This is a genomic window from Candidatus Pantoea edessiphila, from assembly GCF_002933355.1.
GTDB lineage: Bacteria > Pseudomonadota > Gammaproteobacteria > Enterobacterales > Enterobacteriaceae > Pantoea_C > Pantoea_C edessiphila.
The window spans coordinates 1-57,671 of record NZ_PDKU01000003.1 but is presented as its reverse complement, the minus strand read 5'-3'; the positions used below and the strand labels follow the sequence as shown (position 1 = coordinate 57,671).

Sequence of the window (57,671 nt, the reverse complement as noted above, 5' to 3'; positions counted from 1 at the left end):
CAAATTATTAGTTTCATATAAAAATCTATAATTTAATAACCTACTAAATCTAAAAAGTTAATAACATGTTCGCAAAATCTATCAGAATGAGAAATAAATGGAGCATGTGCTGCTTTCTCTATTACGATTGAAGGTGAAGATGGAATGATATCATCTATAATTGGTACAACATAACGTGGTACTAAACTATCTAAAGACCCATATATACGTAAAAAAGGTAATTGTATTAAAGGTAGTTCTTTACGTATATCTGTAATACTCAATATTTTTAAACCGTTATTAAGTACTGAAATTGATGGTATAGGTTGAGAAAATATTGCTTGTTTCAACATTAAAATGTCAATACTATCTTTCTTTGAACCTAATGTTTGTAATACTAAAAACCGTTCTATTGCTTTCTGTAAATTTTTATGAACATAGTGCTGGAAATTTTTCAATATGTTTATTTTTATACCTGGCCAAGATTCTGTAGCAATAAATTTAGGTGATGATGCTACAGTAATAACTCCACTTAGTAATTCAGGATGAATTAATGCTATTTGCATAGCTACCAAACCGCCTAAAGACCAGCCTAGTACAATTGATTGAGTAGGCAGAAATGGTATTAATTGTTTCGCTAAACCTTTTATAGTAAATTCAGTACAAACTTTACTACGTCCATAACCTGGTAAATCAACTAAATGTAGACGAAAATGTTTACTAAGATTAGGAATAACAAGGTTCCATATTTCTGCATTAAGAGCCCAGCCATGTATTAACACAAGATTTGTACTACCTTTTCCACAAGTATACCAATACATTGAAATTTTCAATTAAAGTTAAAAAGAAATTAAGATATACTACAATATATTAATAAATATAATTAAAATAATTAATCTAGCTAAGTAAATAAAAATTTATTGGTTATATTAAACTAAATGTCTATAGTAAATAATTGCTAATATAGTGTAATATATTTTATATATTTAAATATCTGAATTAATATAATTAAGAACCAATAAAAATTGAGTAATTAATAATGATTAAAATAAGCGATCCTGCCCTAAAACATTTTTTAAGATTACTAAGTAAACAAGAAAAAGGTACTCAGATTAGGATGTTTGTCAATAATCCAGGTACTCCTAGAGCTGAATGTAGTGTTTCTTATTGTCAACCTAATAATGTTAATGATACAGATATTAAATTAGACTTTGATACCTTATCTGTTTATATTGATCCATTGAGCTTACCCTATCTAAAAGAAGCGGAAATTGATCTAGCAGTAGATAAATTAGGATCTCAACTGACATTAAAAGCACCAAATGCTACAAAAGTAAAAAAGTTACCTGAAAACTCACCCATATTTAAACGTATAGAACATCTATTGTATACACAAATTAATCCAAGGTTAGCTGAACACGGTGGATATGTATCATTAATTGAAATTACTGATGATAATTATGCTATACTAGAATTTGGAGGCGGTTGTAATGGATGTGCAATGATTAATATTACATTAAAAAATAGTGTAGAGAAAGAATTATTATTAGCATTTCCCGTGTTAAGAGGGGTTATTGATAATACAGAGCATCTACATGGAAGACACTCTTATTTTTAGTTCTTTAGTTTAAAACAAAAATTAAATAAATTAATTCTAGTTTGTTAATTAATAAAGCAAATAATGAACAGATGTATTTGAAATGAAAAAATTATTTTTAATTTATCAATAAACGTAACATGCGGCGTATAGGTTCAGCAGCACCCCATAATAATTGATCTCCAACAGTAAAAGCAGATAGATATTTTGAACCTATATTAAGTTTTCTTAAACGACCAATAGGAATTACTAAAGTTCCAGCAACTGTAGATGGAGTTAATTGATGCATCGTTAATTCACGATCGTTGGGAATTACTTTTACCCAAGTGTTATTTGAATTTATTATTTTTTCAATTTCTCTTAATGGTATGTCTTTATTAAGTTTGATAGTAAAAGCCTGACTATGGCAACGTAGTGTGCTAATACGCACACAGATTCCATCAACTGGAATTAATTTTTGAGTATCAAGGATTTTATTTGTTTCTGCTTGACCTTTCCATTCTTCTCGGCTCTGACCATTTCCAAGTTTTCTATCAATCCAAGGAATCAAACTGTTTGCTAAAGGCACCCCGAAATTATTCGTAGGTAATAAACCAGATTTAGTAAAATTATTAATATTACGTTCTATTTCTAAAATTAGAGTTGCTGGGTTTTTTAAGGATTTTTCTACATGGTTATATATTAGACCCATTTGTATTAGTAATTCTTTCATGTGTTGAGAACCGCTGCCTGATGCAGCCTGATAAGTTGCAACTGATACCCAGTCTATTAAATTTTTTGAAAATAAACCAGCTAATGACATTAACATTAGACTAACTGTGCAATTACCACCAATAAAAGTTTTAATGCCGTTATTTATACCTCGGCAAATTATATGATGATTAACTGGATCTAATACAATAACTGTATCTTTTTTCATTCTTAATATAGAAGCAGCATCTATCCAGTAACCTTGCCAACCTGTATTTCTTAATTTAGGATATATTTCTTTTGTATATTCACTTCCTTGGCAAGTGACAATTATATCTAACATGTTTAAAGTTTCTATATTAAAAGCATCTTGAAGTATACTATTATAATTGGCTCCAAAATTTGGTGCTAAATGTCCTTGCTGTGATGTAGAAAAAAATATAGAGTTAATTAATTTAAAATCATTTTCTTCTATCATTCTAGACATTAATACTGAACCAACCATTCCACGCCAACCAATAAAACCAACATTTTTCATATTATATCCATTTTCAATTGTTCAAATGTTCAAAATTTTCTAATTTCTTTTTAAAGAAATTACTAGGGTATTAATTTTGTTTAGCGATATGTAATAATTAGATTTATAAATAGTTAGTACTTTGATCAAAGTTATTTTAATTTCCTTAAACAAATTATTTGTTTAAACTAAGTACTTTAGCAAACTAACTAATAACAAATTATATTTAATAATTAAGGTGTAAAGTAAATGAATGAGATAATTTCTGGAACAATATTATTGTTATTAATTATGGATCCTTTAGGTAATTTACCTGTTTTTATGTCAATTTTAAAATATATTGAACCTAAAAGAAGAAAAATAATTTTAATTCGTGAAATGATTATTTCCTTAATAATCATGATATTATTTTTATTTTCTGGAGAAAGCATATTAAATTTCTTAAATTTACGTACTGAATCGGTGTCAATATCAGGTGGCATTATTTTATTTTTAATAGCTATTAAAATGATTTTTCCCTCATCTGAAGATGATAACACTGGATTACCTGCTGGTGAAGAACCTTTTTTAGTTCCTTTAGCTATTCCATTAGTTGCTGGTCCATCGCTGTTAGCAACTTTAATGATGCTAGCTCACCAATATGCAAATCAAATTCATATTATCATAATTTCAATACTGATAGCATGGGCACTGACATTAATTATTTTATTACTTTCAGAATTATTTTTACGTGTGTTAGGAGAAAAGGGTGTAAATGCACTCGAACGCCTAATGGGTTTAGTGCTGGTTATGCTAGCAACACAAATGTTTTTAGATGGTATTAGAGTTTATTTAAAATTGTAATTTAAATTTTTATTGAATAGTTATATATTATATTTGAATATTGATATAATAAAATCTGATTTTTTAGTATAATTTATTTAGTATTGATAATACATAATAGATTGTTATCAACTAGAATAGAATGGTGATTAAAAAAATCAAAAACATACAATTTATGAAATTATGATTTCAAAATATTATGATTCAATGGCTACTCTAAGTTTTTTCATAGCATTTTTTTCAAGTTGACGCACACGTTCAGCTGATACACCATATTTATTAGCTAGTTCTTGAAGAGTGGTTTTATTATCTTCTTCAAGCCAACGAGTGCGTATAATATATCTACTACGTTCATCTAAACTTTCTAATGCATAACTTAATTTATCTGCAGCATGTAATTCCCAATTATTTTCTTCAATACCATTAGCAAAATCTGAGGTTTTATCTTTAAGATAAAGTACTGGTGCCATAACTTTATCTTCACTATTGTCATCACTATTAAATAAATCAAAAGTCATATCTTGTGCAGCCATACGTGATTCCATTTCACGCACATCCTTGCTACTTACACCTAATTCACGTGCTACCATCTCTATTTCATTTTGATTAAACCAACCTAAATGCCTTTTAGTTTTTCTAAGATTAAAAAATAATTTACGTTGTGCTTTGGTAGTTGCTACTTTCACTATACGCCAATTACGTAATACATATTCGTGAATTTCAGCTTTAATCCAGTGTACGGCAAAAGAAACTAGTCGAACACCCACTTCGGGATTAAATCTTCTTACAGCTTTCATTAATCCAATATTTCCTTCTTGAATTAAATCAGCTTGTGGCAATCCGTAACCAGAATAGTTACGAGCAATATGAACTACAAAACGTAAATGAGATAAAATTAACACCTTAGCTGATTTTAGATCACCATGGTAATGTAATTGCTTAGCTAAAATTTTTTCTTCTTCAGCTGATAGCATAGGTAATATATTAGCAGCTTGAATATATGATTCTAAATTACCCAATGGAGCAATAGATAAAGCTTGTGTTTCTTTTGTCATTAAAAATCCTTTAAAATTTTTTGATAAACCATTATATCAATTGTGTCTTTTATAATCAAAAACGTGAACATATTACTTACTAAAGAAGATTTTCTAACTATAAAAATCTAATTTTCAATGAATTTGTTAAAATAACTCATTATAAAAATCAATGATCAGGATACTATCATTATAGTAGAAACATAACATAAAATAGCGTATTTATATATACTATTATTTATTTCATATTTGTTAACAGTATAAATAATATATCATTTTTTAATATTAAGCATACCACTTAACATAGCAAATATATTAATATGAGGATCGTATCAATTATAAAAAATAATATTAACTATTAATCTTAGTTAGTTTTGAGAAAATAATGCTTTAATGAAATCTGCAGATTTAAAAATTTTTAAATCATCAGCTTTTTCTCCAATGCAAATATACCTAATTGGTATTGCTAATTGATTAGCTATAGAAAAAATGATACCTCCTTTAGCAGTTCCATCTAATTTAGTTACTACAATACCTGTCAACTTAACATATTGATGAAATAACTTTGCTTGTAAAATAGCATTTTGTCCAGTATTAGCATCTATAACTAACATTATTTCGTGCGGTGCAGAATCATCTAATTTTTTTATTACGCGAATGGTTTTTCTTAACTCTTCCATTAATTGCATTTTATTGTGAATACGACCGGCAGTATCTGCAATTACTATATCTGATTCTCGAGATTTAGCAGATTTTATAGAATCAAAAATTACTGCAGAAGGATCTGATCCAGTATTTTGTGCAATTACCGGAATCTTATATTTTTGTCCCCAAAATTGTAATTGATCAATTGCTGCAGCACGAAACGTATCTCCTGCAGCTAAAATAACTGATTTACCTAAATTACTATAGTGATAAGCTAATTTCCCAACAGTTGTTGTCTTTCCAACGCCATTCACGCCTACAACTAAAATAATAAAAGGTTTTTTATTTGTTAATGTAAGGGGAATATCTATTCCTTCAAGGATTTGTATTAATTCAAATTTCAGTAAATCATAAAGATTTTCTGCGTTATATATACCTTTAAGATATGCTTGTTTAGATATTCGTTCTATAATAGTTTTAGTTGTTTCCGCTCCTACATCAGCAATTAACAAATGTTCTTCTAACTCTTTAAACAATGCATTGTTAATTGCTTTTCCACGAAATAATTTTATTAAATTTACAGCCAAATTTTGGCGGGTTTTTATTAAACTGTTTTTTAAACGAGTAAAAAATCCTTTTTTGTTATCAAAATTATTTGATATTATATCATAATTAGGTGTATCATTTAGTGAGTTAAGATGATTGATATCTGTTTGTTCGATAGATTTGTTAATTGTATGCAAATCAGTACTGTTCGAATCGTTATTTTGTATATGTTGAGGTATGATCTCTGATTGTGTTATTGTGTGTCTGTTATCTATTTCATTTAATGATATTTCTTGATTATTAAATAAAACGTCTATTTTTGCTTGTTTTGAAGTTTCATTTTTTTTAGATAACGTAGTGTTATTCTTTTGTGTTAATAAGTTTTTGTTTTCTTTATCTTTTTTTTTAAATCCTAACCAAGAAAGAAAAGAATTTTGTGTTTTTTTTACCATTATATTTTAGATCCTTTAGAGTCAGATTAACTTAGTATTTTTTTCAAACAATTATATGAATTAACTCAATTGTGAATATTTTAATATGTTAATTCGTATATTTATTGTTAGAAATTTAAATTAATTGTTATTTACTTGCATATTATCATATAAATACTTCGATGAAAAAATTTTACAATAATTATTATTCTGGATATATTCGTATTATTGGAGGTAAATTTCGTGGATATAAACTACCAGTTTTGAATTTAAAAGGATTACATCCTACTAGTGATCGAATACGTGAAACTTTATTCAATTGGTTAAACCCCATTTTGGAACAATCTAATTGTCTTGATTGTTTTTCAGGAAGTGGAGCCCTTGGATTTGAAGCCATATCACGCTATGCAAGTTACGTAATAATGCTAGAATCAAATATTAATGCAGTAAAACAATTAGAAAAAAATTTAAAAAATCTTAAAATATTTAATGGAAAGATTATCAAAACAAATACCTTATCTTGGCTAAAACAAAGAGGTAAACCATTTGATGTAGTGTTTGTTGATCCACCGTTTGATGACAATTTGGTAAATAAAACCGTATGGTTACTAAATACTTTTGGTTGGTTAAACGATGATTCATTAATATATATTGAAAATAAAATAGATATAATGATAGCTGATATACCAATAAATTGGAAGTTGTATCGTAGAAAAACAGCTGGAAAAGTAAGTTTTTCTTTATATCATTTGAATCAATAAATAATACCATTAAATATAGTTATATATGAAAATATTATTTCATTGACACATATTGTCTATTACATAAATATAGTTCTGATTATCAATTTATTTTAATACAATACTATAATTATCTATTGTTTAGTATATATTGATATTTATTACAACTCAAAATTGTACAAAATGTGATTTTATTTAATACAAGGATTATTCATTGAATTACCCTAAATAAAATTTATCAATTAACATAAATTAAACTATTATCGTTGATAATGAAACAAGATTTGAAACATAATATTTTAATATTAAATAATAAAATTACAATTTATTTATAATATATTGTTAAATAAAATAATTCATAAAATAATGAAAATAATTAATTTACATCAGCGTCCAAGAAGATTACGCATTAATGCTTTTATTCGTCAAGCTTTTCAAGAAATTAATCTTAGTTTAAATAAATTGGTTTTTCCAATTTTTGTTGAAGAAAATTTATCTGATTATCAAGAAATAACAACTATGCCTGGAATCATGCGTATTCCTGAAAAAAAATTAGCATATGAAATAGAACGTATAGCTAAAGCGGGAATTAATATAGTATTATTATTTGGTATATCTCATCATACTGATGATACAGGAAGTGATACATGGAATGAAAATGGTTTAATAGCACGCATTATTCGTACATGTAAACATACAGTACCAGAAATGGTATTAATATCTGATACTTGTTTTTGTCAGTACACTACTCACGGACATTGTGGAATTATATATAACAATAATATTGATAATGATCAAACATTAATTAATTTATGTAAGCAAGCAGTAGTAGCAACAGCAGCAGGTGCTGATTTTATTGCACCTTCAGCTTCCATGGATGGACAAGTACAAAGTATACGTAAAGCACTAGATTTATCTGGATTTAATCAGACGGCAATAATTTCTTATTCTACTAAATTTGCATCTTCTTTTTACGGTCCTTTTAGACAAGCAACAAAAATCAATTATGAATCTAATCGTGACACTTATCAAATTAATCCAATGAATCGTAGAGAAGCTATTAGAGAATCTTTAATTGATATGAATGAAGGTGCAGATGCATTAATGGTAAAACCAGCAGGTGCTTATCTTGATATATTACGTGATATCCGTGAAAAAACTGAACTACCACTAGCTGCTTTTCAAGTGAGTGGGGAATACTCTATGATAAAATTTGCTTCTAAAGCAGGTGCAATAGATGAAAACAAAGCAATATTAGAAAGTTTAGGTTCAATTAAACGCGCTGGTGCAGATATCATTTTTAGTTACTTCACTCTAGATCTTGCTGAAAAAAAATTACTATAATAAAACCTTAATAATTGTGTTTTAAATAATTAATGCTAATCATAATTATTTAATGTAATAATTGTTTGAAAGTGCCACGTGATGATAACTAGTTATGCTAATATAAATTAGTTATCATATAAATCATCATAATATATACTAAATATCAATTATATATTGTTAGTTAAAATAAAAAATATTGATCAATAAAAACTGAAATTCATTTAATTTTTCATTTCTTTTCATGTTTATACTATGTTGATTAACAAATCATTATAGGTTAAATATTTATTTAAGTTAATGGATAATATGTATCATCTCTTCTAAGGAGATAATAATGATTAAACTTGGAATATTAATGGATCCCATTTCTTCTATTAATATAGAAAAAGATACTACATTTAATATGTTATTAGAAGCACAAAAACGTGACTATAAAATTTACTATATGGAAATAAATGATCTTTCTTTATTTGAAGGTGTAGCTTATGCAGATACATATTTACTTCAGGTACAAAAAGATAATAACAATTGGTATAACTTTGAAAAAAAGGAATATATTAATCTTTCTGACTTAGATGTGATATTAATGCGTAAAGATCCTCCATTTAACATGCAATATATTTATGCAACATACATTTTAGAATACGCAGAAAAATCAGGTACACTAGTTATCAATAAACCACAAAGTTTACGAGATTGTAACGAAAAATTATATATATCTTGGTTTAAAGAGTTAACTCCTAGCACTTTAGTTTCTTGTAATAAACAACAAATTCAAAAATTTTGGCAAAAACATATTGATATAGTCATAAAACCGCTAGATAATATGGGCGGAAAATCTATATTTCATGTGAAAAAAGATGATCCTAATTTTTCAGTAATCATAGAGACTCTAACTAAAGAAGGAAGACTATTTTGTACAGTACAAGAATATATTCCAGATATTAAAGATGGAGATAAACGAATTTTAATTGTAGATGGTAAACCAGTACCTTACTGTCTAGCTAGAATACCCCAAAAAGGAGACAGCAGAGCTAATCTTACTGCGGGTGGTCATGGGGAAGTAAGGAATTTAAGTAAAAATGATTTAGAAATTGCTAAAAACATTGGTGTGGAGCTAAAAAAGAGAGGTTTAATTTTTGTTGGTATAGATGTCATTGGTAATAAACTTACAGAAATTAATGTAACTAGTCCTACCGGAGTTTGTCAAATTGAATCAAGATTACCAATTTCTATTTCTTGTATGTTAATGGATGCAATTGAAAAACGATTACATTGAGATTATTTAACACAAATTTAATAATTTTTTATAACTGAATACCTATTCTGATCTAGGTTACTTTTGGTATATTACCTAATAATGAATTTACAAAATCACTTTTTAATAGCTATGCCATCATTAAGCGACCCATTTTTTAAGCGTTCTGTTATATACGTTTGTGAACATAATGTAGATGGAGCAATGGGATTAATTATTAATAAACCTATAAGAAATTTAAGTATAAAAGATATACTGAAAAAATTAAATATTTCTATAAACAATAGAGATCCAAATATAACACTTGATAAACAAGTATTTATAGGTGGGCCTTTGGCTGAAGACCGAGGTTTTATATTACATTCTGCACAACGTGTTTTTAATTCTAGTGTGTATATATCAGATACAACTATTATTACAACATCAAGAGACGTATTAGAAGTCATTGGGTCAAATTTACAACCAAATAATATATTAATAGCACTTGGTTATTGTGCATGGGAGAAAAATCAGTTGGAAAATGAATTAATGGCTAATGCTTGGTTAACTACTCCAGCTAACAGTACGATTCTGTTCCATACTCCAGCAGCAGAACGTTGGAGTCAGGCAGCTTTAAATATCGGAGTAAATATGTATAATATAGCTAGTGATTTAGGACATGCTTAATGTCAATACAAATCATATTAGGATTTGATTTTGGTATTAAAAATATTGGTATTGCAATTGGACAATTAATTACTGGCACAACAAGTCCTATATGTTCTTTAAAATCAAAAGAAGGGATACCTGATTGGACAAAAATTGGAAAAATAATAAAAGAATGGCAACCCAGTGCCATTGTTGTAGGTTTACCATTAAACATGGATGGAACGGAACAACATATTACTAATTGTGCTAAAAAATTCGCTGATTATTTGAATGATAAATATAGTATTAATGTTTATATGCAAGATGAACGACTTAGTACTATAGAAGCACGTTCAGAATTATTTAGATGTGGAGGATATAGTGCTTTAATTAAAAAATCTATTGATTCTAATTCTGCTGCAATTATTTTACAAGATTGGATTATAGGTTATCTTTCAAAGTAATTAAAATTTTATGAGCAAATTAAATAATTTTTTAATTTATTCAAAAACACAATCATTTTATGAATATTCAACAAATCATGTCTTTTTATTTGCTGTTTTGTAAAAATAGTAAAAATATTAATACTATAAAAATGATTTAAATAAAAATTTGATCATTTCATCTTCCAATATTTTACGATCTTTTTGATTAATTAAATTAAGTTTTTTTTCATTAATTAATATGGTTTGTTTTTCTATCCATAATTTCCAAGCTTTTTTAGAAATTTCATTATAAATTCGTTTACCTATATCACCTGGATAAACTTGATACTCTTGTCCTTCAGATTCACATCTTAGAAAACTACAAAAAATGATACGATTCATTATTAATCTCTATTTATTTACTGAAAAGTAATAAATTTACTTAAAATTACATTATTTATTATAAAATTTTATATGTTATATTACTTATTATAATCTTATAATAATACCAATTAAAAATTATTTTTAAAAAATATATATAAAATAATCAAATTATTTTATATATTACAATGTTCAGAAATTTATTAATTATATATTCAATACTTTATAACTTTATAATATTACTTTTGATGAATTTATATATGAAAAATAATGTTATCCTATTACGTAAAATTCGTAGTTTTATGATTAGAAGAAGAAAATTAACTAAAAAACAACAAATAGCAATTAATAATTACTGGTTAGAAATTGGTATTGAATTTAAATTTGAATTAATAAATTTCACTGCATTATTTAAATCTAATAAACCAGTTATAATTGAGGTTGGATTTGGGATGGGTAATTCTTTGGTTGCAATGGCACAAGATAATCCAGATCAAAATTTTTTAGGGGTAGAAGTTTACTTACCGGGAGTATGTAATTGTATTGCTGAGGTAAAAACAGCAGAATTAAGAAATCTGCGTATTATATACCATGATATAACAGAAGTCTTAGAAAATATGATTCCTGATAATTCAATACATAAAGTTCAATTATTTTGTCCCGACCCATGGCCTAAAACTCGTCATCATAAACGTAGAATTATAAATTTACCGTTCATTAATTTGGTAAATAAAAAACTCAATTCACACGGCTCTATATTTCATATAGTAACAGATTGTGAAAATTATGCCCATTATATCATTAAGTTAATTAATAGTATAGATAATTATCGAAACCAATCTTCTAAAATATCTAAAAATAGACCTATAACTAAATTTGAACAACGTGGAAAAATTTTAGGACATAAAATTTGGGATTTAATATTTGAAAAGAATAATGAACACAAATAAAAAATTTATTATATATTTATTTAATTAAATATTATAAATTAATTTATCTATGTATTAAAAAATAGTTCTAGTAAATCATTTAAGAATAATCTACCTTTTGTAGTTAGTTTCCAGTATTTTTTTGTTTCAATTATATATTTTTCTGATATTGCTACATCTATGCTTGAACGAATATAATCTTCTTTTAAACCAGTAAAAAACTCAAATTCGCCACGATACACAATGTCTATTAAACGAAATCTATTCATAAAATATTCAAGTGGTTTATCAAAATCAGAAATAGTGTATTTCTTACTAAGATAAAACCCTTTCATAAATTTTTGAGGATGACGAATTTTGATAGTACGTATAATTTCACCATTTAATTGTGTTATTTTTCCATGTGCACCGCAACCAATTCCAATATAATCACCAAAATACCAATAATTAAGATTATGCCTACAATAATAATTTAACTTAGCATAAGTTGATATTTCGTATTGATGATAACCATAATTAATTAGTAAATCATGCCCTGCTTTAAAGATATTCCATAAAATACTATCGTTAGGTAAATTTATTTTTTTTGCGCTAAATAACGTATTTGGTTCAATAGTTAATTGATACCATGATATATGCGGAGGATCAAGTATAATAGTTTGGTATAGATCATTTAAAGCTACTGAAATTGATTGATTGGGTAAACCATGCATTAAATCTATATTAAAGTTATTAAACCCAAGATGTTTAATTAAATTAACTGTATAATATATTGCTTCTGGAGTATGAATTCTTCCGAGTGAAATTAACTGTTTCGAGTTGAAACTTTGAGCACCTATTGAAATACGATTAATTCCAATTTTTTTATAGAAAGATAAAAGATCAACATTGATTGTACCAGGATTTACTTCTATAGTAATTTCTACATCTAGTGATAAATTTAGATTCTCCTTTATACCATTGATTAAAATATCAATAGCTTCTATATCCATTAAACTAGGTGTACCTCCTCCAATATAAACAGTATATATTGTTCTATGATCAATTAAACATAAATCATTTTTAAGATCCAATAATAGATGGGTGACATACTTAATATATGATACTTTTTTTTTAATTGATGTGAATTAAAATCACAGTAATAACATTTTTTTATACACCATGGTATATGAATATATAAGCTTAAAGGGGGTAGAAAAATCATTTTTTTAATATTTAATTTCTGTTAGAATTATTACAGTTATCTCTAGTACCAAATATTGCTGTTCCGATACGTAACATTGTGCTTCCTGCAACGATAGCTGCTTCTATATCATTACTCATTCCTAATGAAATAGTATCTATATCTCTAAAATTATTTTTTAAATTTTTAAATAATTTAGTAAAATTTTTGTATTCATCTAATTGTTTATGATAATGTTTTTCTATTTTAGGAATTGCCATCAACCCACGTAACCTAAGGTTAGGCAGAGACAAAATTTGATTCGCGATATTAAAAATCTCATTAGATGAAGTTCCAGATTTTTTAATTTCATTGCTAATATTTACTTGAATTAAAACATTAAGTGGAGGTAATGAATTTGGTCTTTGATCATTCAATCTTCTTGCTATACAAATTCGATTAATTGTATGGCACCAAGAAAAATTTTCTGCTACTAACCTGGTTTTATTAGATTGTAATAAACCAATAAAATGCCATTTTAAATTAGGATAAGTACTTCTTGTTAACTGAATTTTTTTAATGCTTTCTTGTACATAATTTTCTCCAAAACTTATTTGCCCTAAAGATGCAACTTTCGAAATATTATCAATAGATTGATTCTTACTTACTGCAATTAGTCTAATTGTTTTAGGATCACGATTGTTTAGTATAGCAATATTATTTATTTTTTTTATTATTTTTTTTAAATTATCTTGAATTAATTTCATAATTTAATAATTGAAAAAGTGAGTTCCATAAATATAAAGCAAACATTGTACTTTATTTAAAGTCGATCATCAAATTTTTATGTTTTTAAAAATAATATTAGATCTTGTCTTAATTTATCTTGGTGTGTAACAACAAATCCATGGGGACCATTTTCATATAATTTTAATGTAGAATTGCATATCAATTTATGTGTTATTTCAGCAGTAAATTGATAGGGTAAAATTTGATCATTGAAACCATGAATAATTAATGTAGGAATATTGATTTTATTTAAATCATTAAAAAAATTAGTTTCAGAGAATGCAATCATACAATCAATAGTAGCTTTTAAAGAAGCTGATAGAGCAATATTCAGAGTTTGAATCATTATTCCATCTGAAACCATATTACCATAAAAAGTTTTTATAAACTCCTTAAGAAATTGAGGTCGATCTTTTAATAATTCTAATTTTATACTATCAAAAATCGCCTTTTCAATACCATTAGGGTTATTGTGAGTCTTACAGACAACTGGTGTTATACTACCCAGCAATACAAGTTTTTTCACTTTATCTGTACCATATTTGCTTATATATCTTGTTACATCTCCTCCTCCCATAGAAAAACCAACTAAAGTAGCATCTTGTAGTTGTAAATGTTCAATCAAACAATAAATATCATCAGAAAATACATCAAAATTATAGTTTTTCCATGGTTGTGCTGAACGGCCAAAACCACGACGATCAAAAGATATTACACGATAGCCATTCTCTGCGAGAAAATACATTTGATTATCCCACATATCAGCATTCAATGGCCAACCGTGGCTGAAAATAATTGGCTTACCCTTACCCCAGTCTTTATAATAAAGATCAAAATCATCTCTACTCTTAAATACACTCATTATTTAATGATCTCATAACTTAAAGTGATTATTTTAATAATTTTATTGAAGTTATTATAGCATATTATTTAGATATAAATCTAACTAATGTGTTAGATTCTCATTGAGATAGAATGTTATTAATCTTAAATTTAGATTTTATTATTAAAATAGTCATATTTGATATTCATGTGTTTTGCAAAACAAAATTTCCGGATAACGTTCTTGCACTATCTTTAGATTAACCATATTATAAACAATATAAATTAAATTATCATTGTTATCGAATGCAATATTTTTATTGCATTCACTTTGGAAAGATTTAAGTATTTTATTATCACTACACTCTAACCAACGTATAGTAGCAATATTAGTATATGAATATGATGCTTCAACTTTATATTCATGCTTTAAACGAGAAATAATAATTTCAAATTGTAATTGACCTATTGCTCCAATAATAAGATCGTTATTATAAATGCGACGTATTAATTGTACATTACCTTCTTCTGATATTTGCATTAAACCAATATTTAGTTGTTTTTTTTTAAATGGATCTTTAGAACGTACAATAAAAAAAATCTCAGGAGCAAATTTAGGAATACCTATGAAATTAATGTTCTCACCTTGCGTAAAAGTATCACCAATTTTAATAGAGCCATGATTATGCAATCCTATAATATCACCTGGATATGCTTTTTTTATATTCGAACGACTACCTGCTATAAATGTTAGAACATTATAAACAATTATGTATTTTTTAATACGAACGTGATAAAGTTTCATTCCTGTATTGTATATTCCAGATACTATACGAATAAATGCTATTCTATCACGATGTTTTAAATCCATATTGGCTTGAATTTTAAAAACAAAGCCAGTAAATTGCTTTTCTTTTGAATCAACTAATCTCAAATCTGTAGTCCGTGGCATCGGATACGGAGCCCATAAAATTAAAAAATTAAGTATATGATCAATGCCAAAATTACCTAATGCAGTACCAAATAATACCGGTGATTGTATTCCATTTAAAAAATCTTCATGATTAAATTCACAAATAGATTTTCTAATTAATTTGATATCTTCGCGTAATTGTATTGATGATTCTTTACCTATTTCATTATCAAGGTTAGAATTATATAAACCTTTAACAATATTTGTTTGTTTAATGATATTACCTTTACCTGTTTTATAAATATAAGCAAGATCTTCATAAAGGTTGTAAACACCTTTAAAATACTTACTATAACCTATTGGCCAAGTAATTGGGGTGCAAATAATACCTAACTTACTTTCTATTTCATCTATTAAATCGAAGGGATTATTTACATCACAGTCATATTTATTCATAAACGTTATGATAGGTATATCACGCAGTCGTGTAACTTCTATTAATTTACAAGTACGTTCTTCTACACCTTTAGAAGAATCAATTATCATGACACAAGAATCAACTGCAGTTAAAGTGCGATAGGTATCTTCAGAAAAATCTTTATGTCCAGGAGTATCTAGTAAGTTAATTAATCTACCAAGATATGAAAATTGTAGAACAGAAGTGGTTACAGATATACCGCGTTCTTTTTCAATTGACATCCAATCGGACTTAGCATATTTATTGGATCCCCTACTTTTAACTGTACCTGCCATATTAATTACATTACCAAATAAAAGCATTTTTTCTGTTACTGTGGTTTTACCAGCATCTGGATGAGAAATTATTGCAAAGGTTCGACGACGTAATAGTTCTTTTAGACAGGAATCACACATAGAATCATATTCCTAATAAAAATCATTTCTTTGACATAAAACATTTTTTAATATTATAAATACTTTAAAATATATTTTATTATTATTAACTATATCTTTATAATAAAATTTTTATTTTATAGTTTATAACATTTAAAAAAGTATTATACATAAATATGATGTATTAAAGTTATCTTATTGATCATATAAGTTATATTTATTGTAATTTATCATATTTCTCTTTAGCATTTACTTCAGCATTCAGATTTTCTAATTTACTGAGCATTAAATTATGGCATGCTTTAGATAATTCACGTACTGATAAATATTTGTATCTGTCTAAATCTAGAGGAGATAACATTTCAATAATTACTAACCCATTATTTAAACGATTAAGTTTAATTCTATTGTGCGTATTAGAAAAAATTACAGGAATGATAGGAACTCCAGCCATTATTGCAGCTTGGAAAGCTCCAGATTTAAAAGGTAATAGTCCTCTTCCATTACTACGAGTACCTTCTGGGAAAATCCAAAACGAAATATGTTGTTCTTTTAATTTTTTAACTATATGTCTAATAGTATTATAAGATTTAATATTACTATTACGATCAATAAACATATTACCAGTAATCCAATAAAACAAGCCGAAAAATGGAATCCAAAATAAACTTTTTTTACCTATTGTTACTGTGTTTTTAGGTATTATTTTAGATAAAATAATTGTATCATAATTGTTTTGATGATTCGCTATATATATAGCATTACCCAGATAATTTTCAACCAATTTAGATTGTCTTAATTCAATTTTCATACCAAATACTGTAGATAAAATACTAAACATTCGACCGAATATTGCTAAATTACGTGGGTTTCTAGGCGAAAAAGAACACCAAATAATACTACTAATAAAAATTATTAATGAATAGACAATAAAAAAAATAATACGTAATATAAATAACATATGTATCTCTTTACTAGAAATATATTTTTGTTAGAAAAATTTAACACTAAATGCTTCAATATTTTTAATATATTAGTTGAATTTTATCAATCTCAACTGAAGTAATTATAATAATATAAAATCTATAATTACTTATATTTTAGAAATACTATAAAAAAGTACATAAAGTTGCACAACATGTCATTATGTTTCCTAATTATCCTGATCAAGTAAAAATTTTTAATGTAACTAAATTAATACATTTAAAATATTTTTTTACTATGAAAAAATAAAATTAAATCTTCAACAGTTACTATAGGCATATTATGGAGTTTTGCGAATATAATAGCTTCTTCCATATGAGCCATTGAACCGTCATCATTAGTTAATTCACATAAAACTCCTGCAGGTTTAAATCCAGCTAATTTAACTAAATCTATTGTTGCTTCTGTATGTCCAGCTCTAACTAAAACTCCTCCATTACGAGCACAAATTGGAAAAACATGACCTGGACGATTCAGATCTTCAGGTTTTGCACCATCAGCTATTGCAGTACGAATAGTAGTAATTCTATCTTTAGCAGATACACCTGTAGTAACACCTAAAGCTGCTTCAATACTTACAGTAAATCTAGTACCATAAGCACTCGTATTATTTTTTACCATTAATGGTAAGTTTAATTGTTCACAAATCTTTTCAGTTAGACAAAGACAAACAATTCCACTACCATAACGAATTGTTAATGCCATTTGTTCTATAGTCATAGTTTCAGCAACGAAAATAATATCACCTTCATTTTCACGGTTTTCATTGTCAACTACTATTACGCCCTGTCCATTACGTAGTGAATAAATAGATCGTTCCACACGATGTTCTAGTGTGCCAAATTCAGAAAGTAATTTCTGATTCATGGTAATACACCTTGTTTAAATGTATTTAACTGATATAACTAAAATAAGTTCAATTATAAATTTGAAAAAATGGTCTGCAATAATATCGATATATTAATAAATAATAGCATTATTACGTTTCATTCCTAACTTTAATGTTTAATTTTAAAAAATTTGAATCTAATAATTTATAAAAAATTTCTAACTACTAAATTATAAATCCGTTACTACAGATAAACATGTAATATTTTCATCTAAAATTAATAGCGAGGTACTAATGTTTATAAGCAGTCATACATTAATGTAAAATTCACCTAAATAAATCATATTATTAAGTTAAATGTTTACTTGAAAAATTGAAATCATAAATTTAAATAATTATAAAAACATGATTCTACATGATTTATTGATATATACACATTATATTAATTATAATCAAAATTATTTTTAATTAACATGTATTTATAGTGATGATATTTAATTAAATTAATAAAATAACTTCTAACAGTTTATTGAGTTGATTATATTTAAAGTATAAACAGTATAGGTAACATATCATTTTTTCCCAATTTGATCACATATTTTTTTAATTTTTAATATAATTTTTATAATATAAAAATCCTTTTTTTAAATTTTAATTTACGTCATTTTAGCGTTTACTTCTATGTTAGTAATTTACTAAATATATATGGTACTATATTTAATTCGTACATCATAATATATTATGCATTATTAATAATGCAATATCATTGAAATATATTAGTTTAATAAAATTGTTAAAGAACACATTATACTATTTTTTTGAAAAAAATGTTATATCTTTGTTTACTAAAAGATTTATAAAATAATAAAAATTTTAATAATATTATTTTGCAATTTGATAAATGTAATTAAACATTTTTGTAACAGACAAATTTACTGTAATTTCATTATAAAAAAAAGGACAATTGCAATATTAGCAATAAATTAAAAATTCTATTATATATTATTGAAAATAATTTATTACTATATTTTCTTTTTTTAATTCCAATTGAATATTTAGTTATATACAAATAAAAATATAAGACTGTATCATTAGTAAAAATGATATCAATCAAAATATTAAAAATAAAATTTTATTTCACATAATAACTATTAATTTTATAGTAATATTTTAAGTTTATGGAGATTCATTGATGAAAATCTTCCTTGTTGGTGGAGCTGTTCGCGATAGATTACTCGATCTTCCTATTCAAGATAAAGATTGGGTGGTAGTAGGTGCTACTCCAGAAATGATGATAAAAAAAGGCTATCATCAAGTAGGTAATGATTTTCCTGTTTTTATAAACCCACAAAACGGTGAAGAATACTCACTAGCACGAACTGAACGTAAGATTGGAAAAGGTTATAGTGGATTTGTTACTTGGTCTACTCCAGATATTACATTAGAACAAGATTTAAAAAGAAGAGACTTAACAATTAATGCTATTGCTTGTGATGATCAAGGTAAATTAGTTGATCCATATAATGGTCAGAATGATATTATCAATCGTAAATTACGTCATGTATCTTCAGCTTTTAATGAAGATCCACTACGAGTATTGCGAGTAGCAAGATTTGCAGCAAGTTTTGCTCACCTTAATTTTCAAATAGCCCATGATACAAAAAAATTAATGTATCAAATAACTCAAGATGGAGAATTATCTAGTTTAACAACAGAACGTATATGGAGAGAAACACAAAAAGCTCTTGTTTCAAAAAATCCTCAAATCTATTTTCATGTATTACGTGAATGTGGTGCACTAAGGATATTGATTCCAGAAATAAATAATTTATTTGGAATTCCATCTCCAATTAAATGGCACCCAGAAATCGATACAGGATTACATGCATTAATGTCATTAACAATATCTGCAGCATTATCTAATTCAGTAGATATAAGATTTGCTACGTTATTTCATGATGTAGGTAAATCATTAACACCACGTAATCAATGGCCAAGCCATCATAATCATGGACAACTAGGAGTTTCGTTAATAAAATCTTTATGTAAACGCTGGCCAATACCAAATACAATTCGTAATTTATCTATTTTAGTTACAGAACTACATGATAAAATACATACAATCGAAAACCAATCCATTGAATCATTAGTAAATTTTTTTAATCGTATTGATGCTTGGCGTAAGCCTTATCGTGTAGAACAAATGGCTATAATTAGTGAAGCTGATGCTAGAGGTCGTGCTGGATTAGAAAATATAAAATACAAACAGGGTTATTATTTACGTTATACTTTCAAGTTAGCTCAAAGTGTTTCTAGTAAAACGATAGTTAAAGAAGGATTCGAAGGAATGAAAGTTTTCGAAGAACTTACTAAAAGAAGAATTATAGCTATTAAAGATGGTCTGACAGTTTTTAAAATTTTATAATCTTATAATCAAAGTATTAATTCATAATTTTTAATAAAAATTAATGATCATCAATAATAACACCACGTTTTATTTTTATACCAACTTGTTTGGCTTGTGCAATAGCATTGGGTTTACTTACTTTTATATATACACCTGGTGAATTAAAACGGTTCATTAGCAAACTAGCAACTTCTTCAGCTACTTTTTCAATTAACAAAAAATGATTATTATTTAAATATGTTAAAATAGCTTCAGATACTTCAGAATAATTAAGATAATTGTCAATATTATTTTTGTTCTTTGATAATTGTGTATCCCATATCATTTCAACATCTATAATCAATTTTTGTTTTATTTTTTGTTCCCAGTCGTAAATGCCAATGGTAGTAAATATTACTAACTGTTCTATGAAGATAATATCCATTATTTTAATTATTAGTTTAATATAAATATTTTTAATAAAACAAAAAACGTAAATTTATATGTAGTTATTTATAATAATATAAAGTGTATAAATATTTAATTAAATACTAGATAACTCTGTTAATGACCATCGAGGATAAACCGTAATGCTTAGTTCTTTACAGTTATCAGTATTAATACGTAACATACCAACATAAGCAATCATTGCTGCATTATCTGTACATAATTCTGGAATGGAATAAAATATTTCCCCTTTAATCTCTGTAATCATATCAGACATTCTATTACGTAAAGTACAATTAGCACTGACTCCCCCAGCAAGGACTAATTTCTTAAGGCCAGTTTGTTTTAGTGCTCGTCTACATTTAATCAGTAATGTTTCTATGATTGCATCTTCAAAAGCACGAGCAATATCAGATATTGTTTGATCATCTTTATTATTTTTATTAATAGTATTTGCAGCAAATGTCTTTAATCCAGAAAAACTAAAATTAAGACTATCATCATTAATCATAGGTCTTGGAAAAATAAATCGATTTTTTTTTCCATTTTTTGCTATTTTTGATAAAGTAGCTCCACCAGGATATTTAATACCTAATAACCTAGCTATTTTATCAAAAGCTTCCCCCGCTGCATCATCTAGTGATTCACCTATTATTTTATAAGATCCAATTCCATTCACGCTAACTAATTGAGTATGTCCTCCAGAAATTAATAAAGCTAAAAAGGGAAACGTTAAATTATTATGTTCTAACATTGGACTCATAATATGACCTTCCATATGATGGACTGGCACAGCAGGTATATTCCATGAAAAAGCTAAAGTACGGCCAACTGTTACACCAACTAACAATGAACCAACTAAACCCGGTCCTGCTGTATATGCTATACCATCAAGTTGATACGGTTCTAATTTAGCTTTTTTTAAAGAGGATGAAATCAATGGTATAATTTTTTGTACATGATCACGTGATGCTAGTTCTGGAACTACTCCTCCATAGTAAGAATGTAATTCCGTTTGGCTATATATTTCATTAGTTAACAATCCAATATTATCATCATATATTGCAACACAAGTTTCATCACAAGAAGTTTCAATACCTAAAACGCGCATGATTTATACCAATTTTTTGAAAAAACAACAATATAAATTTAAAATTAAAAAATAGCTTTGTAATATATAATTTTTAATATTTAATTAAATTATATTAATACTTTACAAAGTAATTTATACTAGATTAAAATATCATAAACATTTTGACATAGTATAATGCATTGAAATTAATATCGCAATAAAATGCATTTTAATTAAATTAATTGATAAGGAATAGATGAAATGCCAATAATTAATGTACGCGAAAATGAACCATTTGATGTAGCATTACGTCGTTTTAAACGTTCTTGTGAAAAAGCAGGTATCTTAACTGAAGTACGTCGACGTGAATTTTATGAAAAACCTACAGCAGAGCGTAAACGTGCTAAAGCATCAGCAATTAAAAGACATTCTAAGAAAATAGCCCGTGAAAATGCACGCCATATTCGATTATATTAGGTATGTTTATATTTTTATATAATGAAATATATTTTTTAATTTCTAAAAAAATAAGAAAAGCCCTAGCATATTTTTTCTTCATTAATAATTGACGGGCTTATGACTGAAAAAATTTCACGTAAGTTTATTATTGACTTGATTGCTAATACAGACATAGTTAATTTAATTAACACTCGTATTAACTTAAAACAACAAGGCAATAACTTTTATACATATTGTCCTTTTCATAAGGAAACAAAACCCTCTTTTACTGTAAATAGTGAAAAACAATTTTTTTATTGTTTTGGTTGTGGTATACATGGTAATGCTATTGATTTTTTAATGAAATATGAACACCTTGGGTTTGTTGAAGCTATAGAAGAACTAGCCAGTTTAAATCATTCTGAAATAATCTTTGAAAAATTTCAATACTCAAATCAAAAAATTCATTTTTATCGAAAAAAAATATATTCTTTAATAAATAATATTTTTATTTTTTATAAATTAGAATTAAATAAATCTACAGCAAAATATGCATTAAATTATCTTAATGATCGTGGTTTTACTTCTACGACTATTGATCGTTTCGGCATTGGTTATGCACCCATAGGTTGGAATAACATCCTTAAAAACTTTGGTAAAACTCATGAAGATCGTGAATTATTGATTAAAGCTGGTATGTTAGTTAGGAACAAAAATGATAATTTATATGATCGGTTTCGTGAAAGAATTATTTTTCCAATTCGCAATAAAACCGGTTGTGTTATTGGATTTGGTGGACGTTCTATAAGAAATAAAGAACCTAAATATCTAAACTCCCCAGAAACAACTATTTTTCATAAGAGACGTCAATTATATGGACTATATGAGTCATTAAATTATAATCCAAAACCTAATCATTTAATAGTAGTTGAAGGTTACACAGATGTAATGACATTATCACAATATAGCATAAATTATGCAGTTGCTTTACTGGGTACCTCAATAACATCTGATCACATTCAACAATTGTTTTATAATACACCAAATATAATTTGTTGTTATGATGGTGATCAATCTGGAAGAAAAGCTGCTTGGAAAACACTAAAAATTGCATTACCTTATATGCATGATGGTTATCAACTCAGTTTTTTATTTTTACCTGATCATGAAGATCCAGATTCTTTAATTCGTAAAGAAGGAAAAATTGCTTTTGAAAATAGAATTAAAGAAAAAGTACCATTTTCTTCTTTTTTATTTGATACATTATTAACTGCAGTAGATTTTAGTTCTTATGATGGAAAAGCTAAATTAAGTGCTCTTGCATTACCTTTAATTTCTCAAATTCCTGGTGAAACATTGCGCATTTACATGCGTCAGCAACTAGGAAGTAAATTAGGAATTCTTGATGATAATCAGATTGAAAAATTAATACCTCAAGAAAAGATAATACAAATTAAAACAACATCTGTTGTTCCGTCTTTTAAATTTACTACTATGAAAATTTTGCTAGCATTATTAATACAAAATCCAAAATTAGCAATATTAGTACCGTCTTTCAAGAATATTGCACAATATAAAATTGCTGGTCTATCAATGTTTATTGATTTGGTTAAACAGTGCAATATAAATCCTAAGTTAAATACAGCCCAATTATTAGAGTTATATCGAGGTACAAATTTTATTAATAAGCTTGAAACATTGGCATTATGGAACCACATGATAGTAGATGAACAAATCAAGGCAGTATTTCAAGATTCGTTAATTAAAATTTGCGACAATTTACGTGAAAAGCAACTTGAAGACCTAATTATGCGTGATCGTATCAAAAAATTAAGTGCTGAAGAACGTAATAAATTTTGGATTTTAAGTAAAAAATTTGTAAAAAAATAGTGTATTTATTATTTTTTGTTTTTAAAAGTTATAATTCAGCTTAATAAATTTACTAGTACGGTTAAACAGTCGATTTATCACCGTTTAAGCCACGCCTTATTAAATATTGTTCTGCTAGAGGCTGTACTCTTGCTTGATTTATGAGCAACATGTTAGCTCGTAGCCAATAGATACTAATTTAATTAACAGGAGTGTAGATACCATCTTATGGAACAAAATTCACAGTCACAGCTTAAACTTCTTATTACTTGCGGCAAGGAAAAAGGATATCTGACCTATGCTGAAGTTAATGATCATCTACCCGAAGATATTACCGATTCAAATCAAATAAAAGATATAATTAAAACAATTAATGATATGGGAATTCAGGTAGTTGAAAAAGCTCCAGATGCCGACGATTTAATATTGAACGAAAGCAATTCTAGTACTTACGATGATAATGTAGAGGAAGCTGCTGCCCAAGTATTATCAAGTGTTGAATCTGAAATTGGTCTTACTAATGATCCTGTTCGTATGTATATGCGAGAAATGGGGACAGTGGACCTATTGACTAGAGAAGGAGAAATTGATATTGCAAAAAGAATTGAAGAAGGTATTAACCAAGTTCAATGTTCAATTGCTGAATATCCAGAAGCAATAACATATTTATTAGAACAATATGATAAAGTTGAAATAGGAGAATCTAAATTATCCGATTTAATAATTAGTTTTGTTGATCCTAATGCTAAAGAAGATCCAATACCTATACCAGCTAATATTGAATCTGAAATTTGTGAACAAGATTGTAAAAATTGTGACGAGGAAAATGAACATAGTGAAGAAATAGATCCGGATCTAGCACGAGAAAAATTTTCAGCTCTTAGAGCTCAGTATGAAATTACTAAGGCAGTTATTAAAGTAAAAAATCGTAATCATATGGATTCTATTGCTACAATCCAAACACTTTCTGAAATATTTAAGCAATTTAGACTAGTACCCAAACAGTTTGATCATTTAGTAAACAATATGCGTATCATAATAGAAAAAATACGTTTTCAAGAACGTATAATAATGAAGTTTTGTGTAAATTTTTCTAAGATGCCTAAAAAAAATTTCATTAAATTATTTTCTGGAAATGAAACAAATCGCATTTGGCTCAAAAATATAATAGCAATGAATACACCATGGTCTGAAAAAATATTGGAATATCAAAATGATATTGTAAATTGTATAGATAGATTAATAGAAATAGAAAAAGAAACTGGATTAACTATAGAACAAATAAAAAATATAAACAAACGAATGTCTATTGGTGAAGCTAAAGCTAGAAGAGCAAAAAAAGAAATGGTAGAAGCTAATTTAAGACTAGTTATTTCAATTGCAAAAAAATATACTAATCGAGGTTTACAATTCCTAGATTTAATTCAAGAAGGTAATATAGGCTTAATGAAAGCAGTTGATAAATTCGAGTACCGAAGAGGTTATAAATTTTCTACTTATGCAACATGGTGGATTCGTCAAGCAATTACTCGTTCTATAGCTGATCAAGCACGTACTATTCGTATTCCTGTACACATGATCGAAACTATTAACAAGTTAAATCGTATTTCACGTAAAATATTACAGGAAATAGGACGAGAACCAACACCAGAAGAACTTTCCGAAAAAATGTTTATATCTGAAGATAAAATTCGTAAGGTATTAAAAATCGCAAAAGAACCAATTTCAATGGAAACTCCAATTGGTGACGATGAAGATTCACATTTAGGAGATTTTATTGAAGACACTGCGTTAGAATTGCCTTTGGATTCAGCAACTTCTGAAAGTTTAAGAGCAGTAACTAACGATATATTATCTAGTCTCACTGCACGTGAAGCTAAAGTTTTAAGGATGCGTTTTGGAATAGATATGAATACTGATCACACATTAGAAGAAGTAGGCAAACAATTTGATGTCACTCGAGAACGTATCAGACAAATTGAAGCTAAAGCTTTACGTAAATTACGTCATCCTAGTCGTTGTGAAATACTTCGAAGTTTTCTCGATGATTAAATTTATAATTTTTTATTATAATTAGATGTAATAATTTTTTTTTTATGGTAACATTAGCGAAAAGAGATACCATTGTTATAGATTTACATAATAGTGCCGTATTATATATTATCATGCAGTAAGTTATGATCGTTGTCACTTAAAAGTTTACTGTACTGATGTATATTGTAATATAAAAATCATTGGTAATTATTTTAAATTCAGGCCTCTTAGCTCAGTGGTAGAGCAGGCGACTCATAATCGCTTGGTCGCTGGTTCGAATCCAGCAGGGGCCATTTATATTATCTAATATACAAATCTCACCTTTATAACTACACAAACCTTGCTAATATACAAATCTCACCTTTATAACTACACAAACCTTGCTAATATACAAATCTCACCTTTATAACTACACAAACCTTGCTAATATACAAATCTCACCTTTATAACTACACAAACCTTGCTAATATACAAATCTCACCTTTATAACTACACAAACCTTGCTAATATACAAATTTAAACTGAATATAAAATTTAACTTTCAGTAGTTATTTATTCATAAATTTATTTTTTTATTTCATAGAAATAAGTATTTAATTTTATTGTTTTTTCAAAAAATAATAAGATCATTTGACTAAGAACATTAAAATTTTAACAATAATTATTATTAAAATTTTAACTAAATGTTTTTATGTATGCTATTTTTATTATTAGTAAAAAATGTAATTTTAATTAATTCCAAAATTAGATTTTTATAAAAAAACAAGTTTTAATACATTTTTTAACTGATATATTGTGTGTTTATATTAAGTTTGTTATTTATAGAAAGAATTCAAGTAAGAAGTAATTTAAAAAAACTAATTTTCTAAAAATTTATTAGTAAATATGCCTACCTGCTATTTTAACAAAATGTAATGTATTACAAAATAATCCCAAAATATGAAATATTATTTAATAAATAGTTCAGGAATTGTAAATGAATATTTTGCAAACTTTATTACATGCTTTATGGCAAAAAGATTATAACACTTTATCAGATCCAGCAGTAATGTGGTTAATTTACGGGATTTTATTTCTAATTGTATTTTTAGAAAATGGGTTGCTACCAGCAGCTTTTTTACCAGGAGACAGTTTATTAATTTTAGTGGGTGTTCTTGTAGGTAAAGGAATAGTAAATTTTCCATTAATTGTTTTTTTATTAACTATTAGTGCTGGTTTAGGTTATTGGATAAGTTATATACAAGGAAAATGGTTAGGAAATACTATAATAGTACAAAAATGGCTTGCACAACTTCCTGATAAATATCATAAAAGAGCATATAACCTTTTTTATCGTCATGGATTAGCAGCACTATTAATAGGTAGATTTATTGCTTTTTTAAGAACTTTACTTCCTACAATTGCTGGTATGTCAGGATTAAACAATATCCGTTTTCAGTTTTTTAGTTGGATCAGCGGATTATTATGGGTTGTAATACTTATTACAGTAGGATTTATACTAAGTAAAACAAAATTTTTTATTTATTATGAAGATAAATTAATGTTTTTATTAATAGTATTACCTCTAATATTGCTATTGTTTGGCATAATTAGTCTATTAGTAATGTTGTATCGTAAACGTAAATTGAATAAAAAATGATATTGATTAATAAATCGTTAGTTTGAAATATACAAGAATAATTTAAAATTATCTATCGGTTTTTTGAATTTTTAATTAGTAATGTCTATAATTTGTTATTGTATCATCAGTATGATATGAACGATTGATATTAAATACAATTAACGTTAAGTGTCTAAAAAATGAAATATTTCATCATTGTTTTTCTATGATACATTATTATTTGTAAATCAAAAATATGTTACATCTAGAAATACAAAAATAATATTGAATTATAATCTTAACCTAAGATATGACCATGAATACTTCGAAAAGCAGACAAGGACCTAGCAAAACTATAATAGAAATTGGTCAAAAAATTATTACAAAAATGATAAATATAGTTGAAACTAGACTATGTTTGGCAATATTGGAGATAGAAGAAGAAAAATCTAAAATAATAAAGATATTACTAATGCTTGGTTTTATCTTTTTATTTGCTGCATTAGGATTTGTTTGTCTATTGATGGCAGTAGTATGGTCTTTAAATCCTAAATTTCGTATAATAACTATTACTATCTTAAGTGTCATACTGCTATCAATATCATTTCTTTTAGTTCTTTGGGTTCTTAAAAAATTAAGAAGTTCCACTTTGTTGCAGTATACGCGTAAAGAACTAAAGACTGATAGTGCTATAATGAACAACAAGGAAGATCAATATAATGAATAGTAGGAAACGTGTAATTTTAATCAATTCAATGTGCAATCAAATTAATAATCAGCGATTAGATCTATTAAAATTAAAGTATGAATTGATTATAAGGACTAAAAATTATGATAATTATTGGTTAATTTTTGTAAATATGCAAAAATATTTATTATTAGGTAGTAGTATATTACTAATATGGTCTACAAAACTACAGAGAATTAATGCGTTATTTAATTGGACTAAGTACGGATTCAGATATGGATTGAGATTTTTTTACATTTGGAAAGCTATAAGATATTTTATATGATGTTTTTTAAGAAAGTCAACCTATAAGCCGGGTTCTGTCGTGGACAGTCATTCATCTAGACTAATAATTACTTATTAATTCAAGCAGCCTACCCGGGTTTAGTATGGGTTATACTTAAAAAAACCCTATTTGGCCTTGCTCCGGGTGGAGTTTACAATGCCACAAATTGTTACCAATAAGCGCGGTGTGCTTTTACCACACCTTTTCACCCTTGCTTGTAAATAGTTAATATTTAAAATATTTACATAAGCGGTTTTTTTTCTGTTGCACTAGTCGTAAGCTCTCGCTTCCCAGGCGTTACCTGGCACCCTAACCCTAAGAGCCCGGACTTTCCTCTCCTTCCTTTTTAGATTAAGGAAGCAGCGACTGTCTAGTCGACTTTCTAAAGCAGAGTAACACGTTTTATTATTTATGTCAGCAAATAATTTATATTTTAACAAATATAATTATATTTAACTAATAAATAATTTACTGCAATAAATTATTTATTTATGTTTACAAAAAAGATTATTATTAATATTGCATTTATATTTAACTTTACTAAATTCTAGTGTGAAAGAATACTTTTCTTAATTTAAAGATTTGATAAGATATATATCTTAAATTTTATTATTTTTTATATTTAGAGGTATAACTTTAATGAACTTAAGTAAAGTACCAGCAGGTATACAAATACCAGAAGATATTTATGTGATTATCGAAATTCCTGCAAATGATAATCCAATTAAATACGAAATCAATAAGAAATTAAATGTTTTATTTGTAGATCGTTTTATTTTAACAACTATGTTTTATCCATGTAATTATGGCTATATTAATGATACTTTGTCTCTTGACGGTGACCCAATTGATGTATTAGTACCAACTCCATATCCATTAAGATCAAAATCTGTAATTAGATGTCGTCCAGTCGGTATGTTAAAGATGATCGATGATTCTGGAGAAGATTTTAAATTAATAGCTGTACCTCATACAACAGTATCTAAAGAATATGATGATATTCATAATATAAATGACCTTCCAAAACTTTTACGTAATCAAATAATGCATTTCTTTAGACATTATAAAGATTTAGAAGAAGGGAAATGGGTGCAAATAAAATCTTGGGATGATGTTACAGCAGCTAAAAATGAAATAATTGCTTCTGTCGAACGTGCTAAAAAACTGAAAAATAGTTTTATTGACGAATAATTTTTATGCAATACTTAAAATAATGCTAGATATTCATTACAATACAGAAACTAAAAAATTTGGATTAATAAATGACCTGTTAGGCAAGTAATTTAATGTATTACCGCTCCAATCATTAACATATGCTCCAGCAGCTAAAGCTATTGCATGTCCTGCACATGTATCCCAAATGTTTGTTGGATTAAAACGAGGATAAAATTGTACATTACCTTCAGCTACTAAACAAAACTTTAGTGATGATCCTATTTTGATAATTTTATGTGCACCTAATTTTAATAAAAAATTATTTATTTTATCAATATTATTATCATGTGAACGGCTGATAACTACTACCGGTGGATGGATAATACGAGCTCTAATTTGTACTATTTTATTATTAATTTCTTTATATGATTTTCCTTCAATTGCATAATACATAGTACTCATTGCTGGTGCATAAATTACTCCTAGCACAGGTTTACCGTATTCAACTAAAGCAATATTTACAGTAAATTCATTGTTATGTTTAAGAAATTCTTTAGTACCATCTAAAGGATCTACTAACCAGTAATGTTGCCAATTTTTACGAATTTCCCAAGATATTGGATTTTCTTCTGATAAAATAGGCATAGTTGGTACTAAATGTCTTAGTCCTTTGATTATTATGTCATGTGCAATAAAGTCTGCAATGGTTACCGGTGATTTATCATTTTTTTTACTAGTATAATAATTTTCCAGATTATTATATATATACATTATGGCATCACCTGCTGAGCGTGCTATGATACAAACACTTTTTAATATATTTTCATGTTTTTTACTCATATAGCAATTTGATTACTATCATTAACAAATAAAATTTTAACATTATACTATAAAAAAGTAACTAATCCTATTAACTAACAAATAAAATTTCATAATATTAAAATGTTATAATGTTAACAATTTACAACATTTATAATCAACTTAGCAGATACTTCATTATGAAGATGAAAATATACTTCATGCTTACCAATTGTACGTAACACACCATTTGGTAATCTTACTTCATGTTTATTTATTTCAACACCAGCTGAAGTAACAGCATTTGCAATATTACGTGTAGTAACAGAACCAAATAGTTTACCTTTATCTCCTGCTTTAGATATAATTGTAACAATGCCTAGTTTATTAATTTTTTCTGCTCTACTATTTGCTATTCTCATATTTTCAGCTAATTGATCTTTTATTTTTATTCTATCTATTTTAAAAGACTCAACATTTTTTTGAGTAGCAATTAATGCTTTTCCTTTCGGCACTAGAAAATTACGTGCATATCCAGGTTTAACATCAATAACATCACCAACATTACCTAGTTTTTTTATTTTATCAAGAACAATAATTTTCACTATTAGATCCTACTTATATTGAACACACTTTTGTGTTGAAACCAAAAATATTTATTATTTATGACGGTCAGTATAAGGTATTAAAGCTAAATAACGTGCACGTTTAATAGCTAAAGATAATTGACGTTGATATTTCGCACAAGTACCAGTAATGCGACTTGGCACGATCTTACCATTCTCAGTAATATAATTTTTAAGCATTACAATATCTTTATAATCTATTTCTTGAATTCCTTCTACTGTAAAACGACAAAATTTACGACGGCGGAAAAAACGTGTCATATAACTCATTCCTTAAAATTTATTATGCTAATTTTATATAAATACCTGTTATAATCTACTGTGTCAAACAAATTACATACTACTCTTCAGTAATTTTTACTCATCATTAGATGAAGAAATTGTGGATTCAGCAACTAAATCTTCACGTTTATTTCGGCGATCATCTTTAATTTTCATGATACATGAAGGTTCGATTATTGCGTCTTTAACACGTATGATCATACTACGTATGATAGCATCGTTAAATCTAAAACTATTTTCTATTTCTTTAATTATTAATTTTGAAACTTCAATATTCAATAGAATATAATGAGCTTTATGAAGTTTCTTTATTGGATAAGCTAACTGACGACGACGCCAATCTTCTACACGATTTATTTTGCCCTGAGATTTAGTTATTAAAGTAGTGTAACTTTCAATGATTTTTGTAACTTGTTCACTTTGATCAGGGTGAACCATAAATACAATTTCATAATGACGCACTGTAATGGCTCCTTATGGGTTATAGCTTCCTTAAATATCATTGTCAATAAATAATAGAAGCAAGGAACTTTATTAAAAATACAATTAATATTATTAGTCGATCATTTCAAACACTTTAAACAATTAGAAAAATTATTAAAGCGTATTAATTATAATTAATAGTAAAGTAATTTTAAAAATCAATAAGTATATTTTTTAAAGTAAATGAATTATATCAAGAATATTTCAAATAGTAAAATGATAATAGTTTTAGTTTATTTTTTTAATTTAGATATATTAATGATTAAATCAATAAGCTATTATTGATTTTTTTGCATATTTCGTTGACGTATTATTTCAAATAAACAGATACCAGTTGCAACTGATACATTTAAAGATGAAACGATGCCATACATCGGAATATTTATAATTATATCACAATACTTGCGAGTGAGATATCGTATACCTGTACTTTCTGAACCTATTACGACAGCTATTGGAGGTAGTAATGTTTTTTCGTATAAATTATTGTTCAACCCATCTGAAGTACCAACTACTAAAATATTTTGTTTTTTTAATAAACATAATATTCTAGCTAAGTTGGTAACTCGAATTACTGGTGTATTTGCTAACCCACCGCTAGCAACTTTATGTACAGTCTTGTTAATTGAAGCTGATCTTTTTTTTGGTATTACTATTGCATCAACTCCAGCTGCATCAGCAGTACGAATACAGGCACCAAGATTATGAGGATCAGTAATGCAATCTAGAATTAATAAAAATGGTTTTTGTACATTTTTAATTATTTTATATAGATATTCTTCATGATGTTGATTAATATATTTAACTATTGCTACTATGCCTTGATGAACACAATCATCTTTAACTTTACTAGTAAATATTTTACGATCTACTAAATTAATTTTAATGCCTTTTTTTTGTAAAGAACACTTTAATAAATTTAATCGATTATTGTTAACATCTTTAAGAATAAAAACTTCTTGTAAGCTTTGATGATTAGTTTTCTGTAAAGCATCTATAGGATGTATTCCAAAAATAATATTATTGTTCATATTTTTATTTAGTTAAATAAATTATCAATAGTTGTAAAAGATATAAAATAACAAAATTATAGAAAAATAACTTTTATTGTATCAGCAGCAAATTAAAATGAAAATTAGTTTTATTACCTAGTATATTATAGCACCTTCATTAAAGAAATAATTTAATTACTTTTTTGTTTTCGATAATTACATATTAAACCATATTTTTTCTCTTTATATTACGCGTTTCACTAAAAACACTACAGTAAGAAATTAATGTTAAATCAATTTTTCTTGCATCCATATTGACAGCTGTAATAGAAACTTTTACTGTATCACCTAAACTATAGACACAACCGCTTGACTTGCCTGTAAGACGTTGACATATTGTGTCTAATGTATAATGATCTTTTGTAAGTGTTGAAATATGTATAAGACCTTCAATAAAAAATTCATTTAGACGAACGAATAAACCAAAATTAGTTATACTAAAAATAACCCCTTCGAATATTTTGCCTATTCTATTTCTCATAAAGTCACATTTTAACCAGTCTGAAACATCACGAACAGCTTCTTCAGCACGACGTTCCGTTAAAGAACATTGATAACCTAATTTTATCATTTCTTTAATGTTATACTTGTACCCTCCATTATCTTTAAATAAATTATCTCTTTTTTCTTTATATAATAAATATTTAATTACTCTATGCAAAAGTAAATCAGGATAACGTCGAATAGGAGAAGTAAAATGTGTATATACATTTAAAGCTAAACCAAAATGCCCTCGATTTTTTGGATCATAAATTGCTTGTTTCATAGAACGTAATAACATCATTTGTAGCATTTCACTATCTGGCCTATTTGCAATTTTCTTTAATAATAACGAATACTCTATAGATGTAGGTTTCTCTTCTTCTCTCTTTTTTAATGAAATACCTAATTCATTTAATACAATATAAAAATTTTTAATACTGTCATTAGTTGGACGATCATGATCACGAAATAAAATGGGTACTTTACTTTTTTCTACAAAACGAGCAGAAGCAAAATTAGCTAGAATCATACATTCTTCGACAATTTTATGTATATCATTACGAAAAACACGCTTAATATTTTTTATACTGTTTTCAGTATTAAATATAAACTTAACATCTGAATTTTCAAAATAAATTCCACCCCTTTTATGACGATCTTGTTCCAATACTTTATATAGATAGTGAAGATCACTAAGAATGTTTTTTAATAATTTATATTGATTATGTAATTGGTTATCTCCTTGGAGTATATTCCAAGCTTCATTATATGTTAAGCGAGCATGTGAATTCATAATTGCTTCATAATGCTTAAAACTAGTTAATTTACCCTTAGAAGATATATTCATTTCACATACTATACATAGACAGTCAACTTTTGGATTTAAAGAACATAGATCATTAGAGAGAATTTCTGGTAACATTGGGATTACTTGTGACGGGAAATACACTGAATTACCACGTAAATATGCTTCTTTATCTAAAGGTGTACCAGGACGTACGTAATAGCTGACATCAGCTATAGCAACCCATAAACGCCAACCCCCACTATACATTTTTTCACAATATAGTGCATCATCAAAATCACGTGCAGTTTCATCATCTATTGTAATTAAAGGTAATTTACGTAAATCAATACGTCCTATTTTATCTGTTTCTGTTAATTTATGACTGAAATTATTTATTTGTAGTTTTGCTTCATTTGACCAATTATAAGGAATTTCATGACTTCTTAATGCTATATTGATAGCTAGGTTGACATCCATTTTTTCACCTAATATTTCAGTGATTTTTCCATTTGCTTTATGATTATGAGTTGGTCTATTCAATAACTCTGCTATCACTATAGAATTTTCATTAGCATTTAAATTATACTTTGATGGAATTGTTATATTAAATGGTAATCGATTATCGTTTGGAATAACAAAACTGCTACCTATTTGTTTAATATAGCGGCCAATAATTTTTTTATTTTTTGATTTTTGTATACGAATAACCCTTACTTCTTTACGACCTTTACGATCAGTTTTTATTATCTGTGCAAGTATAATATCTCCATGAATACAAAATTTCATCTGTTCTGTTGATAAATAAAAGTCATCTTTTTGACCTTCTACTCTCAAAAACCCATATCCATCACGATGGCCAATTACTTTACCTTTGATTAAATTAAAATTTTTTGGTACAGTATATTGTTTACGATAAGTTAATAATAGCTGACCATCGCGTTTCATAGCATATAGACGACGATTTAAAGCTTTAAATTTAGTTACGTCTTGTAAACATATTTTTTTAATTAGCTTTTTATGACTTATTGGTTTTTTTTGTTTCTTTAAAAAATCTAAAATAAACTTACGACTAGGAATAGAATTTTGGTTTTGTTTAATTTCTCGTTTTTGAGAAAAATATTTTAGCATAGTAGTTCCTAAGATATCATTTAATATTTACCATTGCTATTTATCAAATAATATCAAATATAAATCATTAGCATTTCTAATTTAATTAAATATATAAATACTATTATTTGAAATCATTTAATATGTTTACCACTATATTATTATTTTGAGTACAGTAAAAATATAGTATTATTTATTTAAATAATAGTTATATATTTGGTTTATTACAGATTAGCAAATTTTATTTATTTTAGATATTTTTTGTTAAGTCGTATTGCTGACATTGTTTCTTATATATCGATAATTGACTATATTTCTTTATATTATACAAATCAAATTATTATATAATAATATATTGGATAAAATTATATTAAATACAGATAAACTCCAATTGATTAAGAATCATTTATATTTTTATATTAAAAGGATCATTCATGATTATAGTTTGATTTCTCTCAGGACCAGTTGAAATAATATTAATAGGAATACCAACTAATTCTTCTATTCGATTTACATAATCACGAGCTGCTTTAGGTAATTTTTTTAATGTTCGAATTCCGAATGTAATTTTATTCCATCCTGGTATGATTTCGTATACCGGTATTATTTTAGTCCAATTTTCAATAATTAAAGGAGTACTAACTAACTTACTACCGTCTGGCATTTGATATGATGTACAAATTTTTATCTCTTCAAAATCATCTAAGACATCTAACTTAGTTAAACATAAACTTGAGATTGAATTGATTTGTATTGAACGACGAACTAATACTAAATCTAACCAACCAGTGCGACGACGACGACCAGTAGTAGAACCATATTCTTTTCCTTTATTGCATAAATAATCTCCTGTTTTATCCAAGAGTTCAGTAGGAAAAGGACCTAAACCAACTCTAGTAGAATAAGCTTTCATAATACCTATTACGTATTTTATATTGCAAGGACCAATTCCTGTTCCTGTGAAAACTCCTCCTACTGTAGTATTTGAAGATGTAACATATGGATATGTGCCATGATCTATATCTAACATAGCACCTTGCGCACCTTCAAATACAATGAAATTACCATTTGAACAAGCTTTATTCAAAACCTCTGATGTATCTACTATTATATCATGTAAATAATTTGCTATCTTTGTTGTTTTATATAATATTTGATTATAATTTACTGAATTTGACTTGAAGTAATTGACTAATTGAAAATTATAATAATCAACAAGTCCTTTCAATTGATTTGCAAAATTATTTTTATTAAATACATCGCCTATTCGTAAACCACGACGAGATATTTTATCTTCATATGCTGGACCTATACCACGACCAGTAGTGCCAATTGCCTTAATACCGTTAAATTTTTCTCTAGCAATATCAATTTCTATATGAAATTGAAATATAAGAGGACATGCAATAGAAACTAGTAAACGTTCACGTACTGGTATATTACGGTTTTCTAGTGATTCTATTTCTTTTATTAAAGCTTCCAAAGAAAGCACTACACCATTACCAATAACACTCATTACATTATTTCGTAAAATTCCAGAAGGAATTAGATGAAGTACAGTTTTTTCTCCATTAATTATAATTGTATGTCCCGCATTATTTCCACCTTGATACCTAACTACAAAATTTGCTTGCTCAGTAATTAAATCTACAATTTTCCCTTTTCCTTCATCACCCCACTGGGTTCCCAGTATCACAACATTTTTAACCATTTGTTAAGACCACCTTGGAAAATATTTTTATAATTTTCATATTATTTTAAAATAATTAATATGTATGCTTCATAACATATTAATTTGATAAAGATCAACAGCATAATTATTAATATCAACAATAGATTAAAATTAAACATTAGTAACATACTTTAATATTTATTAATTAAAGGATTTTTCATATATTTAAAAAAATCATTGTCTAAGTTTAGAATTACCAAATCTTTTTTATTATTAAAAACCGTTTTATAAGCATTTAAATTTAGTATAAAAGTATAAAATTCTATGTCATTATTAAATGAATCAATAAGCATTTTTTCCGCTTGTAACTCACTATTCTCACGAATGCTTAGTGCATTATTGGTAGCTTTATCTACAATGATTTTTGCATTATGATCTGCTTGTATCTTTGATTTATTGAATTCTTCTTGACTATTTAAAATCTCATTTTGTGCTATTAATTTATTTTCAGAGATTATTCGATTAAAAACATACTTTAATTCATTACTAGGAAAGTTAATATTATTAATTTGTACATCAACAATTTTGATACCTAATATAGCCATAGAATTAAAATGTAATATAATTTTAGTAATTTTATCCTTATAATCACTAATTAAATTATTCGATATTATTTTATTCTTCATTGAATCATTAGATGTTTTTTGTGTTTCTAATTTCGCATTATTCAACGCATTAAGCATTTTTTTTGTTAAGTTGTTGTGTAAATCATTTATAATATCTTTAATATATAAATTTCCTATCTGTATGCTTAAAATATCATTGGATACATTATTTAATATCATTTCAGCTTGTGAATCACTACCTCCTGTAGACATATAATAATTATCAATATCATTGATACGCCACTGAATGTAAGAATCTACAATAATTTCTTTATGATCTTTAGAAATAAAATGATTTGATTTCATATTCATTGTATGAATACGAATATCTAAAGGTTTTATAGTATCAATAAATGGAATTTTAAAATGTAAACCTGGTTCTAATAATATAGGGTTATGATTTTTTGTATTCCTTAAAATTTTATCAAAACGGGTTATAATAGCTTTCTGACCTTCATATACTATATATAAGGACGATTTTATTATTATTAATACTGTAATTATTATTAATGTTATTGTTTTATGCATGAATTTATTCTCTTTTTTCACGCGTGATTTTATTTCTAATAGCATTTGCTCTACGTTGATCCATAATACTATCGGAATTATGTAATTTTATATCATTAATAATATTATGAACAGTTAAAGGTGTTTTAATAGTTAAAGGTGTTTTAATAATATTATTTTTTACAGTTTTATCTATATCTATTAATTCTGATTTATTTAATTCTGATTTATTATTTAATAATAAATCAGTTGGAAGTAAAACAATGTTCTTATTATTAGTATCTATTAATATTTTTTTAGTATGACTCAATATATCTTTCATGGCTTCAATATATAAAAGTTTTCTTGTAATTTCTGGATGAGCTTTATACTGTGGTAAAAATTTTTTAAATCTTTCAACTTCTTTTTGGGTATTTAATAACCTATTTTTTTGATAGATTAAAGCTTCTTTAAGAATATTATTTGCTTTGTTTTTAGCAATAGTTTGAACTTTATCATGATAAATTTTTGCTTTTTTTGCATATTGTATATGGTTTTCTTTTGCTTTTATTACATCTTGAAATGCTGATCTAACTTCTTCAGGAAGAGTTAATTTTTTAAGATTAACTTCTAGTATTTCAACACCCATATTATACGAACTGATAATTTTATTAATTTGATCTTTCGTATTAGGACAAATAATAGTACATCTTTGATTTAAAAGTTTGTCTATAGTTGTTCTCCCTATAATACTACGTAATGCGCTATTAGTGGCTTTTAATAAGCTATCATCAGTATTTATTAATGAATATAAATAATTTTTAGGATTAACGATTTTATATTGTAAATTAATTTCAACAAATACTAAATTTTCGTCATAACTTATGATGTTTTCTGATATACCAAATTCACGTATTTTTTTTATGTTAATAATCTGTACATTATCTATAAAATTCAGTTTCCAATTTAACCCTGTTTTAACTAGATTGTTGAATCTACCAAAACGAGTTACTACACCACACTCTTCTTCTTTAATAGTATAAAAACCGCTTAATATCCAAATAGACAATAAAGTAATTAACAATATAAAAATTAATTTAATGAATAAAAGATTAGTTTTCTTTATATTATTATGTTCTTGATTATTTGATCCGCTAAAAGATTTTATTAACATTTTAAAAATGTATTTATAATTAAAGAATCTTAAATTCATTCCTTGTTGATTATTGTTTCTAAAATTTTTATTATTTTGACTGCTATCAGGGCTCCATGGATCATGATTGTTTTTATTATTATTATTTCCAGGTTTATTCAAATCATTTCCTCCGTTCTATTTTCATTAAGTCCATTTGAATTATTGTAATTAATTTTTGAGTTGTTTAAATACAAAACAATTTTCTAATCAAAATATTTTTATAACTGATTGAAAATATAGCTTTTACATAAAATAAAAAATTATTTAACTCTGAAAAACAACTAATGAATTTTATTTGCTTAACATGATATAATAACATTATTGCTAAATATTCATTTTTGAATGTGATATTTTTATATTGTTTTAATCTAGTTAGTGCTAGAATTATGTTTTAATATACTTCGTAAACAACCAAAAATTGTATGTTTAATATAAAATGTAGATCAATTTAAAAAGACACCGGATATTAATATTGAAAAAATTAAAAAAATAATATCTGTTGTAAAAAAACATTGATTATTTTTTATATTCTAAACAAGATGGTACTTGGAAATCAATTTTGAACGTTAGATTTTCCTAAATATTTTCATTATCGAATTAATATTTGGTTGAGTTTCATAATTATATAACCAATGAATATTTTGCCATTTACGCATCCAAGTAATTTGACGTTTAGCAAGTTGATTAGTCGCACAAATAGCTTTGTACACCATATCATCGTAATTGATTTCACCGTTTAAATAAGACCACATCTGACGATAACCAACGCAACGCATAGAAGGCATATTAATATTTAAATCTCCTCTTTCAAATAATTTTGTTGATTCTTTTTCAAATCCTATAGATAACATGTGTTTAAACCGTGATTTAATACGTTTATGTAATGAATCACGGTTATAAGGCACAATACCAAATTGATATAAATCGTATGGTAAAGAGTTATGAGGTATCTTTTTTATTTCAGTAAAAGTTTTACCAGATATATAAAATATCTCTAATGCTCTCTGTATTCTTTGTAAATCATTGGGATGAATACAATTGCCAGATGCTGGGTCTATTTGACATAATTCATTATATAAAAAATCCCATCCTTTTGTATTTGCTATTTGATTGATTTTATAACGTATGTTAGTATCAGAAGGTGGTAAATTAGATAATCCTTCAATTAACGTTTTAAAATAAAACATCGTACCACCAACAAGACAGGGAATGCGACCACTTTTTACTATTTTGTTCATTTCTATTAATGCATCACGTCTAAATTCTGATGCTGAATAACATTCAGATGGATCCTTTATATCTATTAAATGATGTGGAGTTATAGCTAATTCCTGAACAGTTGGTTTTCCAGTACCAATATTCATTTGACGATATATTAATGCTGAATCTACACTTATTATTTCGATTGGTAGCATTTTACGTAAATGCATTGCTAAATGAGTTTTTCCTGAAGCCGTTGGTCCTAATAATAGGATAGCTTTCGGATATTTTGTATTTTTACATGCAACCATGATCATGATTTAACAGGTCTATTGTATTTTTAATATTAATGTACTGTATTAAATTTGATGGAGGTTTATTTAGTAAATCAGGACAAAAGTGTTCAATTTCAGCTAATAAAATATTTGCGCGTAACAAAGTCCAATCTATAACTTTACTATTATCTTCATAACTTGCTAACCAAGCAGACAGGTTATAAATAGAGTGATTTGTTTTTTTAGTCAAATAATTTAGCATCTTATACATTAAAACTTGTAAGTTATATTCATAAAAATAAAAAGTTAAAGGAATTGTAAGTAGAGTTACATGATCTTTTTCTATTAAAAATTTTATTCCTATTTTATTTAAAATATCACTATTTTTTTTAATGATATTATAATCATATTCATTGATTTTTATCTTTAATGGGATTGAAAGAGGACGAGTTTTTAAGTTAATTTGACTATATTTTAATTGTGCTTTTTTTAGATAATTTAAACCCATAGTTAGAGACATTAGTATTAATTTTTGATTCTTTTTAAGAAGTGCATAATTACCTTTTATAATAGTAAGTAATTCACCAAATATTTTTGAATATGTTGTTAAATATTGTGATTTATAAATTGAAATATGTTGACTAGCATTTTTTTTAACTTCTTTAATATCACTGATATCATCTCTATAGTACCAATTTGGTAGGGAAAAAAAATTATTACGTTGTAATTTGTCTAGATTTAATTTATTTTTATATTTTTCGAAATTAGGTATATTCATTGGTACCGTTTTTTTATAACTTTTAAAAGATTTAGTTATTCCTTGAATAATAAAATCATGCACTAATTTTGGTTGATGAAAACGGATTTCTTTTTTCGCTGGATGAATATTAACATCAATTTGATATGGATTTATTTCTAAGTAAATTACATAAGATGGTTGCTGATTATTTTTTATTATGGATTGACATGCTTGTTTAATAGCAATATTAATTAATTGATTTTTTATAACTCTTTTATTGACATAACAATATTTTATAGAATTAACTTTTTTAATGATATTATCATCGATAATCCAACCATAAAGATATAATCCATTATCTTTATAATTAATATACATGGCACATTGTGAAAAATCAATTCCACAAACATGTTGTAGTCTTTTTTTCTTTTCAGTTTCAGTTACTATTGCTGGATAGTAACCAATCAAATTTTCATTATGACTAAATGATATGGCTATATCAAAATGACATAATAGCATTTGGTTTATTATCATATTTATATAATTAAACTCAGATTTTTCACTTTTCATTAGCTTACGACGTACAGCAATATTATAAAATAAATCATAAACTTTAACTGTAGTACCAATTGGATGTGTCGCTGGTTGTAATCTTTTATCTGATTGATGATCATCAATATAAATTTTCCAAGCTTTATCTTGTCCTACGGTTCTTGAGGTTAGTGTAAAACGAGAAATAGAGCTAATACTAGTCAATGCTTCACCTCTAAAACCTAAACTTTTAATTCGTTCTAAATCTTTTGCAGATTTAATTTTACTAGTTGCATGTTTTTTTATAGCTGTAAATAATTCATCTTTAATAATTCCAGATCCATTATCTTGAATTTGAATTAGTTTTATACCACCTTTTTGAATCTTAATATCGATACGATTAGCTCCAGAATCAATACTGTTTTCTATTAATTCCTTCACTACTGATGAAGGGCGTTCAATGACCTCACCAGCTGAAATTTGGTTTATGAGGTAAGAAGGTAAGATTTCAATCGGCACAATAAATACCCTTTAAATTCTTAACTAAATTTATAATATGAAAAATATAGAAAACAATTTATTAAATTTTGTTATATTAAAAAATACTTTATTTTGCTACCTTGATTAATATATTTTTTATTTATTTAAATAATATACATGATATTAAAAAAATTTACTCGATTGTAATAAAACCAATAATCATAGTTGTTAAATTAATTAATCCAACATATAGATAATGGATTACATTTGTTTTTTATGCTAATTAACTGTAATAATTAATGATACTAGCTAATTTTTAAATATTTATTTTATTTCATATAATTGTTGAATCAAAATTCAGAAATAGATAAATATAAAACTAATGTTACTTTGCGTTTATTACCTTTATAGCAAAAATTTAATGATAAATCAGATAATGGTAGATACCTTGACCTTTTTGAGAATATTCTATTAAACAATTAGGAAATAAATCCTAATCTATTTTCTAATTGCATTGTTTTTGTTTAATAGATAAATCAATAACTTTGCATTTCATATTTATTTTATCGTAATAGGATTAACAAATTTCCAAATATTTTTAAACAAATCTGTTGCTAGTATACCTCTTGGACCTCTATTAGTTGCTAATTCATCCGCTGCAGCACCATGTACTACACAACCTGCACATGCCGCATCAAATAATGTTAAATTTTGACCAACCAATGAAGCTATAATACCACACAATACATCACCCATACCACCTGATGCCATACCTGCATTACCAACATCAGCAATAGCTATGTTTCCATAGGTATCAGAAATTATAGTACCTGGACCTTTAAGTACTACGATACCACCATATTTATTAATTAAAGACTTTACAGTATATAAACGGTCATTTTCGATTTCAGTTACACTTACATTAAGTAAGCGGCTAGCTTCACCCGGATGAGGAGTGATTATTCGATTATGGCATTGATTATCTAATATAGCTAAAACATTAAGTGCATCAGCATCCCAAATCGTTGTTTTATTAACTAATAATACTTTTTTTAGTATTTCTATTCCTTGAGTATGATTACCAAAACCCGGGCCAACAACTACTACATCTGCCCATAACAACGATTCTGTCAATTTATCATCAGTCAATTCATCTATCATAATTTCAGGACGTGCAGTAATAATAGGTATAATGTTTGCTTTATAGGTTAATAATTTTACCAATCCACTGCCAGTTTTAAGTGCAGCTTCTGCTACCATAAAAGTTGCACCTACTACTCCAACATATCCTCCGATTACCAATAATTTACCATGATTACCTTTGTGTGATGTTGGACTACGTGGTTTTAACCAATGTGATAAATAGCTAGCATCAAAACGTAATATTGGTGCTTTTTTATTTAACAGAAAAGATTTGAATCCTAAATCAGCATAATAGAGTTTTCCAATATGATTACGAGCTTTTCCAGTTATTTGCCCAGGTTTTAAAGTAATAAAAGTTAGTGTATGATAGGCAAAAATAGCTTCTCCTGGTACACAACCATTAGATGCAAATAAACCAGAAGGTACATCAACAGAGATGATTGGTGCTAAATAGACATTCGCTTTTTGAATTAAATTTGAGTATTCCTTATCAGGAATGCGATTAATACCAATGCCTAACAATGCATCAATAATAATATCCACTTTATCTGGCCATATTATATCTTCTGATAAATTATTTTTTTCATTAACCAACAACCAGTCATTATATGCTTTTTGAGTTTCTTTAGATGATGGTTTTTTCCCTTTGTAAGAAATTAAAGTTACTGTTTTTCCTGTTATTTTAGCTATACGGGCTGCTATATAACCATCTCCACCATTATTTCCATGACCACATAAAAATAACCAATGTTTAGCATTAGGCCAATAAGTACAAACGTGTTGATAAATAGCATTTCCAGCACGTAACATAAGTTCATATAAATCAATACCTAAATAATCAGCACCCTCTTTCTCTAATTTAGGTATAGATGTTATAGGCCAAATTGAGTCAGGTAGATCTTTATTTTTATTTTTTTTTATTGATTTAATCAAATATATGCTCTCCAAAACAATTAATTCATTAGATTATTTTAACTTTTTATAATATGAGTTATTTAGCTATATTTTTTGAATTAATACTACTAAATATTGTTAACTTAAGTTAAATTCGGATATTAGTCAATATTGTGGTTTTTTATAGATATAGAGAAATATAAATGAAAAATACTGTGAAAGGAGATGTTATATTTGTTGTATAACAATTTTATGGAGCGGGAAACGAGACTCGAACTCGCGACCCCGACCTTGGCAAGGTCGTGCTCTACCAACTGAGCTATTCCCGCAAATTATTCCCATGATGCATGTTTATCATTAAATTTTAAATATTTAATAAATGCTTTCGATAATGAGATAATTCTTCTATAGAATTGATTATATCATTTAATGCAGTATGTGAACAAGTGTTTTTTATATTTAATACGGTGTTTGGTTTCCAACGAATGCTTAACTCTTTTAACGTACTGACATCAATACAACGATAATGGAAATAATCTTCTAATTCAGTCATATATTTGAATAAAAATCTACGATCTTGACATATGCTGCTACCACATATAGGAGATTTTTTTTCTGGAACCCATTTCTTTAAAAATTCAATAGTAACTTGCTCGGCTTCTTTTTCTTTGAATTGACTTTTTCTTACCCTATCTAATAATCCATTATTAGTATGAGTTTTTAAATTCCAATTATCCATGTGTTTTAATTCTTCTTCAGTTTGATATATTGCTATTACTGGCCCATTTGCTAAAGTATTCAAATTTGTATCAGTAATTATTGTAGCAATTTCAATAATACGATCTTTTTCTGGATTAAGTCCAGTCATTTCTAAATCAATCCAAATTAAATTGTTTTCATTTTTGGTAGTTATCATATCATTTAGCATCCATTTGTGTTAATTATAATTGCTATATTAATTGTAAGTTAATCATCGTCAAATTTAGTAATTTAAAGTATAAATGCATCATTACTATGCTATACTAGAATTGATTTTAACCACTATTTATTATTAATAAAATGATATTTTAATGTAATCTTTAATTCTTTACTCCATGTAAGATCATACAAAAATGAATTATTGTGCATTTAGTTAATATTTATTATTCAAAATACTTTTGTTTAAAATAGTTGAACAGTTTTGTATTTTTAAAATCAATGTCTTTGTATCATCATTAATTTTATTTTTATAATTATTCGTAATAAATAATTAATTAAATTTACACTTTTGTATAATTAAATCTTAATTTAATTACAATCAAAATTAAAGTGATGAATTCATTATGAAAGATTTTTACATATGTTTTTTGATTAAAATTCTATTAGTTTATTATTTATTATATATTAAATAGGATGTAAAGTGTTTAACCGTTTAAAACTCTATTTTAGTAACAAACTTCAAAAAAAATGGCTTGCTAAAATCTTAGGATGGTTTGCTAATAGTAAATTAGGGTTATTTACAACATTAATGATCAATATATTTATTTGGTTCTATAAAATAGATATGTCTGAAGCTGTTAAAATCAATAGTAATGAATATTTAACTTTTAATAGTTTTTTTATACGTCTTCTTAAACCAAATTTACGTCCAATTGATTTTGATCCAAATGTAATTACTATGCCAGCCGATGGTACAATTACTCAAATGGGATCTATTAAAGGTAATAATCTTTTACAAGCTAAAGATCATTATTATACTGTTAATGCATTGCTAGCTGGTGATAAAAATATGTCATCTAAGTTTTTCAATGGAGATTTTGTTACTATTTACCTTGCACCTAATAACTATCATCGTGTTCACATGCCTTGTAATGGTGTTTTACGTGAAATGATATACGTACCTGGAAATCTTCATTCAGTGAATGCAGTAAATAGAAATAGAATTCATAACTTATTTTCTTCTAATGAAAGAATAATTTGTTATTTTGATACTCACATTGGACCATTTGTACAAATTATGGTAGGTGCCATCATTGTAGGTAGTATTGAAACAGTATGGGCAGGTAATATAATTCCACCACATGGTAGTATTATTAAAAGATGGTATTATCCTGATTCTAACAATAAAAATGCGATAATATTATTAAAAGGTCAGGAAATGGGATTATTTAAATTAGGTTCGACTGTTATTAATTTATTTACTAAAAAACGTATAAAAATAATTACAGAATTAGAACATGAAACTACTGTCTGTGTAGGACAACCTCTTGCAATCAAATTACCTTTATTCTCAAAATATATAAAATAAACTAAATATTATCACATGCGCATACTTATATTGATATTCCTTGCTTTATGGACTAATAAGTTAACATTTGCTATTAATGTTTCTGATTTCTATAAGTTTAAAAATCAAGCAGAAGAAAAAACAAAAGCGATAGATAAAAATTTATCTAAACAAATACAAATAGATAAAGAACTATTATCTCAAAAAAACAGAAATTTTATTTCTAAAAAAAATCAATATATCAAAAATATAAAAAAATATAAAAAAATTATAAGTATATTCCCAAAATTAAATATTGAATTGAGAAAACAAATTTATAATTTAAAAAATATTGAGAGGATAGACAGGCAATATACTAATTTAAATCAAGAAATTTCAGAAGTGATCGTCCAAATAATGGAAGAAGGACGTCAATTTCAAAAAGAAAAAGATAAAGTACGAGAAATTAGTATTTCATTATCTACATTACCTCAAATACTTATCGCAACACGTGGTAGCAATAATATTGTAGGAAAAGATGACTATTTAATAGAAAACAAATTGAATTTACTAGAAAATCATAAATCACTAATACGTCAGCATGAAAATATTATTAATGAATTATACGCTGATGAATTAGAATTAGCTCAATTATCAGCAAATAACCGTCAAAAACTTGCACGTTTACGTTCTGAAATACATCAACTAAAAACAATTTATTTAAATAAATACTTACAAACATTACGGATTAAAATAAAGAGTCAAAATCTAACTATATCAATAAAAGAAATCGAAAAAATCATAAAAAATCAAAACAATAAACATAATTCACCGCTCTTATCTTTTTTAAATCATATACGCATAAATCAAGATTTATCTATTGCTTTAGGTGATCAAATCAAATTAATGGATCAAATACAATATAAACAAAACCTAATTTATAACCAGATCATCAAGGTTAAATATTTAAATTCTATGTTTAATGAACAATCAGGATTGAGTGATTCATTTTTATTGAGCGAAACCCTAAGGTTACGTATAGCAAAGTTACCTGAAATACCACACTTAACAAAAGTAGATCAAGATATTACAAAAGCACGTTTACAACGTTTACATTATGAATATTTAATAGAAAATAAAGACACATTGTCTCAAGAAGAAAAAAAAGCTATTTTTACAAATGATGTTTTAAAAAAAATATTTAATGAACAATTATCAATAGAATATAAATTGATTAATTTATTGATTTCTGGTTGCGATAACTTAGTGATTGAAAGCACTAAATTAAAAATAGCAACAATAGAATTACAGAACAATTTAAAAAAAGTTAAACAATTATCTCAAGAACGACTTTTTTGGATTACTGATACTAATCCTATTAATTTAAATTATTTTATAGATGTTATAAGAGATATACAATATCTATTATCTTTAAAAACATTTACACACGTTAAAGAAGGTCTAAAATCGATAATTTTGCAAGAAAAAACATTTTTACCTATTTTAGGTTCATTATTATTGGTCTTTTTAAGTTTTAAGATGCGCTATGCATATAACAATTTTTTAGAACATGCGGCAACTAAAGTTGGTAAAGTAACTCAAGACCGTTTTAGATTAACTATTCGTACTGTATTATTGTCAATTTTAATGTCTCTATCATTACCAATACTATGGGCACAAATTGGATACGGGTTGCAACAATCTTCTTCTTATCCTATTGTAATTGCTTTAGGTGATGGAATCATTAATACTGTTCCAATATTGACAACTTTTATAGTTATAATTGTGTTTTCTAGACCAAATGGTTTATTTATTATGCATTTTCGTTGGTCTTCAATTTTAGTAAATCGTGCAACTGCCCATTATTTTATAACTCTTTGCTTTATTTTACCATTAGTTATTTTATTAACTGTAATAGATAATTTAGAAGAAAACAATTTATCTTCATCCTTAGGAAGATTATGCTTTATTCTGATATGTACTACCATAAGTATAGGTACTATAAGCTTAAAAAAAGCTCATGTGCCACTTTATGTTAGTAAAAGTGGTAAAATCAATAATTTTATAAATAATAATATATGGAATATAATAATTATTATTCCTTTTGTTGCTGCTATAACATCTGCAATGGGGTATTTATCAACTGCAAAAGCTATCTTATTACATGTAGAGATATCAAATGTTATTTGGTTTATAATGTTGATAACATACCACATTATTCGTCGTTGGATGCTTATTCAACATCGTAGACTTAGCTTCGATAGAGCTAAACAAAAACGTGCTGAAATACTTGCTTTTAGAGCACGTAGTGAAGAAGAAAAAGAACAGAGTATGCAAAATGCAGATTCTATAGAAATAGAAGAACCAGTAGTTAATTTAGATGTAATAAGTGCACAATCTTTAAAACTTGTAAGATGGATTTTAATGTTAATAGCATTAGTATTTTTAATATTTTCTTGGTCAGAAATACACCTAGCTTTAGGTTTCTTTGATAACGTGTTATTATGGAATACAAGTGGATCAATTCAAGGTAGTGGAGCTTATCATCCAATTACATTAGGTACTTTGCTAATTGCTGTGCTAATTTTTATTATCACATTGCAATTAGTCCGCAATATGCCAGCTTTAATTGAGCTTGTATTGCTTCAGCATTTAAATTTAAGGCCAGGAACAAATTATGCTATTTCTACATTAACTAAATATATTACAATATTATTTGGTGGATTATTTGGTTTTTCTGTGATTGGTATTGAATGGTCGAAATTACAATGGTTGGTTGCAGCATTAGGTGTTGGTCTAGGTTTTGGTTTACAAGAAATTTTTGCTAATTGTATATCTGGGTTAATAATTTTATTTGAAAGGCCAATACGTATTGGTGATACTGTTACCATACGCGATTTAACTGGTAGTATTACTAGAATTAATACAAGAGCTACTACTATTACTGATTGGGATCGCAAAGAAATTATAGTACCAAATAAAGCATTTATTACTGAACAATTTGTAAATTGGTCATTGTCAGATTCAGTAACACGTGTGGTTCTTACAATCCCTGCATTAAGTATTAATAGTACTGATAAAATAACAAAAATTTTAAAACATGCTGCTGAATGTTGTAATTATGTCTTAAAAACCCCTTCTCCAGAAGTTTTTTTAGTGGATTTACAACAAGGAATTTTATTATTTGAATTGCGCGTATATGTTGCAGAAATGGGACATCGTATGCCATTACGTCATGAATTAAACCAATTGATTATAGAAAAATTTTCTCAAAATAACATAGTGATACCATTCCCTCCCTTTCAAATGCGTTTAGAATCAATGAAGGGAAAATCTTTTGCTAAAAACAAAACTTTTGCCAGAAAATTTTTTCAATCTATTTAATGGATTAAAGATTACTAGATCATGTGTTAGTTTATTTTTTTATGAATTTTTCACCTTTTAAAATATCTTTATTTAAATGTTCGATCATTTTATGCAAAATGATTTGCTCAAAACCATTAATTTTACCGATATCTTTATATTTTTCAATCCCATGTCTTCCTAAGAAAAAAGGTTGAGAAAAAAATCTTGTATATTTCCCATCACCTTCAATATAAGCATACTCTAAGATGTTATGCTTACCTTGCATACCTTGTACCAATGACAAACAAAAACGAGTAGCTGCATAACCCATTGATAAAGTTGCAGAACCATTTCCAATTTTAGCTTTTACTACTTCACTGCCTGCATTTTGAATGGATTTAGTAATTTCAATTGCTTCTTTATCGGTGAAGGTAATGTTTTTTAATTGTGATAATAAAGGCAAGATAGTAATCTCAGAATGTCCACCTACTACAGGTACATCAATATTTCTTAAATTTTTTTCTATAAAAACTAATTGATTAGCACGCATAATATCAAGTGTTGTTATACCAAATAATTTATTTTTATTGTAGCACCCATATTTTTTAAGTACTTCAGCAGCAATAACTGTAGTAATATTAATTGGATTAGTAATAATACAAACTAGAGCGTTTGGTGACATTACAGCTATTTTTTCAACTAGATTAATTATAATATTAGAGTTAATATCAAATAAATCAGCCCGTTCCATCCCAGGTTTTCGTGCTATTCCTGCTGCTATTATTACTATATCTGTATTATTTAACGCTAAAAATATATCTTTTTCAGTAAAACCTTTAACCTGTACATCATTAGGAATGTGACTCAGATCTAATGTAATTCCTAATACAACTGGTTTGATGTCGTACAAATATAATTCTGAACCAGCAGGAAGATAAATTTTTAATAATAATGAAAGAGCTTGACCTATATTTCCAGCAGCGCCAAGAACAGAAATACGCATTATTTATTCCCTATTATTTTGTTTTTTTAATTTATTGGCAAAATTTAAATGAATATGTTAATTATAATAAAATTTTTCTAACAATAAAAAAAACAACGGCCAAACTAAACCATTAATGATACTATTCAAAAATATTTCGTATCTAAATGAAGCTCTAATTGTTAAATATTCAACTATAAATATAGCTACATTGATTGACATAGATATCAACATAACGCAAAAAATTTGTTTCCATAATTTTAAATTACGAATGAATTGAAATTTATCAGCAATTAAGTAGGACGTTATACTAAATACAAGAGCACTAACACCCAACTTAGATCCAGATGTAACATCGGTTAATATACCTAGTAAAAAACCACTAGTTACGTTAATAAAATACGGTAAAGCTAATACCCAGTATATAAGGAAAAGCAAGAACCAAGAAGGATGTAATATATAAATTATTTGAGGCCATGGCATTATTTGTAATAATAAAACTAGAATGAAAGATTGAAAAATTAATTTTTTGCTTTGAAAATAATACTTGTTCAAGTTTAACCTTATCAAAACCGTATTATATATTTGTTATATTTATTAAGAATTGATCAAATTAATTGTTATTTGATAAAAAGTTATTACTTTATTTATGATCATACTATTAATCTGATGAATTATCTGATGAATTATCTGATGAATTATCTGATGAATTATCTGATGAATTATCTGATGAATTATCTGATGAATTATCTGATGAATTATCTGATGAATTATCTGATGAATTATCTGATGAATTATCTGATGAATTATCTGATGAATTATCTGATGAATTATCTGATGAATTATCTGATGAATTATCTAACTTGTCTGATTCTGATATAATAGAATCTTTTGTTTTCCATAATAAAAGTAAACGATCTAAATTTTTGAAATTAGTGGTAGGAGTAATTTGAACGTAAATATTTAATTTCTGTTTATCATATCTAATAGATGATATTACCCCAACTGGATAACCTTCTGGAAACATACTATATATACCTGAAGTCACCACAATATCTCCAAGACAGATACTTTTACTATAAAAATCATCGTTTGCTAGATACTTAAGATCAAAGCTCTTGTTGCAACCGTTGCCTAATGCAACCGCACGAATACCATTACGTAATATTTTTATAGGTATTCCACTTAAAGCATCACAACTTAATAGAACGCGGCTAGTGGTTTTATTTACAGATATGACTTGACCTACAATACCTTTATCAGCAATAACAGGTTGATTATGATATACACCATCTACTTGACCTTTATCTATTACTACTTGATCAGCAAATGGAATAGATGTTGTAAACATAACTCTACTAAGCATTACACGCTCATTATGCTGTGAGATAGCACCTAATAGTTTGCGTAAATATTTATTTTCCTCTTTATATTGATCAAATAAAATTGTTTCAATATTTTTTAGAAATAATTCATGACGTAATTTTCTATTTTCTAATTGTGCAACTCTATTTGCAGAAAAGTTTTCTAATGTATGAGTTATGATTTGTGCAGGTTTTTTAACTAAAGAATTAAGTAATCCTATAGATACATCAAAATAACTCCTAATTCTTATAAGCAAACCTATCTTACAATCGAGTATTATTAATAAAACAGCAATACATATTGCAATAAAAAGACGCAATTTCAGAAAAAAATTTTTTTTATAACTTAACCCCATAAATTTATATCGTTAATTTATAAAATTAATAGAAATTCATTTTAGTCTTCACTAAATAAATCACCGCCATACATATCAATCATTTCTAGAGCTTTACCACCACCTCTTGCTACACAGGTTAATGGATCATCAGCAATGACAACTGGAATCCCTGTTTCTTCTATCAGTAAACGTTCTAAATTTCGCAATAATGAACCACCACCTGTTAATACCATACCACGCTCTGAAATATCAGATGCTAATTCTGGAGGACATTGTTCTAATGCTACCATTACAGAACTCACGATACCTGTTAGAGGTTCTTGTAATGCTTCTAAGATTTCATTAGAATTTAAAGTAAAACTTCGAGGTACACCTTCAGCTAAATTACGACCTCTAACTTCAATTTCATTAACCTCATCACATGGATACGCTGAACCAATTTCATGTTTAATACGTTCTGCTGTAGCTTCACCTATCAATGAACCATAGTTACGGCGTACATAATTAATAATAGCTTCATCAAATCTATCTCCACCGATACGAACAGAAGATGAATATACTACTCCATTTAATGATATGACTGCTACTTCTGTAGTACCCCCTCCAATATCTATAACCATAGATCCTGCTGCTTCAGATACCGGAAGTCCAGCACCAATAGCGGCAGCCATCGGTTCTTCTATTAAAAAGACCTCACGTGCACCAGCTCCTTGTGCAGACTCTCTAATAGCACGTCTCTCTACTTGAGTAGCTCCTACAGGTACACAAACTAATACACGCGGACTAGGACGCATAAAACTATTACTATGAACCTGTTTAATAAAATGTTGAAGCATTTTTTCCGTCACAAAAAAATCAGCAATAACACCATCTTTCATAGGGCGTATAGCTGCGATATTTCCAGGTGTTCTTCCAAGCATTTGCTTTGCATCATATCCCACAGCAGCAACACTTTTTGGTGAACCAGTTCTATCTTGTCTGATAGCAACTACGGAAGGTTCATTTAACACGATACCTTGTCCTTTAACATAAATTAAAGTGTTTGCAGTCCCTAAATCGATAGATAGGTCATTAGAAAACATACCACGAAATTTTTTAAACATACTTTAAGAAAAAATCCTACATTAATGAATAAAAAAACAATAACGTATAAAAGTAATAATAATGTAAAAATATTTTGTTAACTAATAATAATTAAATACAAAAATTTTGAGTATAATGGTTAATTGTCATAGCCTATTAACGTTAATTATTTAAATAAATTTACTATATATATATGCTATTTATACACATCTAAAATTAAAATTATAAACAAGAAAGAAGATATACCACTAAAATTTAAGCTTACTACTTAAAAGCAAATTATACAAGTTTATAATTTAAATCAGTGTATCTTTATTAAAGATAATAAAAATTAATTATAAGAAACAATAAATTAACTTGTTATTTTTAATGAAACAAAATCATCTCTAATAAATAATTTATCAATTATCTTAATTATTTATTGTATAAATTAATTTTATATTGAATATACGTTTTACTTGTGTAAATATTATTTTTTCCAAATAATTATATTTATATAATTATTTGTTATTTACATAAAAAAATATGACTATATTACATGTAAACAACAATAATTATATGTTTACTATAAACGAACATACATCTGTAATATAGTCTACAGAAAAGATTTTAACGAACATACATCTGTAATATAGTCTACAGAAAAGATTTTAATAAATACCAAAAACAGGAATAACATCCCCTATATGAAACATTATCATATTTTAGTATTAAATGGACCTAATCTTAATTTGCTAGGAAAAAGAGAACCAGAAAAATATGGTTATATTACATTAAACAATATACTACAAGATTTAAACGAATATGCTAAAAATTTTAATATAAAATTAAGCCATTTACAATCTAATGCTGAATTTAAATTAATAAATCGTGTTCATAAATCTCACGGTAACGTAGATTATATTATTATAAATCCTGCGGCTTTAACTCATACTAGTATAGCATTACGTGATGCTTTATTAGCAGTAAGTATTCCTTTTATTGAAATACATATTTCAAATATATATTCACGTGAAACATTTCGTCATATTTCATATTTTTCTGATATATCAGAAGGTGTAATATGTGGATGTGGAACAGATAGTTACTTATGGGCATTAAAAATAGCAATAAAAAGAATTTCTAAAGGTAATTAATCAATAAGATGCGGAAAATTTCTAAATGGATATTCGTAAAATAAAAAAATTAATTGAACTAACAGAGAAATATAATATTTCTAAATTAAAAATTTCAGGAAAAACAGAATCTATTAGTATTTGTCGTCATAGTGATTTTACAATCAATCAAAAACAATTATCTAATACTAATACACCAATTAATTACCAAAATACAATTAAATCGAAACAATTAGACCTAAGTAAATTAGACAATCAACAAATAACACATAACAATAACTACATAGTACGTTCTCCAATGGTAGGTGTTTTTTATCGAACCCTTAGTCCAGCAGCTAAAACATTCATAGAAATAGGCCAAAAAATAAACAAAGGTGATATTTTATGTATTGTAGAAGCAATGAAAATGATGAATCAAATTGCAGCCGAAACATCCGGAATAGTAAAAGCAATTTTAGCAGAAAACGGTCATCCAGTTGAATTTAATGAACCATTAATGATTATTGAATACTAGGGAACAATATGTTAGATAAGATAGTGATTGCTAATCGTGGTGAGATTGCTTTACGTATTTTACGTGCTTGTAAAGAGCTTGATATTAAGACAGTAGCAGTGCATTCAGATATAGATAGAGAACTTAAACATGTATTATTGGCAGACGAAACCGTATGCATTGGATCAGCTCAGCCAATTAATAGTTATCTTAATGTTCCTGCAATAATTTCAGCAGCTGAAATTACTGGAGCAACAGCAATCCATCCTGGTTATGGTTTTCTTGCAGAAAATGCTGATTTTGCTGAACAAGTGGAACGTTCTGGGTTTGTTTTTATTGGTCCAACTGCAGAAACAATTCGCCTTATGGGGGATAAGATATCAGCAATTAATAAAATGAAAAAATTAGGAATTCCTTGCATACCTGGTTCTAATAGTCCATTAAGTAATAAAATACAGAAAAATTATGAAATTGCTAATCGAATAGGTTATCCAGTCATTATCAAAGCTTCTAAGGGAGGTGGTGGATGCGGTATGCACATTGTTTATAAAAAAGAAGATTTAGAAAAATATATTAATCTTACAAAAATCGAAGCTAAGTCAATTTTTAATGATGATATCATATATATGGAAAAATATATTGAAAATCCTCGTCATATTGAGATTCAAGTTATAGCAGACGGTAAAGGAAATGCTATTTGTTTGGGTGAACGTGATTGTTCCATACAACGCAGACATCAAAAATTAATCGAGGAATCCCCAGCACTAAATATTACACCAGAATTGAAAAACTACATTGAAGAACTTTGCTCTAAAACATTTATTCAAATAGGATATAAAGGAGTAGGCACTTTTGAGTTCCTTTATAAACAAGGAAAGTTTTATTTTATAGAAATCAACACTCGTATTCAAGTGGAACATACAGTAACAGAAATGATTACAGGTTTTGATTTAGTTAAAGGACAAATACGAATATCTAATAATGAAACATTATGGATAACACAAAAAGATATCAAATTTTGCGGCCATGCTATTGAGTGTCGTATTAATGCTGAAGATTCAAATACATTCGTTCCAAATTCAGGTAAAATAAATCGTTTTCATGCTCCAGGTGGTTTTGGAGTTAGATGGGAATCCCATATCTATACAGGATATAGTATTCCTGCCTACTACGATTCAATGATTGGAAAGCTAATTACCTATGGAGAAACTCGACAAGTAGCAATTGCAAAAATGAAAAATGCTTTATCAGAACTTATAATTGATGGTATAAAAACCAACACAGATTTACATACTAAAATTATGCAAGATAAAGAATTTCAAAATGGTAATATCAGTCTTTATTATTTAAATAAATATACATTACATTCAAAAGCAATCTAAGAGATTTTAGATTAGCATACAAAAATTAATGCCTGGCAGTTTCCTACTCTCACATGGAGAAACTCCACACTACCATTGGCACCACGACATTTCACTTCTGAGTTCGGCATGGTT

49 protein-coding genes, 2 tRNA genes, 1 other RNA gene and 1 pseudogene are annotated in these 57,671 nt (G+C 26.7%); 21 read left to right on the top strand and 32 right to left on the bottom strand.

What is annotated here, in order from left to right; all coding sequences use genetic code 11:
- Positions 1–32: 32 nt before the first annotated feature.
- Positions 33–800: a pimeloyl-ACP methyl ester esterase BioH gene (gene bioH / locus CRV10_RS02590; RefSeq protein ID WP_136130262.1), complete on the bottom strand. Its 768-nt coding sequence runs from the start codon at positions 798–800 to the stop codon at positions 33–35.
- A 218-nt stretch (positions 801–1,018) separates the two neighbouring features.
- Between bioH and nfuA the strand changes: the two genes are divergently transcribed.
- Positions 1,019–1,597 carry a Fe-S biogenesis protein NfuA gene (gene nfuA, locus CRV10_RS02585; protein WP_136130261.1) on the top strand — a complete coding sequence of 193 codons (579 nt, stop codon included), beginning with the start codon at positions 1,019–1,021 and terminating at the stop codon, positions 1,595–1,597.
- A 97-nt stretch (positions 1,598–1,694) separates the two neighbouring features.
- Here nfuA and asd (CRV10_RS02580) read toward each other — a convergent pair whose 3' ends face one another.
- Positions 1,695–2,804 (bottom strand): aspartate-semialdehyde dehydrogenase, encoded by a 1,110-nt coding sequence (asd, locus tag CRV10_RS02580; RefSeq protein ID WP_136130260.1) that lies wholly within the window; start codon positions 2,802–2,804, stop codon positions 1,695–1,697.
- 228 nt (positions 2,805–3,032) lie between these two features.
- On the opposite strand from asd (CRV10_RS02580), the gene CRV10_RS02575 reads away from it, so the two are divergent.
- Positions 3,033–3,626, top strand: coding sequence for a YhgN family NAAT transporter (locus CRV10_RS02575; protein WP_136130259.1), 594 nt, complete (start codon positions 3,033–3,035; stop codon positions 3,624–3,626).
- A 176-nt stretch (positions 3,627–3,802) separates the two neighbouring features.
- Here the strand turns inward: CRV10_RS02575 and rpoH are convergent, their stop codons facing one another.
- Together rpoH and ftsY are read right to left on the bottom strand one after the other, a co-directional pair.
- Positions 3,803–4,660 carry an RNA polymerase sigma factor RpoH gene (gene rpoH / locus CRV10_RS02570; protein ID WP_136130258.1) on the bottom strand — a complete coding sequence of 286 codons (858 nt, stop codon included), beginning with the start codon at positions 4,658–4,660 and terminating at the stop codon, positions 3,803–3,805.
- Between the two features lie 347 nt (positions 4,661–5,007).
- A complete protein-coding gene (gene ftsY, locus CRV10_RS02565; RefSeq protein WP_136130257.1) occupies positions 5,008–6,282 on the bottom strand; it encodes a signal recognition particle-docking protein FtsY in 1,275 nt (424 codons plus the stop codon).
- 161 nt (positions 6,283–6,443) lie between these two features.
- Between ftsY and rsmD the strand changes: the two genes are divergently transcribed.
- The 5 genes from rsmD to ruvX all read left to right on the top strand — a co-directional run bounded on the left by rsmD (position 6,444) and on the right by ruvX (position 10,676).
- Positions 6,444–7,022 (top strand): 16S rRNA (guanine(966)-N(2))-methyltransferase RsmD, encoded by a 579-nt coding sequence (gene rsmD, locus CRV10_RS02560; protein ID WP_136130256.1) that lies wholly within the window; start codon positions 6,444–6,446, stop codon positions 7,020–7,022.
- Positions 7,023–7,373: 351 nt separating this feature from the next.
- Complete coding sequence (hemB, locus tag CRV10_RS02555; protein WP_136130311.1) at positions 7,374–8,345, top strand: porphobilinogen synthase; 972 nt, start codon at positions 7,374–7,376, stop codon at positions 8,343–8,345.
- A gap of 316 nt (positions 8,346–8,661) precedes the next feature.
- Entirely contained in the window at positions 8,662–9,606 is a 945-nt protein-coding gene (gene gshB / locus CRV10_RS02550) for a glutathione synthase (protein WP_136130255.1), read from the top strand.
- Between the two features lie 81 nt (positions 9,607–9,687).
- Positions 9,688–10,251, top strand: coding sequence for a YqgE/AlgH family protein (locus CRV10_RS02545; RefSeq protein ID WP_136130254.1), 564 nt, complete (start codon positions 9,688–9,690; stop codon positions 10,249–10,251).
- The gene (gene ruvX / locus CRV10_RS02540; RefSeq protein WP_136130253.1) at positions 10,251–10,676 is read left to right on the top strand and encodes a Holliday junction resolvase RuvX; all 426 of its coding nucleotides are present in this window, start codon (positions 10,251–10,253) and stop codon (positions 10,674–10,676) included. The genes CRV10_RS02545 and ruvX overlap by 1 nt, the downstream gene beginning before the upstream one ends.
- A 123-nt stretch (positions 10,677–10,799) precedes the next feature.
- Here ruvX and CRV10_RS02535 read toward each other — a convergent pair whose 3' ends face one another.
- Positions 10,800–11,039 carry an oxidative damage protection protein gene (locus CRV10_RS02535; RefSeq protein WP_136130252.1) on the bottom strand — a complete coding sequence of 80 codons (240 nt, stop codon included), beginning with the start codon at positions 11,037–11,039 and terminating at the stop codon, positions 10,800–10,802.
- Positions 11,040–11,278: 239 nt separating this feature from the next.
- Between CRV10_RS02535 and trmB the strand changes: the two genes are divergently transcribed.
- Entirely contained in the window at positions 11,279–11,968 is a 690-nt protein-coding gene (trmB, locus tag CRV10_RS02530) for a tRNA (guanosine(46)-N7)-methyltransferase TrmB (protein WP_136130251.1), read from the top strand.
- A 47-nt stretch (positions 11,969–12,015) separates the two neighbouring features.
- Here the strand turns inward: trmB and hemW are convergent.
- From hemW to ribB, 6 genes and pseudogenes are all read right to left on the bottom strand, one after another.
- Positions 12,016–13,151 (bottom strand): annotated as a pseudogene (hemW, locus tag CRV10_RS02525) (radical SAM family heme chaperone HemW).
- Positions 13,152–13,162: 11 nt separating this feature from the next.
- Positions 13,163–13,876: a YggS family pyridoxal phosphate-dependent enzyme gene (locus tag CRV10_RS02520; RefSeq protein WP_136130250.1), complete on the bottom strand. Its 714-nt coding sequence runs from the start codon at positions 13,874–13,876 to the stop codon at positions 13,163–13,165.
- 77 nt (positions 13,877–13,953) lie between these two features.
- The gene (locus CRV10_RS02515; protein ID WP_136130249.1) at positions 13,954–14,760 is read right to left on the bottom strand and encodes an alpha/beta fold hydrolase; all 807 of its coding nucleotides are present in this window, start codon (positions 14,758–14,760) and stop codon (positions 13,954–13,956) included.
- A 153-nt stretch (positions 14,761–14,913) separates the two neighbouring features.
- The gene (locus CRV10_RS02510) at positions 14,914–16,506 is read right to left on the bottom strand and encodes a peptide chain release factor 3 (protein WP_136130248.1); all 1,593 of its coding nucleotides are present in this window, start codon (positions 16,504–16,506) and stop codon (positions 14,914–14,916) included.
- A 196-nt stretch (positions 16,507–16,702) separates the two neighbouring features.
- Positions 16,703–17,446 (bottom strand): 1-acylglycerol-3-phosphate O-acyltransferase, encoded by a 744-nt coding sequence (locus tag CRV10_RS02505; RefSeq protein ID WP_136130247.1) that lies wholly within the window; start codon positions 17,444–17,446, stop codon positions 16,703–16,705.
- Between the two features lie 242 nt (positions 17,447–17,688).
- Positions 17,689–18,336, bottom strand: coding sequence for a 3,4-dihydroxy-2-butanone-4-phosphate synthase (gene ribB, locus CRV10_RS02500; RefSeq protein ID WP_136130246.1), 648 nt, complete (start codon positions 18,334–18,336; stop codon positions 17,689–17,691).
- Between the two features lie 1,154 nt (positions 18,337–19,490).
- Between ribB and CRV10_RS02495 the strand changes: the two genes are divergently transcribed.
- The gene (locus tag CRV10_RS02495) at positions 19,491–20,723 is read left to right on the top strand and encodes a multifunctional CCA addition/repair protein (RefSeq protein ID WP_136130245.1); all 1,233 of its coding nucleotides are present in this window, start codon (positions 19,491–19,493) and stop codon (positions 20,721–20,723) included.
- Between the two features lie 40 nt (positions 20,724–20,763).
- On the opposite strand, the gene folB is transcribed toward CRV10_RS02495, so the two are convergent.
- Positions 20,764–21,129 (bottom strand): dihydroneopterin aldolase, encoded by a 366-nt coding sequence (folB, locus tag CRV10_RS02490; protein ID WP_136130244.1) that lies wholly within the window; start codon positions 21,127–21,129, stop codon positions 20,764–20,766.
- 99 nt (positions 21,130–21,228) lie between these two features.
- Positions 21,229–22,242 carry a tRNA (adenosine(37)-N6)-threonylcarbamoyltransferase complex transferase subunit TsaD gene (tsaD, locus tag CRV10_RS02485; RefSeq protein WP_136130243.1) on the bottom strand — a complete coding sequence of 338 codons (1,014 nt, stop codon included), beginning with the start codon at positions 22,240–22,242 and terminating at the stop codon, positions 21,229–21,231.
- Between the two features lie 222 nt (positions 22,243–22,464).
- Here tsaD and rpsU point away from each other — a divergent pair, with 222 nt between their 5' ends.
- The 6 genes from rpsU (at position 22,465) to CRV10_RS02455 (ending at position 28,871) form a co-directional block, all read left to right on the top strand.
- Complete coding sequence (gene rpsU / locus CRV10_RS02480) at positions 22,465–22,680, top strand: 30S ribosomal protein S21 (protein WP_136130242.1); 216 nt, start codon at positions 22,465–22,467, stop codon at positions 22,678–22,680.
- A gap of 99 nt (positions 22,681–22,779) precedes the next feature.
- Positions 22,780–24,531 carry a DNA primase gene (gene dnaG, locus CRV10_RS02475; protein ID WP_136130241.1) on the top strand — a complete coding sequence of 584 codons (1,752 nt, stop codon included), beginning with the start codon at positions 22,780–22,782 and terminating at the stop codon, positions 24,529–24,531.
- A gap of 207 nt (positions 24,532–24,738) precedes the next feature.
- Positions 24,739–26,562 carry an RNA polymerase sigma factor RpoD gene (rpoD, locus tag CRV10_RS02470; RefSeq protein ID WP_136130240.1) on the top strand — a complete coding sequence of 608 codons (1,824 nt, stop codon included), beginning with the start codon at positions 24,739–24,741 and terminating at the stop codon, positions 26,560–26,562.
- 203 nt (positions 26,563–26,765) lie between these two features.
- A tRNA-Ile gene (locus tag CRV10_RS02465) sits at positions 26,766–26,837 on the top strand.
- Positions 26,838–27,520: 683 nt separating this feature from the next.
- Positions 27,521–28,183 carry a DedA family protein gene (locus CRV10_RS02460; RefSeq protein ID WP_136130239.1) on the top strand — a complete coding sequence of 221 codons (663 nt, stop codon included), beginning with the start codon at positions 27,521–27,523 and terminating at the stop codon, positions 28,181–28,183.
- A gap of 277 nt (positions 28,184–28,460) precedes the next feature.
- Positions 28,461–28,871 carry a phage holin family protein gene (locus tag CRV10_RS02455; protein WP_158675177.1) on the top strand — a complete coding sequence of 137 codons (411 nt, stop codon included), beginning with the start codon at positions 28,461–28,463 and terminating at the stop codon, positions 28,869–28,871.
- Positions 28,872–29,164: 293 nt separating this feature from the next.
- On the opposite strand, the gene rnpB is transcribed toward CRV10_RS02455, so the two are convergent.
- Positions 29,165–29,539: RNase P RNA component class A (rnpB, locus tag CRV10_RS02445), an RNA gene on the bottom strand.
- Positions 29,540–29,796: 257 nt separating this feature from the next.
- Here rnpB and ppa point away from each other — a divergent pair.
- Positions 29,797–30,348: an inorganic diphosphatase gene (ppa, locus tag CRV10_RS02440; protein ID WP_136130236.1), complete on the top strand. Its 552-nt coding sequence runs from the start codon at positions 29,797–29,799 to the stop codon at positions 30,346–30,348.
- 36 nt (positions 30,349–30,384) lie between these two features.
- Here the strand turns inward: ppa and cysQ are convergent, their stop codons facing one another.
- From cysQ to orn, 14 genes are all read right to left on the bottom strand, one after another.
- Complete coding sequence (gene cysQ, locus CRV10_RS02435; RefSeq protein ID WP_136130310.1) at positions 30,385–31,131, bottom strand: 3'(2'),5'-bisphosphate nucleotidase CysQ; 747 nt, start codon at positions 31,129–31,131, stop codon at positions 30,385–30,387.
- 134 nt (positions 31,132–31,265) lie between these two features.
- The gene (rplI, locus tag CRV10_RS02430) at positions 31,266–31,715 is read right to left on the bottom strand and encodes a 50S ribosomal protein L9 (RefSeq protein ID WP_136130235.1); all 450 of its coding nucleotides are present in this window, start codon (positions 31,713–31,715) and stop codon (positions 31,266–31,268) included.
- A gap of 54 nt (positions 31,716–31,769) precedes the next feature.
- Complete coding sequence (gene rpsR, locus CRV10_RS02425; protein WP_136130234.1) at positions 31,770–31,997, bottom strand: 30S ribosomal protein S18; 228 nt, start codon at positions 31,995–31,997, stop codon at positions 31,770–31,772.
- A 96-nt stretch (positions 31,998–32,093) separates the two neighbouring features.
- Positions 32,094–32,480, bottom strand: a complete 387-nt coding sequence (rpsF, locus tag CRV10_RS02420) for a 30S ribosomal protein S6 (RefSeq protein ID WP_136130233.1) — start codon at positions 32,478–32,480, stop codon at positions 32,094–32,096.
- A 299-nt stretch (positions 32,481–32,779) separates the two neighbouring features.
- Positions 32,780–33,532 (bottom strand): 23S rRNA (guanosine(2251)-2'-O)-methyltransferase RlmB, encoded by a 753-nt coding sequence (gene rlmB, locus CRV10_RS02415; protein ID WP_136130232.1) that lies wholly within the window; start codon positions 33,530–33,532, stop codon positions 32,780–32,782.
- Between the two features lie 184 nt (positions 33,533–33,716).
- The gene (gene rnr, locus CRV10_RS02410; protein ID WP_136130231.1) at positions 33,717–35,951 is read right to left on the bottom strand and encodes a ribonuclease R; all 2,235 of its coding nucleotides are present in this window, start codon (positions 35,949–35,951) and stop codon (positions 33,717–33,719) included.
- A gap of 385 nt (positions 35,952–36,336) precedes the next feature.
- Positions 36,337–37,641, bottom strand: coding sequence for an adenylosuccinate synthase (locus CRV10_RS02405; RefSeq protein WP_136130230.1), 1,305 nt, complete (start codon positions 37,639–37,641; stop codon positions 36,337–36,339).
- Positions 37,642–37,793: 152 nt separating this feature from the next.
- Positions 37,794–38,795 (bottom strand): protease modulator HflC, encoded by a 1,002-nt coding sequence (gene hflC / locus CRV10_RS02400; protein ID WP_158675176.1) that lies wholly within the window; start codon positions 38,793–38,795, stop codon positions 37,794–37,796.
- A gap of 4 nt (positions 38,796–38,799) precedes the next feature.
- Entirely contained in the window at positions 38,800–40,068 is a 1,269-nt protein-coding gene (hflK, locus tag CRV10_RS02395; protein WP_136130228.1) for an FtsH protease activity modulator HflK, read from the bottom strand.
- Positions 40,069–40,514: 446 nt separating this feature from the next.
- Positions 40,515–41,459 carry a tRNA (adenosine(37)-N6)-dimethylallyltransferase MiaA gene (miaA, locus tag CRV10_RS02390; RefSeq protein WP_136130309.1) on the bottom strand — a complete coding sequence of 315 codons (945 nt, stop codon included), beginning with the start codon at positions 41,457–41,459 and terminating at the stop codon, positions 40,515–40,517.
- The gene (gene mutL, locus CRV10_RS02385) at positions 41,446–43,212 is read right to left on the bottom strand and encodes a DNA mismatch repair endonuclease MutL (protein ID WP_136130227.1); all 1,767 of its coding nucleotides are present in this window, start codon (positions 43,210–43,212) and stop codon (positions 41,446–41,448) included. Before mutL ends, miaA begins: the two co-directional genes overlap by 14 nt.
- Before the next feature lie 519 nt (positions 43,213–43,731).
- A complete protein-coding gene (gene nnr, locus CRV10_RS02380) occupies positions 43,732–45,249 on the bottom strand; it encodes a bifunctional ADP-dependent NAD(P)H-hydrate dehydratase/NAD(P)H-hydrate epimerase (RefSeq protein WP_422386886.1) in 1,518 nt (505 codons plus the stop codon).
- Between the two features lie 214 nt (positions 45,250–45,463).
- Positions 45,464–45,539 (bottom strand) — tRNA-Gly (locus CRV10_RS02375).
- A 35-nt stretch (positions 45,540–45,574) separates the two neighbouring features.
- Complete coding sequence (gene orn, locus CRV10_RS02370; RefSeq protein WP_199733834.1) at positions 45,575–46,126, bottom strand: oligoribonuclease; 552 nt, start codon at positions 46,124–46,126, stop codon at positions 45,575–45,577.
- A gap of 483 nt (positions 46,127–46,609) precedes the next feature.
- On the opposite strand from orn, the gene asd (CRV10_RS02365) reads away from it, so the two are divergent.
- On the top strand, positions 46,610–47,497 hold the full coding sequence (gene asd, locus CRV10_RS02365; RefSeq protein WP_136130226.1) for an archaetidylserine decarboxylase: 888 nt from the start codon (positions 46,610–46,612) through the stop codon (positions 47,495–47,497).
- A gap of 15 nt (positions 47,498–47,512) precedes the next feature.
- Positions 47,513–50,839, top strand: coding sequence for a miniconductance mechanosensitive channel MscM (gene mscM / locus CRV10_RS02360; protein ID WP_136130225.1), 3,327 nt, complete (start codon positions 47,513–47,515; stop codon positions 50,837–50,839).
- A gap of 31 nt (positions 50,840–50,870) precedes the next feature.
- On the opposite strand, the gene mdh is transcribed toward mscM, so the two are convergent.
- From mdh to mreB, 4 genes are all read right to left on the bottom strand, one after another.
- Positions 50,871–51,803 (bottom strand): malate dehydrogenase, encoded by a 933-nt coding sequence (gene mdh, locus CRV10_RS02355; RefSeq protein ID WP_136130224.1) that lies wholly within the window; start codon positions 51,801–51,803, stop codon positions 50,871–50,873.
- A gap of 57 nt (positions 51,804–51,860) precedes the next feature.
- A complete protein-coding gene (mreD, locus tag CRV10_RS02350; RefSeq protein ID WP_136130223.1) occupies positions 51,861–52,337 on the bottom strand; it encodes a rod shape-determining protein MreD in 477 nt (158 codons plus the stop codon).
- Between the two features lie 106 nt (positions 52,338–52,443).
- A complete protein-coding gene (gene mreC, locus CRV10_RS02345; protein ID WP_136130222.1) occupies positions 52,444–53,502 on the bottom strand; it encodes a rod shape-determining protein MreC in 1,059 nt (352 codons plus the stop codon).
- 41 nt (positions 53,503–53,543) lie between these two features.
- Complete coding sequence (gene mreB, locus CRV10_RS02340; RefSeq protein ID WP_136130221.1) at positions 53,544–54,587, bottom strand: rod shape-determining protein MreB; 1,044 nt, start codon at positions 54,585–54,587, stop codon at positions 53,544–53,546.
- A 666-nt stretch (positions 54,588–55,253) separates the two neighbouring features.
- Here mreB and aroQ point away from each other — a divergent pair.
- The 3 genes from aroQ to accC are packed head-to-tail and all read left to right on the top strand — an operon-like array spanning position 55,254 to position 57,557.
- Positions 55,254–55,703: a type II 3-dehydroquinate dehydratase gene (aroQ, locus tag CRV10_RS02335; protein ID WP_136130220.1), complete on the top strand. Its 450-nt coding sequence runs from the start codon at positions 55,254–55,256 to the stop codon at positions 55,701–55,703.
- A gap of 25 nt (positions 55,704–55,728) precedes the next feature.
- Complete coding sequence (accB, locus tag CRV10_RS02330) at positions 55,729–56,196, top strand: acetyl-CoA carboxylase biotin carboxyl carrier protein (RefSeq protein ID WP_136130219.1); 468 nt, start codon at positions 55,729–55,731, stop codon at positions 56,194–56,196.
- A gap of 8 nt (positions 56,197–56,204) precedes the next feature.
- A complete protein-coding gene (gene accC, locus CRV10_RS02325) occupies positions 56,205–57,557 on the top strand; it encodes an acetyl-CoA carboxylase biotin carboxylase subunit (protein WP_136130218.1) in 1,353 nt (450 codons plus the stop codon).
- Positions 57,558–57,671: the final 114 nt, after the last annotated feature.

What these genes read in the sequence shown, in the direction of transcription:
- bioH (WP_136130262.1), bottom strand. Translation starts at nt 800, where the DNA reads ATGTATTGGTATACTTGTGGAAAAGGTAGTACAAATCTTGTGTTAATA.
- nfuA (WP_136130261.1), top strand. Translation starts at nt 1,019, where the DNA reads ATGATTAAAATAAGCGATCCTGCCCTAAAACATTTTTTAAGATTACTA.
- asd (WP_136130260.1), bottom strand. Translation starts at nt 2,804, where the DNA reads ATGAAAAATGTTGGTTTTATTGGTTGGCGTGGAATGGTTGGTTCAGTA.
- CRV10_RS02575 (WP_136130259.1), top strand. Translation starts at nt 3,033, where the DNA reads ATGAATGAGATAATTTCTGGAACAATATTATTGTTATTAATTATGGAT.
- rpoH (WP_136130258.1), bottom strand. Translation starts at nt 4,660, where the DNA reads ATGACAAAAGAAACACAAGCTTTATCTATTGCTCCATTGGGTAATTTA.
- ftsY (WP_136130257.1), bottom strand. Translation starts at nt 6,282, where the DNA reads ATGGTAAAAAAAACACAAAATTCTTTTCTTTCTTGGTTAGGATTTAAA.
- rsmD (WP_136130256.1), top strand. Translation starts at nt 6,444, where the DNA reads ATGAAAAAATTTTACAATAATTATTATTCTGGATATATTCGTATTATT.
- gshB (WP_136130255.1), top strand. Translation starts at nt 8,662, where the DNA reads ATGATTAAACTTGGAATATTAATGGATCCCATTTCTTCTATTAATATA.
- CRV10_RS02545 (WP_136130254.1), top strand. Translation starts at nt 9,688, where the DNA reads ATGAATTTACAAAATCACTTTTTAATAGCTATGCCATCATTAAGCGAC.
- ruvX (WP_136130253.1), top strand. Translation starts at nt 10,251, where the DNA reads ATGTCAATACAAATCATATTAGGATTTGATTTTGGTATTAAAAATATT.
- CRV10_RS02535 (WP_136130252.1), bottom strand. Translation starts at nt 11,039, where the DNA reads ATGAATCGTATCATTTTTTGTAGTTTTCTAAGATGTGAATCTGAAGGA.
- trmB (WP_136130251.1), top strand. Translation starts at nt 11,279, where the DNA reads ATGAAAAATAATGTTATCCTATTACGTAAAATTCGTAGTTTTATGATT.
- CRV10_RS02520 (WP_136130250.1), bottom strand. Translation starts at nt 13,876, where the DNA reads ATGAAATTAATTCAAGATAATTTAAAAAAAATAATAAAAAAAATAAAT.
- CRV10_RS02515 (WP_136130249.1), bottom strand. Translation starts at nt 14,760, where the DNA reads ATGAGTGTATTTAAGAGTAGAGATGATTTTGATCTTTATTATAAAGAC.
- CRV10_RS02510 (WP_136130248.1), bottom strand. Translation starts at nt 16,506, where the DNA reads ATGTGTGATTCCTGTCTAAAAGAACTATTACGTCGTCGAACCTTTGCA.
- CRV10_RS02505 (WP_136130247.1), bottom strand. Translation starts at nt 17,446, where the DNA reads ATGTTATTTATATTACGTATTATTTTTTTTATTGTCTATTCATTAATA.
- ribB (WP_136130246.1), bottom strand. Translation starts at nt 18,336, where the DNA reads ATGAATCAGAAATTACTTTCTGAATTTGGCACACTAGAACATCGTGTG.
- CRV10_RS02495 (WP_136130245.1), top strand. Translation starts at nt 19,491, where the DNA reads ATGAAAATCTTCCTTGTTGGTGGAGCTGTTCGCGATAGATTACTCGAT.
- folB (WP_136130244.1), bottom strand. Translation starts at nt 21,129, where the DNA reads ATGGATATTATCTTCATAGAACAGTTAGTAATATTTACTACCATTGGC.
- tsaD (WP_136130243.1), bottom strand. Translation starts at nt 22,242, where the DNA reads ATGCGCGTTTTAGGTATTGAAACTTCTTGTGATGAAACTTGTGTTGCA.
- rpsU (WP_136130242.1), top strand. Translation starts at nt 22,465, where the DNA reads ATGCCAATAATTAATGTACGCGAAAATGAACCATTTGATGTAGCATTA.
- dnaG (WP_136130241.1), top strand. Translation starts at nt 22,780, where the DNA reads ATGACTGAAAAAATTTCACGTAAGTTTATTATTGACTTGATTGCTAAT.
- rpoD (WP_136130240.1), top strand. Translation starts at nt 24,739, where the DNA reads ATGGAACAAAATTCACAGTCACAGCTTAAACTTCTTATTACTTGCGGC.
- CRV10_RS02460 (WP_136130239.1), top strand. Translation starts at nt 27,521, where the DNA reads ATGAATATTTTGCAAACTTTATTACATGCTTTATGGCAAAAAGATTAT.
- CRV10_RS02455 (WP_158675177.1), top strand. Translation starts at nt 28,461, where the DNA reads ATGAATACTTCGAAAAGCAGACAAGGACCTAGCAAAACTATAATAGAA.
- ppa (WP_136130236.1), top strand. Translation starts at nt 29,797, where the DNA reads ATGAACTTAAGTAAAGTACCAGCAGGTATACAAATACCAGAAGATATT.
- rpsR (WP_136130234.1), bottom strand. Translation starts at nt 31,997, where the DNA reads ATGACACGTTTTTTCCGCCGTCGTAAATTTTGTCGTTTTACAGTAGAA.
- rlmB (WP_136130232.1), bottom strand. Translation starts at nt 33,532, where the DNA reads ATGAACAATAATATTATTTTTGGAATACATCCTATAGATGCTTTACAG.
- rnr (WP_136130231.1), bottom strand. Translation starts at nt 35,951, where the DNA reads ATGCTAAAATATTTTTCTCAAAAACGAGAAATTAAACAAAACCAAAAT.
- CRV10_RS02405 (WP_136130230.1), bottom strand. Translation starts at nt 37,641, where the DNA reads ATGGTTAAAAATGTTGTGATACTGGGAACCCAGTGGGGTGATGAAGGA.
- hflC (WP_158675176.1), bottom strand. Translation starts at nt 38,795, where the DNA reads ATGCATAAAACAATAACATTAATAATAATTACAGTATTAATAATAATA.
- miaA (WP_136130309.1), bottom strand. Translation starts at nt 41,459, where the DNA reads ATGGTTGCATGTAAAAATACAAAATATCCGAAAGCTATCCTATTATTA.
- orn (WP_199733834.1), bottom strand. Translation starts at nt 46,126, where the DNA reads ATGATAACTACCAAAAATGAAAACAATTTAATTTGGATTGATTTAGAA.
- mscM (WP_136130225.1), top strand. Translation starts at nt 47,513, where the DNA reads ATGCGCATACTTATATTGATATTCCTTGCTTTATGGACTAATAAGTTA.
- mdh (WP_136130224.1), bottom strand. Translation starts at nt 51,803, where the DNA reads ATGCGTATTTCTGTTCTTGGCGCTGCTGGAAATATAGGTCAAGCTCTT.
- mreC (WP_136130222.1), bottom strand. Translation starts at nt 53,502, where the DNA reads ATGGGGTTAAGTTATAAAAAAAATTTTTTTCTGAAATTGCGTCTTTTT.
- mreB (WP_136130221.1), bottom strand. Translation starts at nt 54,587, where the DNA reads ATGTTTAAAAAATTTCGTGGTATGTTTTCTAATGACCTATCTATCGAT.
- aroQ (WP_136130220.1), top strand. Translation starts at nt 55,254, where the DNA reads ATGAAACATTATCATATTTTAGTATTAAATGGACCTAATCTTAATTTG.
- accB (WP_136130219.1), top strand. Translation starts at nt 55,729, where the DNA reads ATGGATATTCGTAAAATAAAAAAATTAATTGAACTAACAGAGAAATAT.
- accC (WP_136130218.1), top strand. Translation starts at nt 56,205, where the DNA reads ATGTTAGATAAGATAGTGATTGCTAATCGTGGTGAGATTGCTTTACGT.